Origin of the sequence: Proteus terrae subsp. cibarius, assembly GCF_011045835.1 — a bacterium.
In the GTDB taxonomy this organism is placed as follows: domain Bacteria; phylum Pseudomonadota; class Gammaproteobacteria; order Enterobacterales; family Enterobacteriaceae; genus Proteus; species Proteus cibarius.
In genome coordinates this window covers 3,867,501-3,925,171 of the sequence record NZ_CP047349.1, presented here as the reverse complement: position 1 = coordinate 3,925,171, position 57,671 = coordinate 3,867,501, and the positions used below count along the sequence as shown (strand labels likewise).

At 38.0% G+C, this 57,671-nt stretch carries 48 protein-coding genes (2 of these 48 cut by a window edge); 15 read left to right on the top strand and 33 right to left on the bottom strand.

All coding sequences use genetic code 11. The features are described from left to right. The 7 genes from fdnG to GTH25_RS17890 all read left to right on the top strand — a co-directional run. Positions 1 to 1,794, top strand: the 3' portion of a protein-coding gene (gene fdnG / locus GTH25_RS17920) for a formate dehydrogenase-N subunit alpha (RefSeq protein ID WP_143484136.1). Its footprint begins 1,254 nt before the window's first position; 1,794 of the gene's 3,048 nt are visible here — the last part of the coding sequence; the start codon falls outside the window, past its left edge; the stop codon is at positions 1,792 to 1,794. 11 nt (positions 1,795 to 1,805) lie between these two features. Further along, positions 1,806 to 2,744 (top strand): formate dehydrogenase subunit beta, encoded by a 939-nt coding sequence (gene fdxH, locus GTH25_RS17915; RefSeq protein WP_099659548.1) that lies wholly within the window; start codon positions 1,806 to 1,808, stop codon positions 2,742 to 2,744. After that, positions 2,741 to 3,397, top strand: a complete 657-nt coding sequence (gene fdoI, locus GTH25_RS17910; RefSeq protein WP_075673730.1) for a formate dehydrogenase cytochrome b556 subunit — start codon at positions 2,741 to 2,743, stop codon at positions 3,395 to 3,397. Before fdxH ends, fdoI begins: the two co-directional genes overlap by 4 nt. Positions 3,398 to 3,603: 206 nt before the next feature. Then, on the top strand, positions 3,604 to 4,524 hold the full coding sequence (gene fdhE, locus GTH25_RS17905; RefSeq protein WP_075673731.1) for a formate dehydrogenase accessory protein FdhE: 921 nt from the start codon (positions 3,604 to 3,606) through the stop codon (positions 4,522 to 4,524). Between the two features lie 15 nt (positions 4,525 to 4,539). Then, positions 4,540 to 5,931 (top strand): L-seryl-tRNA(Sec) selenium transferase, encoded by a 1,392-nt coding sequence (gene selA / locus GTH25_RS17900; RefSeq protein ID WP_156734380.1) that lies wholly within the window; start codon positions 4,540 to 4,542, stop codon positions 5,929 to 5,931. Further along, positions 5,928 to 7,790 (top strand): selenocysteine-specific translation elongation factor, encoded by a 1,863-nt coding sequence (gene selB, locus GTH25_RS17895; protein ID WP_156734379.1) that lies wholly within the window; start codon positions 5,928 to 5,930, stop codon positions 7,788 to 7,790. Before selA ends, selB begins: the two co-directional genes overlap by 4 nt. A gap of 109 nt (positions 7,791 to 7,899) precedes the next feature. Then, on the top strand, positions 7,900 to 9,549 hold the full coding sequence (locus tag GTH25_RS17890) for an LTA synthase family protein (protein ID WP_099659551.1): 1,650 nt from the start codon (positions 7,900 to 7,902) through the stop codon (positions 9,547 to 9,549). A gap of 116 nt (positions 9,550 to 9,665) precedes the next feature. On the opposite strand, the gene GTH25_RS17885 is transcribed toward GTH25_RS17890, so the two are convergent. From GTH25_RS17885 to GTH25_RS17845, 9 genes are all read right to left on the bottom strand, one after another. Beyond that, positions 9,666 to 10,094 (bottom strand): TOBE domain-containing protein, encoded by a 429-nt coding sequence (locus tag GTH25_RS17885; protein WP_164530783.1) that lies wholly within the window; start codon positions 10,092 to 10,094, stop codon positions 9,666 to 9,668. 314 nt (positions 10,095 to 10,408) lie between these two features. Further along, positions 10,409 to 11,437, bottom strand: coding sequence for a family 8 glycosyl hydrolase (locus tag GTH25_RS17880; RefSeq protein WP_164530782.1), 1,029 nt, complete (start codon positions 11,435 to 11,437; stop codon positions 10,409 to 10,411). A gap of 73 nt (positions 11,438 to 11,510) precedes the next feature. After that, positions 11,511 to 12,470: a UTP--glucose-1-phosphate uridylyltransferase GalU gene (galU, locus tag GTH25_RS17875; RefSeq protein ID WP_223672818.1), complete on the bottom strand. Its 960-nt coding sequence runs from the start codon at positions 12,468 to 12,470 to the stop codon at positions 11,511 to 11,513. Between the two features lie 180 nt (positions 12,471 to 12,650). Beyond that, the gene (locus GTH25_RS17870) at positions 12,651 to 13,562 is read right to left on the bottom strand and encodes a sensor domain-containing diguanylate cyclase (RefSeq protein ID WP_075673738.1); all 912 of its coding nucleotides are present in this window, start codon (positions 13,560 to 13,562) and stop codon (positions 12,651 to 12,653) included. A 39-nt stretch (positions 13,563 to 13,601) separates the two neighbouring features. Beyond that, on the bottom strand, positions 13,602 to 14,072 hold the full coding sequence (bcsD, locus tag GTH25_RS17865) for a cellulose biosynthesis protein BcsD (RefSeq protein WP_075673739.1): 471 nt from the start codon (positions 14,070 to 14,072) through the stop codon (positions 13,602 to 13,604). A gap of 15 nt (positions 14,073 to 14,087) precedes the next feature. Further along, positions 14,088 to 17,789: a cellulose biosynthesis protein BcsC gene (locus GTH25_RS17860; RefSeq protein ID WP_164530781.1), complete on the bottom strand. Its 3,702-nt coding sequence runs from the start codon at positions 17,787 to 17,789 to the stop codon at positions 14,088 to 14,090. A gap of 13 nt (positions 17,790 to 17,802) precedes the next feature. Next, positions 17,803 to 20,154, bottom strand: a complete 2,352-nt coding sequence (bcsB, locus tag GTH25_RS17855; RefSeq protein WP_075673741.1) for a cellulose biosynthesis cyclic di-GMP-binding regulatory protein BcsB — start codon at positions 20,152 to 20,154, stop codon at positions 17,803 to 17,805. Between the two features lie 2 nt (positions 20,155 to 20,156). Next, positions 20,157 to 22,277 carry a UDP-forming cellulose synthase catalytic subunit gene (bcsA, locus tag GTH25_RS17850; RefSeq protein ID WP_075673742.1) on the bottom strand — a complete coding sequence of 707 codons (2,121 nt, stop codon included), beginning with the start codon at positions 22,275 to 22,277 and terminating at the stop codon, positions 20,157 to 20,159. Between the two features lie 171 nt (positions 22,278 to 22,448). Beyond that, entirely contained in the window at positions 22,449 to 22,847 is a 399-nt protein-coding gene (locus GTH25_RS17845) for a hypothetical protein (protein ID WP_075673743.1), read from the bottom strand. Positions 22,848 to 24,210: 1,363 nt separating this feature from the next. On the opposite strand from GTH25_RS17845, the gene GTH25_RS17840 reads away from it, so the two are divergent. The 3 genes from GTH25_RS17840 to GTH25_RS17830 all read left to right on the top strand — a co-directional run bounded on the left by GTH25_RS17840 (position 24,211) and on the right by GTH25_RS17830 (position 26,513). Next, complete coding sequence (locus GTH25_RS17840; protein ID WP_075674280.1) at positions 24,211 to 24,762, top strand: riboflavin biosynthesis intermediates N-glycosidase; 552 nt, start codon at positions 24,211 to 24,213, stop codon at positions 24,760 to 24,762. Positions 24,763 to 24,918: 156 nt separating this feature from the next. Then, positions 24,919 to 25,830, top strand: a complete 912-nt coding sequence (gene nagK / locus GTH25_RS17835) for an N-acetylglucosamine kinase (RefSeq protein WP_075674279.1) — start codon at positions 24,919 to 24,921, stop codon at positions 25,828 to 25,830. Positions 25,831 to 25,928: 98 nt separating this feature from the next. Beyond that, positions 25,929 to 26,513, top strand: coding sequence for a rhomboid family intramembrane serine protease (locus GTH25_RS17830; RefSeq protein ID WP_075674278.1), 585 nt, complete (start codon positions 25,929 to 25,931; stop codon positions 26,511 to 26,513). Between the two features lie 19 nt (positions 26,514 to 26,532). Here the strand turns inward: GTH25_RS17830 and satP are convergent, their stop codons facing one another. Then, positions 26,533 to 27,096, bottom strand: coding sequence for an acetate uptake transporter (satP, locus tag GTH25_RS17825; protein WP_075674281.1), 564 nt, complete (start codon positions 27,094 to 27,096; stop codon positions 26,533 to 26,535). Between the two features lie 346 nt (positions 27,097 to 27,442). Here satP and GTH25_RS17820 point away from each other — a divergent pair, with 346 nt between their 5' ends. Continuing rightward, complete coding sequence (locus tag GTH25_RS17820) at positions 27,443 to 27,853, top strand: YgiW/YdeI family stress tolerance OB fold protein (RefSeq protein ID WP_075674277.1); 411 nt, start codon at positions 27,443 to 27,445, stop codon at positions 27,851 to 27,853. Between the two features lie 497 nt (positions 27,854 to 28,350). Next, positions 28,351 to 28,800 carry a DUF411 domain-containing protein gene (locus GTH25_RS17815; protein WP_099659555.1) on the top strand — a complete coding sequence of 150 codons (450 nt, stop codon included), beginning with the start codon at positions 28,351 to 28,353 and terminating at the stop codon, positions 28,798 to 28,800. A gap of 117 nt (positions 28,801 to 28,917) precedes the next feature. On the opposite strand, the gene GTH25_RS17810 is transcribed toward GTH25_RS17815, so the two are convergent. Further along, positions 28,918 to 30,453, bottom strand: a complete 1,536-nt coding sequence (locus GTH25_RS17810; protein ID WP_164530780.1) for an MFS transporter — start codon at positions 30,451 to 30,453, stop codon at positions 28,918 to 28,920. Beyond that, on the bottom strand, positions 30,440 to 31,540 hold the full coding sequence (locus tag GTH25_RS17805) for an HlyD family secretion protein (RefSeq protein ID WP_075674274.1): 1,101 nt from the start codon (positions 31,538 to 31,540) through the stop codon (positions 30,440 to 30,442). Before GTH25_RS17805 ends, GTH25_RS17810 begins: the two co-directional genes overlap by 14 nt. 118 nt (positions 31,541 to 31,658) lie before the next feature. On the opposite strand from GTH25_RS17805, the gene GTH25_RS17800 reads away from it, so the two are divergent. Next, a complete protein-coding gene (locus GTH25_RS17800) occupies positions 31,659 to 32,291 on the top strand; it encodes a TetR/AcrR family transcriptional regulator C-terminal domain-containing protein (protein ID WP_075674273.1) in 633 nt (210 codons plus the stop codon). Between the two features lie 56 nt (positions 32,292 to 32,347). Here the strand turns inward: GTH25_RS17800 and GTH25_RS17795 are convergent, their stop codons facing one another. The 17 genes from GTH25_RS17795 to asnC all read right to left on the bottom strand — a co-directional run bounded on the left by GTH25_RS17795 (position 32,348) and on the right by asnC (position 50,666). Further along, positions 32,348 to 33,754, bottom strand: a complete 1,407-nt coding sequence (locus tag GTH25_RS17795) for a YfcC family protein (RefSeq protein ID WP_075674272.1) — start codon at positions 33,752 to 33,754, stop codon at positions 32,348 to 32,350. Positions 33,755 to 33,763: 9 nt separating this feature from the next. Next, the gene (locus GTH25_RS17790) at positions 33,764 to 34,897 is read right to left on the bottom strand and encodes a M20 family metallopeptidase (protein ID WP_075674271.1); all 1,134 of its coding nucleotides are present in this window, start codon (positions 34,895 to 34,897) and stop codon (positions 33,764 to 33,766) included. Positions 34,898 to 35,709: 812 nt separating this feature from the next. Continuing rightward, positions 35,710 to 37,536: a glutamine--fructose-6-phosphate transaminase (isomerizing) gene (gene glmS, locus GTH25_RS17785; RefSeq protein WP_099659559.1), complete on the bottom strand. Its 1,827-nt coding sequence runs from the start codon at positions 37,534 to 37,536 to the stop codon at positions 35,710 to 35,712. 159 nt (positions 37,537 to 37,695) lie between these two features. Next, positions 37,696 to 39,069, bottom strand: a complete 1,374-nt coding sequence (gene glmU / locus GTH25_RS17780) for a bifunctional UDP-N-acetylglucosamine diphosphorylase/glucosamine-1-phosphate N-acetyltransferase GlmU (protein WP_164530779.1) — start codon at positions 39,067 to 39,069, stop codon at positions 37,696 to 37,698. A 152-nt stretch (positions 39,070 to 39,221) separates the two neighbouring features. Next, complete coding sequence (locus tag GTH25_RS17775; protein ID WP_006534340.1) at positions 39,222 to 39,638, bottom strand: F0F1 ATP synthase subunit epsilon; 417 nt, start codon at positions 39,636 to 39,638, stop codon at positions 39,222 to 39,224. A gap of 21 nt (positions 39,639 to 39,659) precedes the next feature. Beyond that, entirely contained in the window at positions 39,660 to 41,042 is a 1,383-nt protein-coding gene (gene atpD, locus GTH25_RS17770) for a F0F1 ATP synthase subunit beta (protein ID WP_023583323.1), read from the bottom strand. A 34-nt stretch (positions 41,043 to 41,076) separates the two neighbouring features. Beyond that, complete coding sequence (gene atpG / locus GTH25_RS17765) at positions 41,077 to 41,940, bottom strand: F0F1 ATP synthase subunit gamma (RefSeq protein WP_006534342.1); 864 nt, start codon at positions 41,938 to 41,940, stop codon at positions 41,077 to 41,079. 58 nt (positions 41,941 to 41,998) lie between these two features. Next, positions 41,999 to 43,540 carry a F0F1 ATP synthase subunit alpha gene (atpA, locus tag GTH25_RS17760; protein WP_075673966.1) on the bottom strand — a complete coding sequence of 514 codons (1,542 nt, stop codon included), beginning with the start codon at positions 43,538 to 43,540 and terminating at the stop codon, positions 41,999 to 42,001. A gap of 14 nt (positions 43,541 to 43,554) precedes the next feature. Continuing rightward, the gene (gene atpH / locus GTH25_RS17755; protein ID WP_006534344.1) at positions 43,555 to 44,088 is read right to left on the bottom strand and encodes a F0F1 ATP synthase subunit delta; all 534 of its coding nucleotides are present in this window, start codon (positions 44,086 to 44,088) and stop codon (positions 43,555 to 43,557) included. Between the two features lie 12 nt (positions 44,089 to 44,100). Then, entirely contained in the window at positions 44,101 to 44,571 is a 471-nt protein-coding gene (gene atpF / locus GTH25_RS17750; protein ID WP_036914499.1) for a F0F1 ATP synthase subunit B, read from the bottom strand. A 61-nt stretch (positions 44,572 to 44,632) separates the two neighbouring features. Beyond that, positions 44,633 to 44,872, bottom strand: coding sequence for a F0F1 ATP synthase subunit C (atpE, locus tag GTH25_RS17745; RefSeq protein ID WP_004246596.1), 240 nt, complete (start codon positions 44,870 to 44,872; stop codon positions 44,633 to 44,635). A 45-nt stretch (positions 44,873 to 44,917) separates the two neighbouring features. Further along, positions 44,918 to 45,742 carry a F0F1 ATP synthase subunit A gene (gene atpB / locus GTH25_RS17740; protein WP_023583322.1) on the bottom strand — a complete coding sequence of 275 codons (825 nt, stop codon included), beginning with the start codon at positions 45,740 to 45,742 and terminating at the stop codon, positions 44,918 to 44,920. Positions 45,743 to 45,773: 31 nt separating this feature from the next. Beyond that, a complete protein-coding gene (atpI, locus tag GTH25_RS17735; RefSeq protein WP_075673967.1) occupies positions 45,774 to 46,151 on the bottom strand; it encodes a F0F1 ATP synthase subunit I in 378 nt (125 codons plus the stop codon). 613 nt (positions 46,152 to 46,764) lie between these two features. Next, positions 46,765 to 47,391 (bottom strand): 16S rRNA (guanine(527)-N(7))-methyltransferase RsmG, encoded by a 627-nt coding sequence (rsmG, locus tag GTH25_RS17730; RefSeq protein ID WP_164530778.1) that lies wholly within the window; start codon positions 47,389 to 47,391, stop codon positions 46,765 to 46,767. Beyond that, complete coding sequence (gene mnmG, locus GTH25_RS17725; RefSeq protein ID WP_075673969.1) at positions 47,388 to 49,286, bottom strand: tRNA uridine-5-carboxymethylaminomethyl(34) synthesis enzyme MnmG; 1,899 nt, start codon at positions 49,284 to 49,286, stop codon at positions 47,388 to 47,390. The genes rsmG and mnmG overlap by 4 nt, the downstream gene beginning before the upstream one ends. A 377-nt stretch (positions 49,287 to 49,663) precedes the next feature. Then, entirely contained in the window at positions 49,664 to 50,104 is a 441-nt protein-coding gene (gene mioC, locus GTH25_RS17720; RefSeq protein ID WP_075673970.1) for an FMN-binding protein MioC, read from the bottom strand. A gap of 100 nt (positions 50,105 to 50,204) precedes the next feature. After that, positions 50,205 to 50,666 (bottom strand): transcriptional regulator AsnC, encoded by a 462-nt coding sequence (gene asnC / locus GTH25_RS17715; protein WP_023583317.1) that lies wholly within the window; start codon positions 50,664 to 50,666, stop codon positions 50,205 to 50,207. A 159-nt stretch (positions 50,667 to 50,825) separates the two neighbouring features. On the opposite strand from asnC, the gene asnA reads away from it, so the two are divergent. Continuing rightward, positions 50,826 to 51,818, top strand: a complete 993-nt coding sequence (asnA, locus tag GTH25_RS17710) for an aspartate--ammonia ligase (protein ID WP_075673971.1) — start codon at positions 50,826 to 50,828, stop codon at positions 51,816 to 51,818. On the opposite strand, the gene viaA is transcribed toward asnA, so the two are convergent. Continuing rightward, a complete protein-coding gene (gene viaA, locus GTH25_RS17705) occupies positions 51,819 to 53,276 on the bottom strand; it encodes an ATPase RavA stimulator ViaA (RefSeq protein ID WP_075673972.1) in 1,458 nt (485 codons plus the stop codon). A gap of 7 nt (positions 53,277 to 53,283) precedes the next feature. Next, positions 53,284 to 54,783 carry an ATPase RavA gene (ravA, locus tag GTH25_RS17700; RefSeq protein WP_164530777.1) on the bottom strand — a complete coding sequence of 500 codons (1,500 nt, stop codon included), beginning with the start codon at positions 54,781 to 54,783 and terminating at the stop codon, positions 53,284 to 53,286. 281 nt (positions 54,784 to 55,064) lie between these two features. Here ravA and rbsK point away from each other — a divergent pair, with 281 nt between their 5' ends. After that, positions 55,065 to 55,994, top strand: a complete 930-nt coding sequence (gene rbsK, locus GTH25_RS17695) for a ribokinase (protein ID WP_164530776.1) — start codon at positions 55,065 to 55,067, stop codon at positions 55,992 to 55,994. 65 nt (positions 55,995 to 56,059) lie between these two features. Here the strand turns inward: rbsK and mdtD are convergent, their stop codons facing one another. Both mdtD and GTH25_RS17685 read right to left on the bottom strand, forming a co-directional pair. Further along, the gene (gene mdtD / locus GTH25_RS17690) at positions 56,060 to 57,454 is read right to left on the bottom strand and encodes a multidrug transporter subunit MdtD (protein ID WP_075673975.1); all 1,395 of its coding nucleotides are present in this window, start codon (positions 57,452 to 57,454) and stop codon (positions 56,060 to 56,062) included. An 82-nt stretch (positions 57,455 to 57,536) separates the two neighbouring features. Continuing rightward, positions 57,537 to 57,671 carry the 3' end of a FadR/GntR family transcriptional regulator gene (locus GTH25_RS17685; protein WP_075673976.1) on the bottom strand. The gene runs 552 nt beyond the window's last position, so the window shows 135 of its 687 coding nt (coding positions 553-687); its start codon lies off the right edge, out of view — the gene reads right to left on this strand; it ends in the stop codon at positions 57,537 to 57,539.

The window sequence follows — 57,671 nt, the reverse complement described above, 5'->3', positions numbered from 1 at the left end:
GCCCAAAACATTCGTACCATGGCGATGATCCAATTACTGTTAGGTAATATGGGTATGGCGGGTGGCGGTGTTAACGCACTACGTGGTCACTCCAATATTCAAGGCTTAACTGACCTCGGTCTATTATCTCAAAGTTTACCAGGCTATCTAACGTTGCCTTCTGAAAAGCAGACTTCATTAGAAACCTACTTAGCTGCGAATACGCCAAAAGCGACAGTACCAGGACAAGTTAACTACTGGGGCAATTATCCTAAATTCTTCGTCAGTATGATGAAGACATTCTATGGCGATAATGCTCAACGTGATAATGATTGGGGCTTCTCACTGTTACCTAAGTGGGACAAACCTTACGATGTTCTACAATACTTCGACATGATGGATAGAGGTGAAGTCAACGGCTATATCTGCCAAGGCTTTAACCCAGTTGCATCATTCCCGAATAAGAACAAAGTTGTTCGTTCATTATCAAAACTGAAATTCCTTATCACAATGGATCCGCTAAACACTGAAACTTCATGTTTCTGGCAGAACCACGGTGAAGAGAACGACGTTAAAACAGCAGATATCCAGACAGAAGTCTTCCGTCTGCCAACAACCTGTTTCGCAGAAGAAGACGGTTCTATCGTTAACTCTGGTCGCTGGTTACAGTGGCACTGGAAAGGTGGTGATGCCCCTGGTATTGCTATCCCTGATGCTGAGATTTTATCAGGTATTTTCCATCGTTTACGCCAACTCTATAGAGAAGAAGGCGGCGCGATGCCAGAGCAGGTGTTGAATATGACTTGGGATTACTTTGATCCTGATAATCCAACATCGGCAGAAGTGGCACAAGAAAGTAATGGTAGAGCATTAGTCGATTTAAAAGACGCTGATGGCAATATCATTCTGAAAAAAGGTCAACTGCTTAGCTCGTTCGCTCAGTTACGTGATGATGGTACAACAGCAAGTGGCTGTTGGATCTTCGCTGGTAGCTGGACAGAGAAAGGCAACCAAATGGCTAACCGTGATAACTCCGATCCATCAGGATTGGGTAATACATTAGGTTGGGCATGGGCATGGCCTCTTAACCGTCGCATTATTTATAACCGCGCATCGGCAGACCCACAAGGTCAACCATGGGATCCTAAACGTAAATTAATCGAATGGGATGGCAGCAAATGGACAGGTATTGATGTACCTGACTATAGCAACGCTGCACCGGGTTCTGATGTTGGTCCATTTATTATGCAGCCGGAAGGTATGGGACGTCTGTTTGCTATCGATAAAATGGCAGAAGGCCCATTCCCTGAACACTATGAGCCAATTGAAACACCATTGGGTACTAACCCGCTGCATCCAAATGTAGTTTCAAACCCAGCAGCGCGTGTCTTTAAAGATGACTGGAAAGATATGGGTAAAGCAGAAGATTTCCCATATGTCGGTACAACTTATCGTCTGACAGAACATTTCCACTTCTGGACTAAACACGCGCGCTTAAATGCGATTATTCAGCCACAACAATTTATTGAAATTGGTGAGCGTTTAGCCGCAGAAAAAGGCATTGTTCAAGGCGATACCGTTAAAGTCAGCTCAAAACGTGGTTATATCAAAGCGAAAGCGGTGGTCACTAAACGTATTAGAACCCTTGATGTTGATGGACGCAAAGTGGATACCATTGGTATTCCTATTCACTGGGGCTTTGAAGGTGTTGCAGTGAAAGGCTTTATTGCGAATACATTAACGCCATTCGTTGGTGATGCGAATACACAAACGCCTGAGTTTAAAGCGTTCCTTGTTAATGTGGAAAAGGTGTAAGGAGATAAATTATGTCACTGCAATCCCAAGACATTATTCGTCGCTCTGCTACCAATTCCCTCACTCCCGCGCCTAAGGTGCGGGATTACAAGGAAGAAGTGGCAAAACTTATCGACGTAACAACCTGTATCGGCTGTAAAGCCTGTCAGGTTGCTTGTTCTGAATGGAACGATATTCGCGATAAAATTGGCACTAACGTCGGTGTTTACGATAACCCAACTGACCTAACCGCGAAATCATGGACAGTGATGCGTTTCTCTGAAGTTGAAGAGAATGGCAAACTGGAGTGGCTAATTCGTAAAGATGGTTGTATGCACTGTGCTGATCCAGGCTGTTTAAAAGCCTGTCCAGCAGAAGGCGCAATCATTCAATACGCTAATGGTATTGTTGATTTCCAATCAGAACATTGTATTGGTTGTGGTTATTGTATTGCAGGTTGTCCTTTCGATGTGCCTCGCATTAATGAAGAAGATAACCGTGCTTACAAATGTACGTTATGTGTTGACCGTGTCGAAGTCGGTCAAGAGCCTGCATGTGTGAAAACTTGCCCAACAGGCGCGATTCATTTTGGTTCGAAAGAAGCCATGATCAATCTTGCTAATGAGCGTGTTTCTGAACTGCAAACTCGTGGTTACGACAACGCTGGTCTTTACGATCCACAAGGTGTGGGTGGTACACACGTGATGTATGTTCTCCATCATGCTGACAAACCAAATCTGTACCACGGTTTACCAGAAAACCCAGAAATTAGCTCTACCGTTAAATTCTGGAAAGGTATTTGGAAACCATTGGCTGCCGTTGGTTTTGCCGCAACCTTCGCGGGTGCAATTTTCCACTATTTAGGTGTCGGTCCAAACCGTACAACTGAAGAAGATGAAGAAGAAGCGCTCAAAGAGATGGAAGCATCTTCTAAAACACAGACCTCTGTGAATAAGGAGGAGCAGAAATGATGAAGAAGAAAGGCGATAAAATTCTTCGCCACACCGCTTCTGAGCGTATTAACCATTGGTTAGTAGTGATTGTATTTCTGTTTACTGCTATCAGCGGATTGGGTTTCTTCTTCCCATCTCTGAACTGGTTCATGAATATTTTAGGTACACCAGAACTGTCGCGTTTGTTACACCCATTCGTGGGTAGCGTGATGGCGTTCCTCTTTCTCTTTATGTTCTTCAGATATCTGAAGCACAACTTTATTGATAAAGATGACTTAGTCTGGGCTAAAAACATTCATAAAGTACTGCAAAATGAAGAAGCTGGTGATATTGGCCACTACAACTTAGGTCAGAAGGGCATTTACTGGACATTAAGTATCAGCCTGATCTTACTAACAGTCAGTGGTGTTATTATTTGGCGTCCTTATTTCGCAGAGTATTTCTCGATCCCAGTGATCCGAATTGCCTTATTAGTTCACTCATTATCAGCAATCTTACTGATAATCACCGTATTTGTTCACGCTTATGCGGCATTCTGGGTGAAAGGTTCAATTCGTAGCATGATTGAAGGCTGGGTAACTCGTGGTTGGGCTAAAAAGCACCACCCTCGTTGGTATCGTGAAATTCTCGAAGAAGAGAAAAAAGAAGCCGAAAAGCAGTCAGAGAAATAATGCCCTAAAGCATATTTCAGAACAAACGGAGGCTTGTAAGCCTCCGTTTTTTATTCAATTTACGTCTGATTTTAAGGCGTAAAAAACAATAAAATCACGCTATTATTACCCACTGTCATGGCTTCGTATCTGTATTTGATTTATTCTGAAGCCAAACCCTGTGGGTATTCACTATAAAATTTATGATAATAGGAAGATAGAACGTTATGAGTATTCGCATCGTTCCTAAAGAGCAATTAGGTAAAGAGCAATCAGAAAAAGGGATCAGTTTCATTCCACCCGTATTATTCCCTAATCTGAAAAACCTTTATCAACGTCGTGCTGAACGTTTTCAAACACTAGCAAAAGATAACCCTTTCGCAGACTACCTTGAATTTGCAGCAGAAATTGTCAAGGCTCAAGAAAAAGCACTTCATGACAATCCGCTTGTCATTGATCTTGCTCCACTCCTTGCACAACAAGTTGGCGTAGCGCCTTTAGATAGAAAAACATTTAAACGCAGTAAACATTGGCATGCTTTATTAGCCTCGATTATTGCTGAATTACGTCCAGTTGTGCCTGAAAGTGCCACTATCACTTTAGAAAACCTCTCTAAAGCTTCTGAAACTGAATTAGAAGAGATGGCAACAGCATTACTCAATGATGAATATTCAAAAGTCTCAGCAGATAAATCTGTCTTTATTTGGGCAGCACTATCTCTTTACTGGGCACAATTAGCAGCAAATATTCCGGGTAAAGCGAAAACAGAATACGGTGAAAATCGTCAATTCTGCCCAGTTTGTAACAGTATGCCAGTGGCAAGCATGGTACAAATCGGCACAACACAAGGTTTACGCTATTTACACTGTAATTTATGTGAAACACAGTGGCATGTCGTACGCATTAAGTGCACCAACTGTGAATTAACAGGCAAATTAAATTACTGGTCTTTAGACAGCGAAAATGCCCCAGTAAAAGCAGAAAGCTGTGGTGATTGTGGAAGCTATCTGAAAATTTTATATCAAGAAAAAGATGCCAATGTGGATGCTGTCGCTGATGATTTAGCGTCTATTGTCCTTGATGCAAAAATGGAAGAAGAAGGCTTTGCTCGTAGTAGCATTAATCCATTCCTGTTCCCAAATGAATAATAATTAGGTATTAGCATGACAAATGATACGCGCTCACTTTATAGCCAACTGCCATCTATTGATAAGTTACTGCACCAAGCAGACATTCAAGCCCTTGTGGCTTCTTATGGACAGACATTTATTGCAGAGCATTTACGAAAGTTACAAGAAGAAGCGCGTATCATTATTCGTCAAAAAAACGAGTTACCACAATGGCACAACCATTGGGCTGATGAATTAAAAAATCGCATTACATTACAACGAAAATCTTCGATTAAACCTGTTTTCAATTTAACGGGTACCGTTTTACACACCAATCTAGGGCGTGCATTAATGGCAGAATCCGCCATTGAAGCCGTTAGCCAAGTTATGCGTTCACCAGCAACCTTAGAGTATTCTCTCGATGGTGCTTCAAGAGGACACCGTGATCGCGCTATCGCTGATTTGTTATGTGAATTAACAGGAGCAGAAGATGCCTGTATCGTAAATAACAATGCAGCGGCTGTTTTATTGATGCTTGCAACAATGGCTCCAAATAAAGAGGTTGTTGTTTCTCGCGGTGAATTAGTTGAGATAGGTGGTGCTTTTCGTATTCCTGATGTAATGACACAAGCAGGATGTACACTCAAAGAAGTCGGTACAACAAACCGAACTCACCTTAAAGATTATCGTAACGCCATTAATGAAAATACGGGTTTGCTAATGAAAGTTCATACTAGCAACTATTGTATTCAAGGCTTTACAGCTGAAGTACATGGCGATGAACTTGCTGCGCTTGGTAAAGAGATGAACTTACCAACCGCTATCGATTTAGGCAGTGGCTCAATGACTAATTTAGCTGCCTTAGGTTTACCTTCAGAGCCAATGCCACAAGATTATCTGCAACAAGGCATCGACCTTGTCACCTTCTCTGGCGATAAACTATTAGGTGGCCCACAAGCAGGGATAATCCTTGGTAAAAAAGAGTGGATTGAGGCTATTCAGCGCCATCCTTTAAAACGTGCATTACGTGTTGATAAAATGACATTAGCTGCTTTAGGCGCCACATTACGCCTTTATCAGCAACCTGAAAAAATGGCTGTTGAGATCCCGACATTACGTTTGTTAACTCGGACACAAACAGAAATTAATGATATGGCGCAACGGTTATTGCCTCATTTTCAGGCATATTATGGGGATAACTACCATATCACGATATCCTCATGTGCTTCTCAAATAGGCAGTGGTTCGTTACCTATTGAAAGTTTACCGAGTGCAGCACTTACCTTTGAAGCCAAAGATGGAAAAGGTAGCCAGTTAGATGCGCTAGCTGCGCATTGGCGTAATTTAGAAAAGCCAATTATTGGTCGAATTACTGATGGTCGCCTGTGGCTTGATCTGCGCTGTCTTGAGGATGAAAATGCATTAATACAGGCACTTTTACTATGATTTTTGCGACAGCAGGTCACGTAGACCACGGAAAGACCACACTTATACAGGCCATTACTGGGGTAGATACGACCCATTTACCTGAAGAGAAAAAACGAGGCATGACCATTGATTTAGGTTATGCCTATTGGCGTCAAGATGATGGAACCTCAATTGGTTTTGTGGATGTTCCCGGCCATGAGAAATTCCTTTCAAATATGCTCGCGGGCGTCGGTGGGATCTCTCATGCACTATTAATTGTGGCTTGTGACGATGGCGTTATGGCACAAACCATCGAACATATTTCTATTTTACATCTTGCTGGCTGTCCTCAAGTTACCGTTATTCTCACCAAAGCAGATCGCGTTACACCTGAGCGAATTGAAGAAGTTCGTTCACAAACAATCGATGTATTAGCCAATTTAGGCTGGCAACAACCTGATATTTTTGTCACTTCAGCCCCTTCAGGTGAAGGTATTCCAGCGCTTCGTAACTACCTTGTTGAGTTGCATCAGCAAGAGCAACAACACCCTCAATGGCATAAACGTTTTCGTTTAGCAATAGACCGTGTTTTTAGCATTAAAGGGGCTGGTTTAGTTGTCACGGGTACCGCACTTGCAGGACAAATCTCTGTTGGTGATACCTTTTGGCTAACTGGTGCAGATAAACCAGTAAGAATAAGAGCCTTACATGCACAAAATCAGCCCGTAGAGAGTGCGGGTGCAGGTCATCGTATTGCCATTAACATCACAGGTGATGTCAGTAAAGAAAATGTCTCTCGTGGTGACTGGTTGCTTTCTCAAGCACCTAACTATCAATCTCATAAAATATTAGTCAGTTTAATTGGAAATGAACCTTTAAAGCATTGGCAGCCTGTACATATTCACCACGGTACACGCCATATTACAGGTCGTGTTGCTCTTTTAAATGATGCTAATGAAACACCACAGTTAGCTGAGCTTATTCTTGATGAATCCCTTTGGCTGGTGGATAACGACAGACTTATCTTGCGCGATATCAGTGCTCAACGCACTTTAGCCGCCGCAAAAGTCTTACATTTGCACTCACCACGTAGAGGTAAACGACAAGCTGAATTCTTAACTTGGTTACACCAACTTAATAGCGCAGACAGCGTTAGCGCCAATTTAGCGTTATGTTTACCAAAAGGTGAACTCTCTCTAAGTCAATTTGCTTGGGCTCAGCAATTAACTGAGAGTGCACTAACTCAGTTATTAGAAACCTTTGATTTAGTCAGCGTTGCAGGCGTTATTCTTTCTAAAGAAAATGCTGATAATGCAAAACAGAAATTACTCGATACCCTTGCGGAATATCATCAACAACATAATGACCAAATGGGTGTGGGTCGTTCTCGTTTAAAACGGATGGCACTACCGACTTATCATGATGAATTGGTCTATCACTTAATAGATCAATTACGTAAAGAAGGTGCTATTAGCCAAAGTCGTGGTTGGCTTCATCTCCCAACTCATGGTCTTGCCTTTTCTCCAGAACAAGATGCGCTATGGCAAAATGCCAAAGTCTACTTTGAGCAATCTGAGCCTTGGTGGGTACGTGATCTAGCCAATGAAATGAAAAATGATGAGAAGGTGATCCGCTCATTATTACGTAAAGCGGCGCAATTAGGTTTAATTATTCCGATTATTGCCGATCGCTACTATACACACCAAACAATAGAAAAATTTGCATCTATCATTGTGAAATATAATGAAAACAATGGCAGTGTTACCGCAGCGGATTTCCGTGATGAATTATCCGTTGGGCGTAAATTAGCAGTGCAAATTTTAGAGTATTTTGATCGCACGGGTTTTACTCGCCGCAAAAAAGATCTTCATATTTTACGAGACAAAGGGTTATTCTAAATACAGATGTTAATTTAGGCTAAATAAAGTTATTTAGCCTATTTAAGGTTATCGCCTACAATATTTGTAAAATATCCCTTTATTCTTTATCGCTATACTCGGAAGAGACATGAAAAAAATATTAGGAAGTGCTTATCTTGCACTTATTCTTATAGCCTCACTCTTTATTGTTTTTGAGAAAGTAACGTTTATTTATACTGCACTTCTTTCAGTAGGTGCTTATTTTATTCTTTTTTCTCTTTGCTTTATTTTATCTGCTCGTGTCTTATTTTCGGCTATTACCACCGGTACACTCTTCCTAATAACTAAGTTTATTAATCAGCTCAAAGTTCATTATTACAAAGAAGCATTAATGTTCTCTGATTTTGATTTGGCTTTTGATAGCTCGAATTTAGGGACATTAGGCCATTATTGGGAAGCCGGTGTTGCATTGATTGTGATGCTAATATGGCTTCTTATCAATATGTCCATCGCTTGGCGTTTTTCCCAAAAATCACGCCCAGCATTGCGTATGAGTAGCCTACTCTTAATAGTCATTGGGTTTACCACTATTCATTTCACCGTAGAAAAATGGCAAGCTGAATGGGAAGGCACTCTTCCGGGTGGACGAGGTACTGTCACTAATTTAATCATGTCTGGTTACCAAACCGCTTATCACCCTCCTTATTTCAAGGAAAATGCGGATTACTTCCTTGAACAAGCAAATAAAACCGTATTACCAGAAACACAAACAGACATAAAACCTGACATTATCGTTTTATTACAGGAATCGACAGTTAACCCTCATATTTATCAATTTAATACAGATGTTGCACTGCCTGATTTATTTATGTTCCAAAAAGATGAAGGTGTGAGTGCACAAAGCCCTTTACGTGTACAAACCTTTGGTGGTGGTACTTGGCTTTCTGAATTTTCTGTATTAACAGGGCTAAATACGGATGATTTTGGTGCGCGTAAAAATTCGGTATTCTATTTTGTTGTCGATAATCTTAATGAAAGTTTATTCCGCCAACTCAAAGCTGAAGGCTATTACACTGTCTTACTCACCCCATTTAATCGCAGTGCTTATCATGCCGGTTATGCTTATGAGCAAATGGGCGTTGATGAAATTATTCAACCACAAGAGCTTGGTTATCCAGGAACATTAGAAGAAAATCTCTGGAAAATATCGACACAAGATATGTTGGGCTACGTTGAAGAGGTACTGAAAAAACGCACAGACAAACCCTTGTTTATATTCTCATTAACCATGTATGAACATGGCCCTTATGACGAATCACACAGAGATATGTACCAAATAGCAGGTCATACAGAAAGCAGTAATGCACCGGGTAAATTTAGTCACTATATGGAAAAAATAATTACCAGTGATCCGGCAATTAAAGATTTCTCTAATTTTGTCGCCCAAAGAGAAAAACCGACAATGTTTCTCTATTTTGGTGATCATCAACCTAATATTGAGCTAAATAATTACCTGTCACCATTTACTAACCCCGCGCATATTACTCAATTCACATTGAGAGACAACCTAACGCAAGGTGCGTCACTTTCAACGGGTGAGTTAACGGATATTAGCTTCTTAGGTGGCATGATACTGGAACGTGCTCGTTTGCCATTATCTCCTTTCTACAAAGCAAACATTCAAATGCGCCATTTATGTGAAGGTAAATTAAATGACTGTGAAGACGAGAAATTAGTTAACAGTTATAAAAATTATATCTATAACAAACTTAAAGTTGCAGGTAGTACAGATAATTAATTTTTATTACCTGAATAAAAGATGATCGGGATAATAAATTCAAAAAGATAATTAATATCAAAAAGAAAGAGGCTAGATATTTAGCCTCTTTTTTATTTCAAGAAATAAACTAGCAATTATTTGCGTGTCGCGACAATCACACTTGATGCCTTCACTAGCGCTAAAACATCACTGCCTTTTACCAGTTCCATCTCTTGTAAGCTTTCATTTGTAATAACAGCTGTCAGTTCTAAACCTTTAGCTGTTTCTAAATGAACGGTAGAGTTCACCGCACCTTGTGCGATTTGAGTTACTTTACCTAAAAATTGGTTACGTGCAGAGAAATTTAAACCGCAATCAGGCAGTGCTAAAACAACCCACGGCGCTTTAATAATGGCAATTGCTTCGCCATCTTTTTTGATTTTTAAACTGTCACGGCTCTCTTTAGTAATAATTGTGGCAAGTTTTTCACCATGGGCTAAAGATAAAATCACTTCGCTATTAACGGCACCTTCAATAATATCAATAACTTTACCAACTAACTGATTGCGTGCTGAAACTTTCATTTATTCACCTCTATTCTATTATTGATGAGAGATTATATTAATAACACTGTCAAATTACTGAGATAACTTTAGCATAAATATCATCAAATAAATTATTTTTAGATCATGGCTTAAGGTTTATTTATTATTTAAAAACATAGCGTTACAAAAACATAGAGATAACAAATTACTATTAACTTATTAGTATTGAATAAGTATAAATAATTTATAAATTTATTTTTTAGCACTATCAATATAAACAAAATAGATAACTTAATGCCTTTCTGTATTAAAAGGAATTTAAGCTATCTATCATTCAAATTAACTAAATATACTTATTGTCCGTTTTGAGCAAAGGCCGCTAATAAATGTAAAGCTGAAGAATAATAATCCGTATCTTCACTTAAATCGACATCTTCAATAGGTGCTTTCATCGTTAAATCTCTCACCGCCATCATGCCGGGAGTAAGGTTATATTCAGCGCGCTCTTGAGCATCAATACTTACCCAAGCTGGGGTTTTATAACGATCAAATTGCTGCCAATACTGCACAAAAGGTTGTAGCGCTAATTCATCATGTGCCCAAGCTAAATAAAGCGGAATACGTATTGCGTCAAAGCTAAATCGTGCAGGCCATTTTTCACTCGGTTCTATCTTTCCATCTGGATATAAACTTACCCAGTCTGTTGGTAATTGATATTCACCAAATCGCATATTTCTAAGTAAAGACTGACTATCATTAATTAACACTTTCCAACGAACATCGTTACTTGTGCGGTAAAAATCTTTCCATGCAGGGAAAATAAAATAGGATGGATTAATAATAATTTCTTCTGGCGTCTTAAAACCATTAATACCGGGTAAAAGTACGGTATAACTTTTTGTCTTAATTAAAGTATGTTCCAAAATAGCGTGTTGAATAGAATCAGAAGCTGAAAGGTAACTTTCATCATTCCATTTTTCGCCAGCTTTTAATAATGCCCACGCAATTAAGATATCACCATCTGTTGCATTATTAGGATCAGGGGTATGTTCACTATTTTCAGGCTCATAACGCCACTTAAATAAGCCTAAATCGCCACGATAAAGAGAAGTGGCAGTCCAGCGCCATAACTTATTAAATGTTTCATGATCATCACTTATCACGGCCATTAACATGCCATAGCCTTGACCTTCAGAGTGTGAAATGTTTTTGTTAGCGCTGTCTATAACTCGCCCATCATCCTTAATATAGCGTTCTTTAAACTGTTGCCATCCTACTTGGGTATCTGCTGCCTGTATTGAGGGAGAAACCATAAGCAACAAACCTAAAATAAAAAAGGTGGAAAATAGAAAATTACAACGAGATAAGTGCCTAAAAGACATTGACTTTCTCTCCTGCTATTGCCGACCGCCATCTTAGTTCGGTCGGCATATTGCATATTATTTCAAGATAAACTCAAAAGATAGCAACTATCTTTTGTGCTTCACTTACTTCATCTTCTTCTATGACTTCTGTTTTGGGTAACAATGTTTTTTCACAAAAGTCCTGCATCCAAGAAGCAAATTCTTCTTTTAAGGCAGAATTATGTAGGCCATATTCAACAAAGGCTTTCATATATCCTAGCTTATTACCACAGTCATGTGATTTACCCACTAAGGTATATGCTTCAGCGACTTCTTTTTTCAATAATAAATCAATCGCATCCGTTAATTGAATTTCACCACCTACGCCAGCTGGTAGACCATCTAATAATTCCCAGATAGCTTCAGAAAAAACGTAACGGCCAACAACAGAAAGATTAGAAGGTGCATCTTCAGGATTGGGTTTTTCCACGATACGACGAATAGGAGCCCAATTACCTTGAGGACAGAAAACCCCTTCACAATCTACAACACCATATTGTTGTACTTGGCTCATTGGCACAGGCTCAACCATAATTTGGCTACGTTCTGTTTTTTCAAAACGTTTTATCATTGCTGATAAATTATCATGTTGAGGATCGCAATAGTGTGCATTTAATAAAACATCTGGCAGTAAAACAATAAATGGATTATTGCCGATAACTGGACGTGCACAGCAAATTGCATGGCCTAAACCTAAAGCATGGCCTTGGCGAATTTGAACAATTTTGACATTGTCAGGACAAATTGAGCGCACTTCTTCTAATAATTTATTTTTAATACGCTGTTCCAGCATATTTTCTAATTCAAAGCTGGTATCAAAGTGATCCGCAATTGAATTTTTAGAAGAGTGAGTCACTAAAATAATTTCCTCAACGCCTGCCTGAGCACACTCTTCAACAATATATTGAATTAAAGGGCGATCAACGATTGGCAGCATTTCTTTAGGAATTGATTTCGTTGCAGGTAACATACGAGTACCTAATCCAGCAACAGGGATAACCGCTTTCATCATAATAAAATCCTCTAATAGACATTTATCTAAAACTAATATTTAGTATTATTTTAAATTTACTCTTATATTTCATCAGGAATGCTAGATATATTTTAAAAACAGTTATCCTCTCTTCGTTAAAAAGAAATAACGTTATTTTTATATATCTTTATTTAAAAAATTCTATTTAAAACCTTTTATTTAAAATCCGGAATAAAACCCATATTTATTACCACCCATTTCTTTTATAGAATAAAGTGTTTCATCTGCAGATTTTAATAATTCAGATAATGTTTTTCCGTCTTTAGGATATTCAGCAATACCTAAACTAATTGAAGGGGTTAACACAAAATCCGAATTAATATCGATGGGCTTTTCCATTGATTTCCAAAGTGATTCTATTATTTCTAACAAAATCACAGAACAAGAACGTAATCCTTTAGGGAAAAGCACAGCAAATTCATCGCCACCAAGCCGCCCACAATAGACTTCACTATTTTCTAATTGTGACAATCGTTTTGATATTTCACACAATACTTTATCGCCTGCATGATGCCCGAATTGATCATTAATAGATTTGAATTTATCGCAATCTATAATACCAAGACAAAATGAAGATGGCTGTGAAATATTTAAGCGTTCATTTTCGATTTTTTCAACAATACTTAATCGATTAGATATTCCAGTTAATGAGTCAATATAACTTTTATTAAATAACTCGTTTCTTAGCTCTACCTTATCAGTAATATCTAAGCTAATAAACACATAGTGAGAAATTAAATTATTTTCATCAAACACAGGAATAATACTAATATCTTCCCATACATCTTTTTGTGTATCGTTATTTCTTTTGGCTTCTAATCTATATACTCCCTTATTATCATTATTACCATTTACACAATAATTAATTTGATTCTCATCAACCAAGTTAAATAAACTGTATTTTTTACCTTTTATATTTTCAAAGTGAACATTATTGAATTCACAATATTTTTCATTTGCATAAATAATGATGCCATTAATATCTGTTACTAACATCATGAAAACATTATTAGTAAATTGCTTTATTAATAAGCATTTAGAATTATCATCATTAAATATCATTTCATTCATTTTTGACCTCCTATGCTCATCAATAAAGCATATATATTATTATTCAGCTGATGAGTTATGCGCATAGCGGAAAATAAAGACATCTTTTGCATCCGTAGATTGACGATGCACTTGCATTTTGGCATTACCACCTTGATCCGTTAACCAGCCTTCATATAACCCTTCTAAAACACTGGCACTTGCAACACGCCACTGTTCATCATCTTGGCTTTGCGTAAAATGAGGCCATGCACAATGAACCAGTAAAAGTTCGCTCATTGCAGGAGATATCGTGACAAAACCCCATTTAAATAGCGTTAATACGCGATTAATATGTGATTCAAGTAATTGAATATTTTCGCTTTCAGGTAAAGGATAACGTAAGGCAATATCTTTACCTATGTTCCTTAATTTATTTCCAGCAGTAGAAATATCATTGTCATTTAAGATTTGAAAAAATAATAATTGAGTTAGATCTTGCCAGCCACTTTCAAAAGGTAATTGTAAGATATCACTGTCATGCTTATTCATTATTTGTCTCCTTAATTATTTAGACAGGAAGTCTGGGGTATATTTTAAGTGTAACCACATATTATCTTCAGCATAATCACCCGATGTATCATGCGATAAGCTGACACCTAACTCGGTTTCTTTGTTTAAATAATATTTCGCGTCTAAACCTAATCTGTAAGTAAAATTCGTTTCGTCTTCTTCTTCGTACTGAGATTTAATACGAGGATCGCTCGCATTCTTTTTATTTAATGCGTTTTGCATATAACCATGCGTTGGGAAATAATCGCTACCTTTCTGTTTGTAACTTTGTATCCCTATTGCACCATTTAATGAGACTTCACCTTTTTCAAAACGACGGGTATAAGCAACAGGCAATGAAACCGATACATAGTCTTGTGGACTAAAATAACCGCCGTGTCCTAGAGAGAAGTAGTTTTGGTTATTTCTAAAGTTCATATAATCAACATGCACACCTGCTTTGACTTCTTGTTGATCATCTTTATAGAACTTAGCATAAGAACCAATCCACGCTTTCACTTCATCATTACTCGCAACACTTTTACCTTCGTAGTTATAGAAACCACCACCAGCATAAGCCCCAACTTTTCCATCATCCCAAGCATATTGAACTTTAGCGCCGTTACGAGTTACACGGCCCCAACTTTCGCCAGTCATTGGATCAGTACGCCCCATATAAGAAAGTAGACTATCTTTTATGGCTCTGCGCTCTGCGGTCAGTGTTAATTGCCCATTTTGGCTAATTTTAGGTGAATATGTGAGGCCACCGACAACCGTTGCCGTATCTTTACCTAATGGCGTTGAGCCCACATCAAAGCTGACATCCTTGTCTGATAAACGTAGCCCTAATTCAACACCAGAAGCACGTTGGCTACCTGCTTCATCGGCATTAATTTTGTTTTTCTCGTCATGGTTATCGCTATTCTTAGCAAAGCGTTCAGCATGTTGAAGCTGTCCTGTACCAAAGCGGTTAGCTCTTTCTCCTGAAACCGAACCACTGGTCATCGAAACTGGGTTAACACTAAACTCCCAACGGAACTCTTCACCAGGTACACTTGAAATACTCATTGGTGCAGAAATTTCGGTGACGTTAGATAATCCTTTATCACCATTACGATGACGTATAGCTACACCACCTTGTACCCAAGGTGAGACTTTCTCTTCTAGCTCACGAATAGAGCGTTGAACCGATGCCATCTCTTTACGTTCATAAATAGACCCCGCAATCGTGGCATTATCACTGTCACCTAATGCTTTTAATTGGCCTGCTGAAGTTTTCAATGAGCTATCACTGTTTTGCCATTGCGCACTACGTAGCAATGTTAATGCTTTACGATTTTCACCATTTAATTGCGCAATTTGCGCGGCTTGTAATAAATAAGCCGGTTGTGAAGATGAAGGTATTTGTTGCAACAACTGCTGTGCTTTTCTTCCATCTTTCTGTGCTAATGCCACTTCAATTTGAGCTTGGATTAATTTGCTATCTTTTCCTTGCTCTTTTTCTAAGTAAGAAAGAATTTTGTTTGATTGTTCAGGCATTGATTGCGCTAAATAAACACGACTTAATGCCATTAATAAATCGGGATCATTAGGTGATGCCTTTAAAGCAACGACTAACGTGTCGTAAGCCGCTTTAATTTCGCCTTTTTCACGTAAGCTATCTGCTTGCGCAACTTTAGTGGCAACTTCTAAACGTTTTTTCTCAACAATCGGTGTTTCTTGTTGTAAAGCGGGATCATTAATCAAGCTAGATGCCTGTGTATAATGCCCTAACTCATTGAGAACGTTGATGTGGCCTGCGTAGTTACCAACCGAGCCTTTAGTGCCTTTTGCAATATCACTTTCAACTAATTGTAACGCTTCATCGTTTAATCCACTGTTAACCAATTTCTCTGCTAATTCACCCACATCATTTGGATAATCAGCAACTTGATTAATTAATGGGCGTAAAATATTACGCATAGCCACAAGGTTTCCAGCCTGACGATAATGGTCAGCTTGCGCAAGTTGGCGATGGAAACGAGCTCGTTGTAATAACTCTTTTTCAGCTTCAGTTTGTTGATTATGGCTACTTAGTAAGTTAAAAACTTTATCCCACTCTTTTTGCTCAACATAAAATAGAGATGCCACATAATCAGAATCTCTTGTTCTGCGGTTTTGTAACTGTGAAATAATATTTTTTGCACCAACACTGTCGCCATCAGCCGCCATTAGGCGTGCTAAATCAAGGTAAACCCAGTTATTTTGCGGGTTTTTACGCTGTGCTTGTAAAAGTAATTGTCTTGCTTGAACACGATTACCACTTTCTAATGCTTTTTGCGCTTCACGGCGTAATTTCTCAGAAGGGTCGGTATTCGCAGTCAATTTTTGACGCAAAGAAGCAGATTGTTGAGCCAGTAATTGTTCTGCTTTCGTATTCTGTCCTTCCTGAACTAATAAATAGTAATAAGCAGAAATCACTTTTTCATTACGGCTATTTTGCTGATAAAGCCCTGACAGCAATTGGTGGGCAGCAGGTAAATTACCTTGCTTTCGCAATAAGTCAGCTTGTAATAAATTGGCAGATAACCCTTTTTCACCTGAAGCACTGGTTAATGGCGATAATTGTTCAATAGCTTGTTGAATATTGCCTTGTTTAGCGCGTTGTTGTGCGTTGCGTAATTGCGCATAAAAACCCGCATCTTCCGCTTGTTGCTTCCATTTACTGCCTTGTTCGCCACCTGATTGCGCAGCTTGATTTAATAAACGTTGACCTGTGGTTAAATCGCCTGAACGTAATGCGATATAACCTAAACCCGCTAAGGCTTGCGCATCATTCTTATCTGACGCCAAAGCTTGCTTGAAATAACCTTCGGCTTCTTTCAATTTACCTTTGTTTAATGCGGTATAACCTGCTTGGCGTGCATTACCTTGAATAGCGCCTTGAAAATGCTCTGCAACCGCTTTATCGTTCGGGTTTGCTTGCAAATAGGTTTTGTATAACACTTCATCATCAGGACGAACATTCAACCATAACAGTGCTTGACGCAGACCTTTTTTGGCCGACTCATCACTCGAAATATTCCCTAAAATAGTTATCCCTTCACGACGAGTTTCTTCGTTATAAGTCAGTGTTAATCCTAATGCTTTTTGCGTTTCTTTATTATCAGGCATTAATGTAGCACGTTGCTTTAATCCCGTAATGGCTTGAGGCAACATTGCCGGTACACCTGCCATCGTTTGATAATATTCTAACGCCAGTGTTTCAGGTGGCTCACTGCTGACAAATAAACGTTGGTACGCTTTTATCGCTTCTTCGTGTTGCCCTTTTTTCGCTAACTCTCTGGCATATCCTAATTGTTGTTCACTAAATTGTGATGAACGGATGTTTTTTAATCCTTCAATTCGTGGATCTTGCGGTGCAATTTGCGCAAGCTTTTCTCGCCAATAAGTTGCTTGTTTTTCATTACCTTGTTGCGCAGTAAAGAATGCCATTAAATACAGCGCATCTTGATTATTGCTTTCCATAATCAAAACTTTTTGCAGTGCTTCTACTGCACGTTCATCGTGCGCTCTACCATGCCAATAATTAGCTTGTTCAATAAGAGAACTAACAATAGTTGGATCAGTTGCCGTTGTATTTGCCTCAACTGCAGTTGCTTGTACTTGGCTTGAAGCCCCTAGAATGCAACCTGCATAGATGACTTGAACGATGATATTAAGTGCGTGATTTTTCATCTCATATCCCCCTTTATTTGTCTGAACGATGCTGTGATATCTGATGTAAACGACGAGTTGAGCGACGTTGTAACCAGCAATAAGTCACGAAGCCCGTCAACGCACAAAAACCAACCGCTAAAAGACCCAGCAAATAGACGTGTCTAGAGCTATACCAAAGGAATTGTTGTAAGAAAGGTAAGTCACCTTGCGAGAAGTGTTCACCTAAATGGAAACTTTTTACGGTGTCTTTACCACTAATAAGTGTGATATCGCCTTTAATCGCCGCATTTATTTGGGCTAAATTTAAGTCATTGATAATGGTTTTTATCGAATCATTACCTTTCGCGGTAACTAACACGACAACCCTATCGCTTGCCCAAGGTGAAATAAAACTCATCATGCCACGCCAATCTTTCACTGAAGATAAGTAACTTGCAGCATCACCACTTTGAGATAAATAATCGCCAGCCATCCAACCTTTTGCTTTATCAATCAATGATTGCGGTTTGACTTCGACGTTTTTATTTAAAAACGAGAAAGCTTGTTGTGAAAAACGTGCTGGTAAAAAACCGTCACTACTTAATGAGCCAATCGCTAACACATCGTGTTGAGAGAGATTATTTTTCTCAAGCTCTTTAGCACCTAAGAAAACTGATGCATGAGAAACCGGTGTACCTGTGGCATAGCCTGATCTCGCCATTAAGTTCACTAAGGTATAAAGCTCTTCGATTGTTGGATTCTCAGGTAATAACAGTGTCGTTTGTGAAAAATCAGCACGACGACTAAATGGGAATGAAGCCCCTGAAAAATACGCCAAATTCGGCATTCTTGAATAGTGCCAAGTATTTTTAAATTGCAGCGTTGATTGCGGATCAATTTGGCTAATTAAGCCACTACCATCCGTTAAAATACAAGGAGCATCCTCAGGTTCACGTAAGTCAAAATAAAACTGCAATTGATTCTGACTGTAGATCTGACGAGGATTTAAATAGAGCGTGCTATTTTGCTGTTCACTCTCCATTCCTAGCCATTGTCTTAACATACCTAAAGGTTCTGAACGCGCTGGATACAATGCACCTAAGAATTGGTTATTCAAAGAAGCAATCAATGAAGAGCGACGACTATTTAGTTTATCCGAATGAGGGAAAACATATTTCAAATCTAAAGGCAACGCATCACCATCCCACCAAAAGAGATCAGGAGAAACACGAAACGAAAACTGATTCGGTGCATGGTTAATACCTTGACGCGAAAAGTCATCACTACCATTAGCAATTTGACCTAATGTGACGGGTTTATTAGTGTTTAACCAACGAGGGGCATCGTAATCTTTGCGCACTTCCAATGTTTGAAAAGGTACGATTAAGTGATCATTTTGTGGCAACTTGCCGTTGTTTAACGCCCATACAGCTTGGCGAAGAGATTTCTCATTATCACCACTTATCAGTAATAATTTGAAAACAGGATCGACTGGATTATCAACAATAGTTAATTGCCCACTATTTCCTGACGGTAATGTAATACCCGCGATAGTTTGTCCTGAATAACCAACTAAAACACCATCACTTTCAGGTAACTGATTCATTAAAACAGGTAAATCAACTTGCTTAATATCATGACTAAAACTGCCAAACCATGATGCAGCAATAGCTGCTGTTGTTACCTCTGCATGGTCAGGTTTATCTGACAATATGATAGGTAACGAGGTCGCTGTCATTCTGTCAGGATCAAAGAACGGTAGGGGCAATCGTTCCAGACTATACCCGCCATTAATCCAGCGACCTCGATAATCTAATGATGAATCTGGTGAAATAACCAAACTTAATCCTTCAGCCAATGGAGGGATACATTGGTTTTCATCCAATGCATCACGATTGGCTAAACGAAAACTGAGATTATTTACATTCGTCAACATCATTTCAGGGATTTCTAAAACATATTCATGCTCTTGCCCACCTTCTTCTAAAGGTAGAAATCCCATAGGTTGACCATTTAGCATTAAGTGAAGTGTTTGATCAGATTGAATTAATCCTTGAGACGCTTTCACTTTCATCGTTAATGTAGCGTTATCAATAAATAAATCGTTCGCCATATTAAACGTCACACCAGAAAGTAATCTTCTTCCTGATAACACGATAGGTGATGGACTTCCCATCTGTGCCAATGTTAATTGCTCTTCGATATTACGTGCTTCAGACAATACACCCTCTTCAAGTTGGATCGGGTTATTCGTATTTTGTTGTACTGGCGAATGTGTATAAGAAGTTGGGTCAGGTAAAAACTCCCCTCCTAGCTCTAACATTCCCGTATCTGCTTGAGAAAGATTAATACTTGCGATCGCCATCGCCGTTAGGCTTAGCATTAATGTCAGTTTCTTTTTCATGCTTAGTCATCCCCGTTAATAGATTGCACAGAGAGTGAAGCTTTTGCTTTCGTTCTTGTTGCTGGTGCTTTCACTTTTTGGCGACGACCAAAGAACAGTTCAAAAATACAACGCGTAATGCCTGCCAATTCTTTAAATGGTTTGTCTTTATAATCCGCTTGATGGATCCATGCATCAGCACGACCAAAGACAATACGCACTAATTTGCGGCGAAGATTTAAATCAATAGGCAAGAATTCAAGACGTAGTTGATTGCTTTCTAAACTCACCATATCAACAGGAACAGTAACTTCATCTCGTTGTACATTCAGAGTGATTGACGTGACATTACGTTGGCGAAGTTCAGACATCTTATTCACGGCGATGCGAACGCCCCCCATTGAAATATCTTCAGTGGTTGTCGTTAACTCAGCGCCATCATCAAAATGTAAGGTAATAGGGAGAGATGCATTGATCCGTGTATGCTTACGAATTTGTCGAGTCTCTTTACCTACTGCAATAGAGGCAAGAATAATAAATAAACTATAAGTTGCCCAAGTCAGGTTTAAAACAATTACTAGTGGATCAATGCCTTGGAAGTCATTTAATAGGTAACGAACAATAACCCATGAAATCCCAGTGATAAGAAGAAGTGCAGTGATGATTAATGGACGCACAGTGAGGTAATCCATATAGCTTTTATCAAGCAAATCACCTTTATCTGTTACGTTAAATTTACCTAATTTTGGTGAAACTAAGCTCAGCAAAGTTGGTAACACCAAACTAAATGCCATAACGGTTTCATAAATTTCGCCCCAGAAAGAGTAACGGTATTTACCGATATTTTTCGAATTTACATAAACCGACATGATTAAGTGTGGTAACGCATAAGCAAATATCATGCTGGCGGATGAAGCGATAATATTGAGGTTAAATAACATAAACAGTAACGGTGCAGTCAAGAAGATGATACGAGGTAAACCGTACTGAAAATGGAGCATGGCATTGAGATAACATAAACGCTGAGGGAATGTTAAACCACGACCTAACATTGGATTATCGACACGGAATATTTGCGTCATCCCTCTAGCCCAACGGATACGTTGGTTAACGTGTAATGCTAAACGTTCTGTTGCAAGACCTGCGGCTAAAGGAATATCAATAAATGCAGAGTTCCAACCTAAACGTTGTAATTTAAGCGCGGTGTGAGCATCTTCAGTTACCGTTTCAACAGCAATACCACCGATTTCTTCAAGAGCACTACGACGCATAACAGCACATGAACCACAGAAGAATGTCGCATTCCAGTTATCATTACCACGTTGAACAGGGCCATAGAAAAGTGCGCCTTCATGGGGTGCATCTTTAGCGGCACTTAAGTTACGTTCAAATGGATCTTGTGAGTAGAAATAGTGCGGTGTTTGTATCAGTGCTAATTTAGGATCTTCAAGGAAGCTACCAACCGTTGCTTGCAAGAAAATACGTGTTGATATGTGGTCACAATCAAAAACACAGATTAACTCACCGTCTGTTAATCCCATTGCATGATTTAAGTTACCCGCTTTAGCGTGATCATGAACTTCACGTTCAATGTAAGTTACACCAACATCACCAGCGAATTGTTTAAATTCTTCACGGCTACCATCATCCAATATATAAACTTTCATTTTATCTTGTGGATAATCGATAGCTTGTGCAGCTAAGACGGTATCACGTACTACATCCAAACTTTCGTTATAGGTTGGAATATAAATATCAACAGTCGGCCATTGAGAAACATCTTTAGGTAACGGTGCTATTTTTCTATTTAATGGCCATGATGTTTGGAAGTATCCTAGGACTAATATTATCCAAGAATAAATTTCAGCCATAAATAAACCACTACCTAAAACAGCCTCGATAGTTGTATTAAAATTTAAGGTATTTGTTGCGCGCCAATAGAGATAACGCGTTGACATCAACAATGAAATAAAAACCATTGTTAACAATCGTTTTTTTGATTTTTTAAAACCGATAACAAATAACAGCAATATATTGATAATACCGAATATATATTGTTGTTCGGCGCTCATTGGCATAACAATGAGTGAAAACATTGTTATCAATAGAAAAGCCGTAATTAATGTTTTAAATATTTTATTCATAAACCTATACCTTTGTCATCGCCATAGATATTTTCTTAAGACAAAGGCACCCCATCGACATTAATAAACATCGAAAAGAAATAAACCTATCTTAAAAAATAAAATAACAATGGCTAAAGATTGACACCAGTCAATATTATTTATTTACACAAAGAGTTTTTCTTATTTAGATTAGACAGAGGCAATAAATGACAATATATCTTTTAATGATATATTTTCATGAGCATGAGCTCTATCCGTTTCGTTGCTATCAAATATTTTATTATCTGCTAACAAATTTTGCTTACTCTTAATTAAATTGTCTTTCTTTGCTTTAACAACTAAAGCATCCTGGCGATAAGAAGGGATAGACGATGAAGTAACAGGCTGTTTTGGTTCGTTTTTCACAACAAGTGAAGTTTCAGAAAACGTATTATTACTTAAATTACTAATTTTATTATTATCTTCTTTATTTATAACTACTGGTTCTATTTTATTATCAACATCTTGTATTGTAGAGGAAGAAAACTCCTGAAAAGCAAAGGCATCTTCCTGAAACTTATCTTTTAGGTTACTAATATCATCATACATAGTGTGGCCCCTTTAATAACAGTACTCTAAACCTTGTTCAATAATTTGATGCTCATCCAAAATAAGGAAGAGAGAACCTTATAGATAATTTTCACAACAAGTTAAAAATATATCTTTATAAATTCATATTTAAACTCTCATTAAATCATCAATTAATGAACATCAACTATGTAGGGTAAAATAATCTTATAAATACCAACTTATTTAATTACAAATAAACATCATCCGATTAAGAGCAATGATTATTTAAATTAAATTGTATAATTATTTTAATGAAAAATACAACATCAAAAAAAGTGTAAAAAGTAAAACAGTACTCATTTTTACTTTATAAAAATAAGTATTTTTACTTAACTAAATATTTATTGTTACTATTAAAAACAGCATCTTTTTCACCTAAAAAAACAGGTTTAAAAACCAGATAATAACTAAAGTTAATTAATAACAATTTGTATAAATTTTATAAAAATAAAATTCTAAAATAATTATTTATTGATATTATTTCTTCTAAAAATCAAAGAACACATCAAGATCAATTTTAATAAACTCTCTTTTTTTGATTCTAAAAAAGACTAGAAAATAATAATTTAAAATAGAAAATATTATTTATTGATATTGATCATCATCAAAATAGGTTTCTTTTTTACACCTAAAAGGTGAATTTATTGCTTTTTATCATATTAAGACCGTTTCATTTTATTAAGGGAAAATAAAATACATCAGCCTTGGTTAAGTTTTAGAAAAAAACATCAAAATAAAAGACAAAAATAGATTATCAATCTATGATGTGTTTTTTTATTTGCTTATAGTAAATACCGCTAAGAATAACCTGTATTACAGAATAATTAACTTAAGTAATATTTTATCTATAAAATGGTATTGTTAACTTAGCTTAACAAACACACAAGCGTGACATAGTTCAAATAATAAATGTAACAATGAAAATAAGCACACAAACCAATATAAGTTATTGAATTTATAATATTTTAAATATTAAATTAGTTATAAATACCAATGTTTAGTATAAATACCAGTATTTACGATTTTTTATATTAAGAATACTTAATTAAATACACCTTTCTACTAAGAGATCGGTATCATTTTAAGATTATCTTTTTATGTAACTATATAAATAAAGATATTTTTTATATAAATTTTTTAAGAGCAATCCTAAGAAACTAAGTTCTATTTTTTTTATCATTCAGTAAAAACCAATCAAATTAAGATTAGTTTAATAAAGATAATTTAAAATAGCGGAATCGCTTCACCTGTTCACAGAATAGCAAAAAGGCACTCTATCCTTCTTTACTTCTATGCTATCTTTATTAAGTGAATCAGGAGTATTCGACATAACGGGAAAAAGATGGATTTAGAACAATTAAAAAAAGAATTTCGTACCGGCAAGAAAATAAAGTTCGTTTACTTTTGGGGACACAAAAGTAAAGGTAATGACATCGCAAAAAGTTGCTTTAGCCAATGGTATCCAGCACCTTTTATATTAGATGAAGTACGTTATGCTAGCGCTGAGCACTATATGATGGCTGAAAAAGCAAGATTATTTAATGATATAGAAGTCAGAGAGCGCATAATTACCACCTCTAATCCAGGTTCAGCAAAAGCATTAGGTAGAGAAGTAAAAGGATTTGACCAAAACATTTGGGAACAACACCGTATGGATATTGTTATTCGTGCCAATATCGCTAAGTTTTCCCAAAATAAAGAACTCGGTAAATTTCTGATTTCAACAGGCAATCGTGTGCTTGTTGAGGCAAGCCCCGTTGATAAAATATGGGGAGTCGGTTTAAGTGAGCAAGATAACGAGATTAACAATCCTCTTCTTTGGAATGGATTAAATTTATTAGGTTTTGCTCTAATGAAAGTACGTAGTGTGTTGATTGAAGGTAGAAATCAATAGATAAAGAAAACTCAACTGTCACCAATCACTGTTCTTCTTTAACCTAGTGTATAAGCAGTAGAGATAACTTAAGTATTGACTGAAATAGAAATGGCCACGTAACGACAACCTTGTCGTTGCTATAAATAATATTTACAGAATAATTAAGAGACTGATATGTATTATGGTTTTGATATGGGCGGCACAAAAATTGAGCTTGCCGTTTTTGATAAAGATTTAACTCAAGTATGGCAAAAACGTGTTCCGACACCTAAAAATGACTATCAGGCATTATTGAATGTTTTTAAGGATCTGACTTTAGAAGCTGACAATGAATTAGGTTGTAAGGGAAAAGTGGGGGTGGGTGTTCCTGGTATTGTGAATGCTAAAGAAGGAACAGTGTTTACCACTAATGTTCCGGCAGCTAAATACAAACCTATGGTTCACGATCTCGCACATATACTCAATAGACCCGTTAAAGTCGAAAATGATGCTAACTGCTTTGCCTTATCGGAAGCTTGGGATCCTGAGTTTCGTCATCACCCTTCTGTATTAGGTCTTATATTAGGCACGGGAGTGGGGGGAGGATTTGTTATTGATGGCAAAGTATTGTCTGGCAAGAATGGGATTGCTGGTGAAATCGGTCATATGAATCTGAATGTAGATGCAGATAATGTGATCGGTGAAACGATGCCAAAAATTATTTGTGGCTGTGGTAAAAAAGCGTGTTTTGAAACCTATTTATCGGGCCGTGGTTTTGAACGCATGTATAAAGCCTTCAATAATACCCCACAAAGAGCGGTTGATATTGTTGAGCAATATTATGCAGGCGATGAAAAAACTCAAGAACATGTTGATCGCTATATGAAAGTACTTGCGATTTACCTTAGCAATATTCTTACTGTACTTGACCCTCATTTGATTGTTATTGGTGGTGGGTTATCACAATTTAACGCACTGTATGAGCTATTACCTAAATATCTCTCACACTGTGTTTACGGCAATGCACAAATTCCAGTAATAGAAAAAGCACGTCATGGTGATGCAGGTGGCGCTCGTGGAGCGGCTTGCCTTAATTTATTAGACTGATAAATAAAAAAGAGCCTTTCTTCTTTTTTTCTTAAAGGCTCTTCTATTTATAGCTTATAGTGTTTTATCAGAGCCATCACATTATTAAGGCTATCGGTATGGATAAGATTTGGTTTAAAAAAAGACTCACCTTTCTTGGTGGATTAACTATCATATTAGTCTTACTTCAACTTATTAACTCACTACTCCCCATCTCTCTTCTTCAATGGGGCATTATTCCAAGAACAGGTGAAGGTTTAATTGGTATTTTTATCGCGCCTTTCATTCATGGATCTTGGTCTCATCTATTTAGTAATCTACTCCCACTTCTTATTCTTAGTTTTTTATCCATGACCCAATCTCTACGAGAATATGTGTTATCTAGTATATTTATCATTATTGTAAGCGGTTTATTAGTTTGGATTTTTGGACGAAGCGCTGTTCACGTTGGTGCAAGTGGATGGATTTTTGGGTTGTGGTCTTTGCTTATTGCTCACGCTTTTACTCGACGTAAAATCATCGATATCGTGATCGCACTCTTTGTTCTATTCTATTATGGATCAATGGCCTACGGATTAATCCCGGGACAATTAGGTGTATCAACAGAATCACATATTTCAGGTGTTGTTGCAGGGCTACTTTATGCATGGTGTGCAAGAAAGCTAATTCGCCGTAAAAGCCGAGTAGTAGAAGTGGCTAAATAGCCACTTCTTTATAAAACAGTTACTTATGACCAATTGGCAGTATTGTTCTGCCATACATCTCATTTAATACTTCAGCCATTGCAAGATAAAAAGCACTGGCACCACAAATAATCCCTTCAAAACCTGCAATTTTTAAAATCAGTGCATTGCCGGTGATATTTCCTATCGCCAGTAAAGCAAATAAAACTGTCAGACTTAAAAAGACAAACTGTAGCGCTCTATTGGCTTTTAACGTGCCAATGAACATGAAAAAGGTAAAAATTCCCCACAGTGCTAAAAACACACCTAAAAAGAGAGGTGTTGTTGGCTCGCTTAAGCCCATCACTGGTAATAACCAAATTCCTACCAATGTTATCCAAAAGAAGCCGTAAGAGGTAAATGCAGTGGCGCCAAAAGTGTTGCCTTTTTTGAACTCAAAAATTCCAGCAATAACTTGAGCGATCCCACCATAAAAAATTCCCATACTCATAATGACTGAGACAACTGGGAAAAAACCGGCATTATGTATGTTCAACAAAATCGTTGTCATACCAAAACCCATTAAACCTAATGGACCCGGATTGGCAATACGTTCGTTAGTCATAAAACCTAAAACCTCTAAAAATAATAGGGGAAAATTAAAAAAATTTTGAAAGCGCTGGATGATAAGAGGTAACACATCCAAAAACAATGATCCCAAAGGGTATATTTTTGAATAACTGCCAACACCGATCCTAAGGGGAAATAACTAGTAGATTTAACTTAGAGAAAAGAAGTATTTAGTGATAGATACTTATATCAACAAAAAGAACAAAGAAAAATAAAGGTCTATAATTTAAAGGTTAATATCAATCAGTTGATATATTAATACTTAAATTTACCTTAAAATGCGGTTTTATACATAGAAATGAAATAAAATCTAATACATTAATTAGTTGAATTATTAACCTATAAGCGAGCTTGTTATGAAAAAAATACTTGTATTATTAATCGGTAGTACTTTGGCTTTTGCATCTCAAGCAAGTACAACACATGAAGGTGGCTTTCAAGGATCTATTCAGACCCCCACAACAGAGCAAGGTGGATTTAAAGGCCCTTCTATTAGTGAAACAACCGTTGCTAAAGCAAAGGATCTTTCTGATGACACTTGGGTTATCTTAACGGGTAAAATTACCAAAAAAATTGGCGATGAGCTGTATGTTTTTGAAGATAGCACCGGCGGTATCAATGTAGATATTGATAATAAAAGATGGCGCGGACAAACAGTCACACCAGAAAATACTGTCAGAATTGAAGGTAAAATTGATAAAGAGTGGACAAGTACCGAGATCGACGTAAAACAAATTACTATTATCAAATAATTACCATCAAATAATTTGTCTTCAAATCAAATACAACCTGATTATGATAAAAGCTAATATATTGAAATATATTGGCTTTTTATTTTTCACTTTTTTATATTTTAGTTTAATCAATAAAATTGGATCCTTTATACAAATTTCTCCGCTTTAACCTCAGGTTAAGTTTAGGTTTATAGTTATTATCAGTTAAAGCACAGCTACTCTTCGCAAGAGGTGATTTAACTCATGAGATACCCTCATAGTCGTTTACATCCTAACTACTCTACGTTTACCCTGTTTTCTCCATTTTAAGCCTGCTATGCAGGCTTTTTTTCTACTTATATCAAGTCATATTCTCGAAAAAAATCAAAAAAAGATAAGCAAAGTATTATTTATACCTTTGTTTTCTATAAATATTTTTTTACAAAACTCTACGCGTTTATACCTTAATTAAATTGACCTTCCAGTAGGGGGAAAGATTATTGTTTCATCTATCAACTTAATGAAAGGAATAGACAATGAAAAAGTTATTACTACCTTCTATTATCGCTATCTCTGCTTTTACAAGCACAGCTTATGCTTCTAGTCATAATGTTGTTGAGGTTTATAAAACAGAGAGTTGCGGATGCTGTACTTTATGGGCTGATGGTGTAAAAGAAGCTGGCTTTAACGTTAAAGTAAATATCGTTTCAGAAACACAATTAATGGAAAAGTACCAACAAGCAGGTGTACCCAATAATTTATTAAGTTGCCACTTTGCGACTTATCAAGGTAAAGACTTAGTCGGACATATCCCGGTTGATAGCTTAAAAAATATCGACTTAGTGGATAAATCTAAATCGGGTATTGCGGTTGGGGGAATGCCTGCAGGAAGTTTAGGTATGTATGCCGGTGATTATAAAGAGCCTTACCAAGTTATCGCTTTTGATAAATCAGGTAATCAATCCCTATTTAAGTCTTACAACTAATTTTTTCTTACTTATTTTCTTAATTAGTTTTGTTCTTACTGTAGTGTTGTTTTAATAGCAATATATCTCTCCGATAGTGCTATTTTCCTCTGCCTGTTATCGATTACAGGCAGAGTTTTATTTTTGAATAGTAAATAATGTTGGCACAATAGGATTAGCGGGTGAAGGTTTTAAAAAAAATAGACAAATCAATCCTAAAACAACAAACCATGTTATTAAATGAAATCCATCTATAAAGGATGCAACATGAGACTCCCTTGTTATTAAAGCCATAACATCTTGAACGTTATCAATCCCATTTCCTAATAATTTTTGTTCTCCAGTTTGCACATACCCTCTTAATGACCCTTGGTGTGTATCATAAGATATTCTTAAATACGTATTCATTAAGGCTCCAGCTAGTGCTGGCATTAATACTCTTGCTATTGAAATATAAGCCCCAAGATGCAACGCTTCACTGGGTTTAATATTGGTCACAAATGAAGCAATTAAACCAATTAATAAAATACATTCCCCAATAGCTTGTATCACCATAAGCAAAAAGAAATCGTCTGATCTCCACTGATAAGTAATTTGATGACCAAGTAAACAAGAAACACCAATAATAGTCATTCCTATCATCATCACTAAACGAGGCTCTAGCCGACGTGCGATAATAATGGCTAAAGGACTACAAAGAAGATAGGTAATAAAACCAACATTGCTTATTTCTCCTATTTGTTGTGCTTTTAAGCCTGCAACAATACTCAAAAAAGAAGGCACAAATAATGAGTTGGGCAACATTAAAAAACCGTATAAACAAGCAATGACAAAACAGACCCTTAAATTATAATTTGTCAGCCAATTTAGATATCCAAAACTTTTGCTATAAGTTACCGCTCTAATAATAAAAGTCAGTATTAAAATAGCACTACCAAGTAAACAAGAAATAATCAGTCCTGAATCCCACCATCCAAGTAACTCACCTTGAACAACACTAATATATAATAGAGTTAAACCTAGGCATTTTAATGTCATTCCTCCCCAATCACTTTGTGCAAGTTGCTCCTTATTGATAGGTGAAATTGGCATTCCACGCCAAGCAAAAAAGATAATAGCTAACGAAAATAACATTGAAATCCAATAGAGCCAGCGCCAATTTAAGATCTCAAATATTGAACCTGAAATTCCTATTCCTGCATCCATTCCTACTGAAACACGTAGGCTATAAGCCGCCATAACGATTAACCAAACATTAGGGTTTAAACTTCTTAATGCCAAAGAAATTGTCATTGGCAAATAGACCCCCAAACAAAAACCAATCAAAAAATGCAGTATTAATAAAAAAGGTAGCCCAATAAAATCACCATAACTAGAGACAAAAATACAACAGACAAAAAGTAATAAGCTTGAACTAATTAATATTTTCTCAGCACCATAAATCACCATAAACCAAGGTACTAATGTCATACTGATTAACTGAGCAGAATTAATCGCCACGTTTAACCAAGATCCTTGGACTACATCTAGAGCAAAAATGCCTCGTAGATCAGCCAAAGAAATAGAAAACATACGAATAAATAACGTAGATAAAATAGCACCAAAAAAAACAGAAAATACGATAAATAAAGGTCTATTTTCTTGTGCGCCAGACAAGAAATTAAGCGTCACCATCAACCTCCTCTATAGATAAACTTTCTGTGTCTATTTTTATTTCGACAGACATGCCAGCACGCAATTTAGCGAATAATTTATTATTACTATCAAAAGTGATGTAAACAGGAATACGTTGAACAACTTTAGTGAAATTGCCACTTGCATTATCGGCAGGAATTAGTGCCGACTCACCACTACTTTGCGCACCAATATAACGAACTTTTCCTTGATATATTTCATTAGGAAAAGCATCTATCTTGATAGAAACAGTTTGTTCAGGAAGAATTTTTTTTATCTGTGTCTCTTTTAAATTCGCAATGATGTAAATATGATTTAGAGGAGTCAGTGTGACGATTTCTGTGCCAGGTGTAACTAAACTACCAAGATTGACTTTTATTTTATTTAACTGAGCATCAAAAGGGGCTTCTATTCTTGTATAAGTGAGTTCTGTTTCTGTTTGTTGATAACGTGTTTGGGCAATATTTTTTTCTGTTAGACGTATTTCTTCTTGAGCTTTAAGTAATACCAATGATTGTTTAGCTTGCTCCCATTCATTTTTAGCTGCGCTTTGTAATTTTATTAAACGTTGTAAATCAGATTGCGCATCAAGGTAATTTTGTTGAGTTATAGCCCCACTTCGAATTAAATCTTTTCGTAATAAAGGATTTCTTTTCGCTTGAGCGACATCAATAACTGTCGCTTCATAGCGATTATGTAAAGTTTCGATATTAAGTTCAGACGCTTTTATCTCTTCTTTTAAATTATTAAACTGTAATTGTGCTTTTTTAAACTCGGCAATAGCGGCCTTTTTACTAAGTAACTGTTCGTTATCATTAATAATAGCAATAACATCTCCTTGTTTAACAAACTGATAATCCTCCTTTTTTATTTCAGAAATAAACCCCGTCATTCTTGATTTTAATATTGTAGGGTCTGTTTTTATGTAGGCATTATCAGTGGTTTGATATCGTGCATCACTCCTCCATTTATCCCAATCTAACGTCGCAGTTGTAATCAATACAATAACTAAAATGACCGCAATCCAAGGAGTATAAGTCATTATAAATTGCATTATTTTTTCTTTTCTTGATGATGTATTTTTCATATTTCATTCCCAAATAACGATATTTCTACTCACTTAAACTGCAATCTAACATTGTTAGTCTATATAAACATGTTAAACTAACAATGTTAGATATAAAAGAGGGTAATGAGAATTATTTATGAAAACACCTAAAATTGAACGGCTAAAAGTAGTAGATACCGCCCTTGCATTACTAGAGACAGAAGGTATTGAAGGCTTAACAATGCGTAAACTAGCGGATGCTCTACAGATAAAAGCAGCCTCTCTCTATTGGCATTTTGATAACAAACAGACGTTAATTGAAGGGATTGCAGATAGAATAGTCAGCGATGTTGCCGTAAATTTTGAATTTCATAATGATTGGAAAAAAGATATAACACGCCTTTCTTATGATTTAAGAAACGCATTTTTACGTCATAGGGACGGTGCCAGAGTATTTGCAGGTACTTATGTCATTTCTGAAAATGTATTACGTATAAATAATACTTTTATTAATGCAATTATGCAGTCAGGTACTTCAGCTCAATTAGCCAGCAAAATGACAATGGCGTTACTTTATTTTATTTTAGGATGTTGTATAGAACAACAATCCGTCATGCTCATTGAAAAAGCAGAATTAATGGATAAAAGAGAGGCATTTGAGCAATTAGTCCAAGATAAATTTCCTCAAACTTGGCAAGCAAGAGAGGTTCTTTTTGCTGATGATTTTACAAGTCGCTTCGAATTTGGGTTAGAGCAATTATTGCTCGGTTTTCAACATCAAATTAATTAGAATTGAAAAAATAGCCGCTTATTATATGCGGCTATTTTATTTTCTTATTTTATAAATCAGACAGGGCCATAGTTAATAGCGGTTGCGATACCAATCGCCGCCATACCAATCACTGTCCAAATCATCAAGATAGGGAAAACAAATTTAACCCAACGAGTCCAAGGCACTTTTCCTACGGCCAATACTGCCATTAATACGCCAGATGTTGGTGTAATTATGTTAGTAAATCCATCGCCTAATTTAAGGATCAAGACACCAGTTTGGCGAGTGAGATCCAAGATATCTAAGATAGGTACCATAATAGGCATCACTATAGAAGCTTGTCCGGTTCCTGATGTTACCAATAAATTAAATAATAAATTAAAGAAATAAAGTAACTGCGCTCCCCAAAAGTGAGAGGTTTGCTGTAATGGAACGAGTGTGGCTTGAACAATAGAATCCAGTACTCGTCCTTCATCTAAAATAACAATTACAGCTCTTGCAATACCAACAACTAATGCACCATAAACTAAAGATTGAGCACCTTTCATAAAGGTTTTGATGTAGTCATTAGGGCTAATTTTAAACATCGCCGCTACCACAACACTCATCATAATAAAGATGGCAGATAAGTGTTCAATTCCCCACTTATATTCAAATGCACCGTATAAAAACAATCCGATAAATGCAATAAAGACAACAAGACTCAATTTTTGCATTAAAGAGAAAGTACCATCCATTGTTTGATCTTCATGAGCATCATAATCAGGATCATCAGTTGTAAGTCCATACATATAACTTTTAGTTGGGTTATTCGCGATACGTCTTGCATACCAAACAATATAAGCAATAGTGACTACAATCAAAATTGAGAATAATACAATCCTAAAAATTACACCTGAAAATAGAGGTACTTCAGCTAACGTTTGTGCTGTACCTAAAATAGTAGGATCTAAAACGCCGACTGCATTTCCTGCATAATATCCGAGGTAAACAACAGCGACTCCTGTTATGGCATCTAATTTCATCGAACGCGAAAGGGCTATTCCTATTGGAATAAAAGCAATAACCGCGTTGGCAGCCAATCCTAATGATGAAAGCATTCCAAAGATAAATGCAACAGTAATAATCAGTGCTTGGTAATTACCTTTTGTTTTGATAATTAACGCATTGATCCCTGAATCAATAGCACGAGTTCTATCATAAATAGCTATCGCACCACCAATCATAAAGATCAGGAAAATAATGCTCGCTGATTGCTTTAATCCCACAGGAATGGCGTAAAAAACATCCATTAATGAAGCTGGATTCTGGTCAACATAACCAAAACTTCCCGGTACAACACGATTTAGCCCATTTACTGTTTCGCGTTCGTAAGTGCCGGCAGGAATTAAATAAGTTGCAATAGCGGCTAAGATAACGATGCCAAAAATAATAATAAAAGCATCTGGCATAGCCCATTTTATTTTTTTATTCTTATCCATACATTCACCTTATTGAGACAAGCGCTTTAAAATATTGGCAAATAGCGCCGTTCTTTCGGTTAATGAAGGCAAATCAATATATTCTTTATCGCTGTGTTGATATCCCCCAATAGGGCCTAAACCATCTACACTAGGTGTGCCAACCCCTGCTGTAAACGAAGCATCAGAGCCACCACCTGTTGAAATATCTTCAATATCAAGACCAAGTAGACGAGCTTGCTCTTTTATGATGTCAATTAAAGCACCACTTTCAGGCGTTTTGACCATAGGAGGGCGATTAATACCACCATTAAGTGTAAGCTTAATACCTTCCAAGGCAGGCTTGCTACATACTTCCCTTACAAGTTTATCAATTTCAACACCTTGCTCATCGGTTGAAATACGAACATCAATTTCAGCACGCGCATTAGGTGCAACGGTATTGACTGATGTACCACCAGAAATCAATCCTACGTTGACAGAAAGCCCGTCATCATGGCGAGAAAGCGCATGTAACGCTTGAATTTTATAAGAGAGTTCTTGAATAGCACTAATTCCCGCTTCTGGTGCAATACCTGAGTGAGATGCTTTACCTTCAATTAAAAGCTCATAAGTGCCCACTCCACGACGCGCACTCACAATCGCCCCATTAGCTCGAGCAGGCTCCATCACTAAGGCATAGGATTTATTCTTGGCATACTGTTCAATCAGACCACGAGAAGTTTTTGAACCAATTTCTTCATCACAATTCAGGAAAATTTCAACATTTTTATAAGCACTATTGCCTGATTGCATCAGTGCATTGATCGCGTAATAAGTCAGAACATGACTGGCTTTCATATCAATAACGCCAGGGCCGTAAGCACGAGTACCTTCGATACTAAATGGACGCTCTGCCACTGTTCCTTTAGGGAAAACTGTATCAAGATGAGCAGCAATGAAAATTTGTGGATCTTTAGCTTCTTTATGCACTAAACGGTAATTATTCCCTAGTTTGTCATTTTTAAAAATTTCAACAACAAAACCGAGTTTTTCATAACGTTGGATAAGTAAATTAGCAACAGCATCAACGCCCTCTTTATCATAAGAGCCACTTTCTGTGTTCACTAATTCTTTTAAAAATTCAACCATTTCATTGTATTGTGAATTAATTGTGTTTTGCATTTCTCTTACCTCTTGTAATTATAATTTGCAGTTTTTCTTAGCTTGCTTTTGAGCTTTATTTCTCCTGAAATAACTCGCTTATAAACTGCAACAAAACGCTAAATAACAATCATTAGCGTTCATTTTTAATTTTCATTATTTACTAATAAATAAAGCAACCTTAAACTTTACATATATTTAATATGATTGCATCTATTTTTTAAAATCATAATAACAATTAATTAAACAACCAATAAAAGCAATATAAAGAAATATATTTTTTAAATAAGAGATCAGAGGAGATAAGAGAGTTAACCTGAATATTGCTTGACTGTTTTAATAAGAAACTAGAAAAATAAAACAAAATAAAACGTAAAAAAATCTCATTTTAAATCAAATTAATATAGATAAAATAAAATACCGATATAAGAAAAGATCCAATAAAAACAGAATACTCATAAAAATAAAAAATAGAATTATCAAAATAAACAGTAAATTACAACACCAATCTTAACTATTTTTTAAATTATAAAATATAATTTACTTTTATTATTAAATATTTTATTTCTAGAAAAGATAAATAAACGTTCTTATTTAATAAAAAGATTACTTGAATTATTTTTCTTTAAGTTAAGCGCTCCTCATTAATCATTATTAACGATAATTATTGTTGACGTTGTTGTTAATTAGCAGTGTTAGCCTTATTTAATAAATTTTTTTTATATCTAAAAACCTAGATATACGATAAATATAATAAAAAACCCAGTGTATCAGTTAAGATCTCACTGGGTTTAAGTATAAATAACAATAAATTATTTATAAAAAACTAATTTTTATTCAACCGTAACCGATTTTGCAAGATTACGAGGTTGGTCTACGTCTGTGCCTTTAATTAAAGCAACATGATAAGACAACAACTGTAATGGTACTGTATAGAAAATAGGTGCGATAAGTTCTTCAACATGAGGTAACGAAATTAACTTCATCGTTTCGTTTTCTTCAAAACCTGCATCTTGATCAGCAAACACATACAGTAAACCACCACGTGCTCGAACTTCTTCGATATTAGATTTTAATTTCTCTAATAATTCATTGTTTGGCGCGATGATGATAACAGGCATATCTGCATCAATTAATGCTAATGGGCCATGTTTTAATTCACCAGCAGCATACGCTTCTGCATGAATATAAGAGATCTCTTTTAGCTTTAATGCACCTTCTACTGCAATTGGGTATTGATCACCACGACCTAAGAATAAAGCATGGCTTTTTTCTGAGAAGTCTTCAGCTAATGCCTCAATTACTTTATCTTTCGATAACATGCTTTCAATACGGCTTGGCAATGCATGTAATGCTGTTGAAACTTCCTGTTCTAATGTCACGACACCTTTAATACGTCCCATATATGCCACCAGCATTAATAGAACGGTTAGCTGTGTTGTAAATGCTTTGGTTGATGCAACACCAATTTCAGCACCAGCTTTAGTCATTAAAACAAATTCAGACTCACGAACTAAAGAAGAGCCCGCAACGTTACAAATTGCTAAAGAAGATAAATAACCCAACTCTTTAGATAAACGTAACGCAGCTAACGTATCTGCGGTTTCACCTGATTGAGATAATGTGATCAGTAAGCTATTACGGCGAGTTGCTGGTTTGCGGTAGCGATATTCTGATGCAATTTCAACATCACAAGGAATACCTGCTAAAGATTCAAACCAATAACGAGAAACCATACCTGCGTTATAAGAAGTCCCGCAGGCTACAATTTGAATATGTTCAACTTTAGATAAGACCTCTTCAGCTTTAGGCCCTAACTCACTGAGATCGATAGTTTCTGATTTTAAACGACCTTCAAGGGTGTTTTTGATCGCCAGAGGTTGTTCATAGATCTCTTTTTGCATGTAGTGACGGTAAACACCTTTATCACCCGCATCGTATTGAACATTTGATTCAATCGTATCACGATTAACTTCATTGCCATTCACATCAAAAATATGAACGTGACGACGAGTAATTTCAACAATATCCCCTTCTTCAAGGTAGATAAAGCGACGGGTAACAGGTAATAGAGCCAATTGGTCAGAAGCAAGGAAGTTTTCACCTACACCAAGACCTACCACCAGCGGACTACCAGAACGAGCAGCCACTAATAACTCAGGTGTACGGCTATCCATAATAACGGTACCGTAAGCACCGCGTAATTGAGGAATAACGCGTTGTACAACTTCACGTAATGTACCACCTTGACGCTGTTCCCAGTTAACAAGGTGAGCAATTACTTCAGTGTCAGTTTGAGAGGCAAACTGATACCCTTTTTTAATTAATTCTGCTTTCAGTTCTTGGTAGTTTTCGATAATGCCATTATGTACAACCGCAATCGTACCTGATACATGAGGATGCGCATTATCTTCACAAGGTTCACCATGTGTTGCCCAACGTGTATGAGCAATACCTGTCCCACCAATCACTTGTGTCTTTTCTGCTTCATCAGCCAACATTTGTACTTTGCCAGCTTCACGCAGACGTGTCATTTTGCAATCATTATCCACAACCGCTAAACCCGCAGAATCATAACCGCGGTATTCTAAACGACGTAAGCCTTCAATTAAGATTTCAGCGATATCGCGTTGTGCAACTGCACCTACTATTCCACACATTGTGTTATTCCTAAAACTGTGCGTTTATTCGCACTTGGATGTCTTATACCTGATTGGTTTATTCCCCAAGCCATTGTAGAAAGCGGGGATATTTTTTGTTTTTAGAATAATAGCGTACAAGAAAAGGGCGCTAATTAAATATACGCCCTCCTCTTAAAATTATTGTTTTTTCTTCACTGGACGTTTCCATCCACTGATATGAGTTTGCTTAACTCGACTGATCACCAGTTCATTTTCATTCACGTTTTTAGTGAGTGTTGTTCCGGCACCAATAGTTGCACCATTGGCAACGGTCACTGGTGCAACTAATTGAGTATCTGAGCCAATAAAAACATCATCACCTATAATGGTTTTGAATTTATTCGCACCATCGTAGTTACAAGTGATAGTACCTGCACCAATATTAACGTTAGCACCTACTTCAGTATCACCTAAGTAAGTCAGATGACCAGCTTTAGAGCCAACACCTAAACTTGCTTTTTTCATCTCAACAAAATTACCAACGTGTGCTTTATCCGCTAATTTACTACCAGGGCGAAGACGTGCAAAAGGCCCAACAGTACACTCTTGTGCTAAGTTTGCATCCTCGATCACCGTATATGGGCTAATGATAGAATTATCACCAATCACACAGTTTTTCAGGACACAACCTGTACCAATTTCAACGTTATTCCCTAAAGTCACATCACCTTCAATAATCACGTTAGTATCAATCACGACATCTTTACCGTGAGTTAATGTGCCACGTAAATCAAAGCGCGCAGGATCAAGCAACATAACGCCTTCTAATAATAAACGTTCTGCTTGTTCTGTTTGGTAAATACGTTCTAATGTAGCCAGTTGTAAACGGTTATTCACGCCTTCCATTTCACTATGACGACGAGGATGAGCCGTTTCAATTTTACGACCTTCTTTATACGCTAATGCGATAATGTCAGTAATGTAATACTCTTTTTGTGCATTGTTATTATTGAGTTTACCTAACCAACGTTTTAAATCACCACCGTTCGCAACTAAAATACCCGTGTTGATTTCAGTAATTTTGAGTTGTTCTTCAGAAGCATCTTTTTGCTCGATAATGCCAGTTACTTCGCCATTTTCACGAACAATACGGCCATAACCCGTTGGGTTATCTAAAATAACCGTTAATAAGCCAATACCGCCTTCTGGTTTTACTTCAATTAAACGTTCTAACGTTTCTTTGGTGATAAGTGGAACATCACCATAGAGCATCAGGATATCTTCATCATCAGCAAAGAAAGGCGCAGCTTGTTGCATTGCGTGACCTGTTCCTAGTTGCTCTGCTTGTAGTACCCAATTAACAGGTTGTGAACCTAATTTTTCTTTCATTAGTTCACCACCATGCCCATAGACAAGGTGTGTTTGTTGAGCACCTAATGACTTGGCAGTATCAATCACATGTTGAACCATGGATTTACCCGCAAGTTTATGAAGAACTTTAGGTAACTGTGAATACATGCGGGTGCCTTTTCCCGCAGCAAGAATAACAACGCTTTTAGCTGAATTAGACATAATTAACCCGATAACTCCCGTAAAGAATGGCAAGTAAACCTGTTTATGCCAAATAATACTACATATTTCGTCACACAAAATATTTCATGACGCAAAAAAGCCAGTTAGCTAAGAACCAACTGGCTTTTTTATTCATAGACTGCCTATTTACATCAACGTCGAGTCAATTCGATTACACGTAGTTTTGCAATCGCTTTGGCTAATTCTGCTGATGCTTGAGCATAATCAACATCACCATGAGAGGATTGAATGTGTTCTTCAGCTTTACGCTTAGATTCCAACGCTTTCGCTTCATCCAAATCACGACCACGGATAGCTGTATCTGCCAGTACAATGACGCCAGTCGGCTGAACTTCGAGAATACCACCTGAAAGGTAGATAACCTCTTCTTCGCCCGATGTTTTTACGACACGTACCATGCCCGGTTTTATGGCAGTTAATAACGGGGTATGCTGCGGATAAATACCGAGCTCACCTTCGCTACCAGTTACCTGAATTCGTTTGACTTCGCCGTCATATAACTGCTTTTCAGCGCTGACAACTTTCAGGTGGAACGATGTATCGGCCATATCAACCTCCCGTCAGCCGTATTAAAGCTTCTTAGCTTTTTCTACTGCTTCTTCGATAGTACCAACCATGTAGAACGCCTGCTCTGGCAGGTGGTCATAATCACCGTTCAGAATACCTTTAAAGCCACGGATAGTGTCTTTCAGGGAAACGAACTTACCTGGTGAACCGGTAAATACTTCAGCAACGAAGAATGGCTGAGATAGGAAGCGCTGGATCTTACGCGCACGCGCAACAACCAGTTTATCTTCTTCTGACAGTTCATCCATACCTAAGATAGCGATGATGTCTTTCAGTTCCTGATAACGTTGCAGGATAGACTGAACACCACGAGCGACATCATAGTGCTCTTGGCCAACTACCAGTGGGTCTAACTGACGACTGGTTGAATCCAGTGGGTCAACCGCAGGGTAGATACCTAATGAAGCAATTTGACGGCTCAGTACAACGGTCGCATCTAAGTGAGCAAACGTTGTTGCTGGTGATGGGTCAGTTAAGTCATCCGCAGGTACGTATACAGCCTGTACAGAGGTGATTGAACCCGTTTTGGTTGAAGTGATACGTTCTTGCAGAACACCCATCTCTTCAGCCAATGTTGGCTGGTAACCTACCGCTGATGGCATACGACCTAACAGTGCTGATACTTCAGTACCTGCTAAGGTGTAACGATAGATGTTATCGACGAATAACAGTACGTCACGGCCTTCATCACGGAATTTTTCAGCCATAGTCAGACCAGTCAGTGCTACACGCAGACGGTTTCCTGGTGGCTCATTCATCTGACCATAAACTAACGATACTTTGTCAAGAACGTTAGAATCTGTCATTTCATGATAGAAGTCGTTACCCTCACGAGTACGCTCACCAACACCAGCAAATACAGAGTAACCTGAGTGCTCGATCGCAATGTTACGGATCAATTCCATCATGTTAACTGTTTTACCAACACCCGCACCACCGAACAGACCTACTTTACCACCTTTAGCGAACGGACAGATTAAGTCCATTACTTTGATACCGGTTTCAAGCAGTTCTTGTGAGTTTGATAACTCTTCGTAGGTAGGTGCTTCACGGTGGATAGACCAACGCTCTTCAGTTGCAATATCACCTTTCATATCGATAGGTGTACCCAGAACGTTCATGATACGTCCCAGTGTTGCTTTACCTACTGGTACTTCAATTGGGTGGCCCAAGTTTTCAACTTTTAAGCCACGGCTTAAACCGTCTGATGTACCCATTGCGATACAACGAACGATACCACCGCCTAACTGTTGCTGAACTTCCAGCACCAGTTTTTCTTTACCATTCATAACCTCAAGAGCGTCGTATACTTTAGGGACGCTATCCTGAGGGAACTCGGCGTCCACTACGGCGCCGATTACCTGGACAATCTTTCCAGTAGCCATCTTGAATCCTCTACGTAATTCGTAAACCTAGCTGTTATACCGCGGCTGCACCAGACACAATTTCTGTAAGTTCCTGAGTAATGCTTGCTTGGCGTGCTTTGTTGTACACCAATTGTAGTTCTTTAATCAGGTTACCACCGTTATCTGTAGCGGCTTTCATCGCGACCATTCGGGCGGCCTGCTCACTCGCTAAGTTCTCTACGACGCTCTGGTAAACCTGCGATTCGATATAACGACGCAGTAAAGTATCCAGTAACGCCTTAGGATCAGGTTCGTACAGATAATCCCAAGATTTTTCTTTCAGCTCTTCATCATCACCTGGTGGTAATGGTAAAACCTGAAGAATTTTAGGCTCTTGAGCCATGGTATTGATGAACTTATTTGCCACCACATACAGTTTATCTAAACGACCTTCGTCATAAGCCTGCAACATGATATTGACTGGACCGATAAGGTCTGACAGTTTTGGATCATCACCCATACCAGTTACTTGACCAACAACATTCCCGCCAACTGAGCCAAAGAATGAAGCGGCTTTAGAACCGATTAGTGCTAAATCTACCTGCACACCTTTTTCAGACCACTCTTTCATGTCTGCCAGCAGTTTTTTGAACAAGTTAATGTTCAAACCACCACACAAACCACGGTCGGTCGAAACAACCAGGTACCCGACACGTTTAACTTCACGCTCTTCGAGGTATGGATGTTTGTATTCCAGATTCCCTAACGCAAGGTGACCAATCACACTGCGCATGGTTTCTGCATAAGGACGGCTGGCTGCCATGCGTTCCTGCGTTTTACGCATTTTCGACGCGGCGACCATCTCCATCGCTTTAGTGATCTTCTGTGTGTTTTGCACACTGGCGATCTTCGAACGTATCTCTTTTGCGCCGGCCATTTCTGCTTCTCCTCATGAACCAGACGGCCTAATGTTTAACTATTAGGCCGAATAGTTATTACCAGGACTGAGTCGCTTTGAAGTTTTCTAGCACGCCTTTCAGCTTAGCTTCGATTTCTTCGTTATAAGTACCAGTCTGGTTGATTTCTTTCAATAAATCAGCATGTTCACGAGAGGCATAAGCTAATAAAGCCGCTTCAAATGGCACAACTTTTGAAATTTCAACATCTTCCAGATAACCACGTTCTGCGGCATACAGTGATAAAGACTGTTGTGCGACAGACATTGGTTCGTACTGTTTCTGTTTCAGCAATTCAGTCACTTTCTGACCGTGGTTCAATTGTTTACGGGTAGCATCGTCCAGATCTGAAGCGAACTGTGAGAATGCTGCCAGCTCACGATACTGCGCAAGTGCAGTACGGATACCACCAGAAAGTTTCTTCATGATCTTAGTCTGAGCTGCACCACCAACACGAGATACGGAGATCCCTGGGTTAACAGCTGGACGGATACCTGCGTTAAACAGGTTAGATTCTAAGAAGATCTGACCATCGGTAATAGAGATTACGTTCGTAGGAACGAATGCAGAAACGTCCCCTGCTTGCGTTTCGATAATTGGTAACGCAGTCAGAGAGCCGGTTTTACCTTTAACTTCACCATTAGTGAAAGCTTCTACATACTCAGCATTAACGCGAGCAGCACGCTCCAGTAAACGGGAGTGCAGATAGAAAACGTCACCAGGATATGCTTCACGTCCAGGTGGACGACGAAGTAGCAGTGAAATTTGACGGTATGCGACAGCCTGTTTAGACAGGTCATCATAAATAATCAGGGCATCTTCACCACGGTCACGGAAGTATTCACCCATTGCGCAACCTGAATAAGGAGCTAGGTATTGCAGCGCTGCTGATTCTGATGCAGAAGCAACAACAACAATGGTGTTTTCTAACGCGCCATGTTCTTCTAATTTACGAACAACGTTCGAAATAGTAGAGGCTTTCTGACCGATAGCGACATAGATACATTTAATGCCAGAATCGCGTTGGTTGATGATCGCATCGACAGCCAGAGCAGTTTTACCTGTTTGACGGTCACCGATGATCAATTCACGCTGACCACGACCGATTGGGATCATGGCATCGACGGATTTGTAACCTGTTTGTACAGGCTGATCAACTGATTGACGGTCGATAACACCAGGAGCAATCATCTCAACAGGTGAGAATCCATCATGCTCTACTGCACCTTTACCATCAATCGGCTCACCCAGTGTATTTACCACACGGCCAAGCAGACCACGCCCTACAGGTACTTCCAGAATACGACCTGTACATTTAACTTTCATGCCTTCTGCTAAGTCAGCATAAGGACCCATCACAACCGCACCAACAGAGTCGCGCTCTAAGTTTAGTGCGATAGCGAAACGGTTACCCGGCAGTGCGATCATCTCACCCTGCATAACTTCGGCTAAACCGTGGATACGAATGATACCGTCACTAACGGATACAATCGTACCTTCATTGTGAGCTTCACTCACTACATTGAACTGAGCAATGCGCTGCTTGATCAGTTCGCTGATTTCAGTGGAATTCAGTTGCATATGCTCCAGTCCCCTTAAGACTGCAAGACGTCTGTTAATCGCTCTAAACGGCCACGAATACTGCCATCGATGACGAGGTCACCGGCGCGTATAATCATGCCTGCGATAACAGACTTATCAATTTTGCAATTCAGCTTCACTTTGCGTGATAGACGTTTTTCCATCGCTGCAGAAATGTTAGCTAGCTGCTGTTTAGTTAGCTCAATGGCAGAAGTTACTTCAACGTCAACCGTTGACTCTAGTACTGCGCGCAATTGAATAAATTGGCTCAATACTTCAGGCAACGTTGATAAACGGCCATTATCAGCCATAACACGAATTAAATTCTGAGCATGACCATCTAATTGTTCGCCACAAAGGTCGACAAAGATGTCAGCCAGTTTTTCTGATGCTAAAGAACCAGAAAGTAATTCGGTTACCTGCTCATTGCGTGCTACTTCAGCGGTGAACGCCAGCATAACCTGCCATTTATCGACAGCCTGGTTTTCCACAGCAAAGTCAAAAGCTGCTTTGGCGTAGGGGCGAGCTACCGTTGCTATTTCAGACATGCCCCTCCCTCCTTACAGTTCAGCGACCAGTTTATCAACGATGTCGCTATTAGCAGCTTCATCCACGGAACGTTCAATAATTTTCTCGGCACCTGCGATAGCCAGCATTGCGACTTGTTTACGAAGTTCTTCACGAGCACGTTTACGCTCTGCATCCAATTCGGATTGAGCTTGTGCAACGATCTTACTACGTTCTTGCTCTGCTTCTGCTTTAGCGTCTTCAATCATTTGAGTGCGTTGTTTATTCGCGGATTCAATGATTGCTTGAGCTTCTGCTTTTGCTTTCGCTAGCTGATCGCCTGCATCGGCTTTCGCTAAATCTAAGTCCTTTTTAGCACGTTCTGCAGATGATAAACCGTCAGCAATTTCTTTTTGACGTTTTTCAATGGCCGCCATAATTGGTGGCCATACGAATTTCATACAGAACAAAACAAACAGGACAAATGCGACGGCCTGGCCGAGGATTGTTGCATTTAAATTCACAGCACAATACCTCTTTCTTGGTTATTAACTAACTTGATGCTTTTACTGCTCATTGCCATCATTAGGCAACAGCAAACATCACGTAAAGGCCCAGACCCACAGCAATCATTGGGATGGCGTCAACCAGACCCATAACGATAAAGAACTGTGTACGCAGAAGAGGGATCAGATCAGGCTGACGAGCAGCACCTTCTAAAAATTTGCCTCCGAGGATTCCGATACCGATTGCAGCACCGATTGCAGCTAAACCCATCATAATAGCGGCAGCCATGTACAGCAGATCCATACTCAGGTTTTCCATGACAGTCTCCAGTTTGTTTCAGTTATTTCTTCAAAGAGTTAATAATTAATGTTCTTCAGATGCCATCGACAGATAGACAATCGTTAGAACCATGAAAATAAATGCTTGTAACGTAATAATCAGTATGTGGAATATTGCCCAAGGAAGGCTTAATAACCACTGTGACCACCACGGTAACAGACCAGCAATAAGAATAAAGATCAGTTCACCTGCATACATGTTACCAAACAGTCGAAGACCGAGGGAAACAGGTTTTGATAGCAGGCTTACCCCTTCCAAGATTAAGTTGATAGGAATAAAAATTGGGTGATTAAAAGGCTGTAAAGTCAGCTCTTTTGTAAACCCTTTTATGCCTTTCATCTTAATGCTATAGAAAAGGATCAGGATAAATACACCAATTGCCATCGATAGAGTAATACTCACGTCCGCTGTCGGAACGATGCGTAACGCTGGTAACCCTAAGATGTGTTCACCGATATAAGGGATGAAGTCGATTGGTAATAAATCCAGGGCATTCATTAACAGCACCCAAACGAACACAGTCAATGCCAAAGGTGCAATGACCTTGCTCTTTCCGTGATACATATCACGGACGCTGCTATCAACGAAACCGATGATCATTTCTACTGCAGTCTGGAATTTTCCCGGTACGCCACTGGTTGCTCTTACTGCTACTTTTCTAAACAGCCATAGGAATAGTGCTCCCATCAGTACTGAAAAGAAAAGTGAGTCAATATTTAACACCCAGAATGATGGCGCATTTTCAGCATGGGGATTGACCAACTCGAAAGTACGCAGGTCCAACTGAAGGTTATTCAGGTGGTGACCTATGTAGTCTCTAGTGGTTAATGCTTCTCCTGATGCAGACATGATGCCAATTACCCTTTTGTTGTTAAAAACGCTAACCGTTAATGACGGCTGGTGCAACGACCTGCATAACAAGCACCGCTAAGTAGGTCATGACCAGTGGTGCAAATGCCGCTTTAAACACTCCTAAAGCAACAATCAGCAAGGCTATTGATAATATAACCTTCAACCCTTCACTGAAAGCAAAAAGCCAGTTTATGCGAACTGGAGCTTCTTCTTCGTTGACTTTTTGTAAGCGCATTAACAAAAGAAAAACAATATTGGGTAACCAACATGCCAACCCGCCTAAAAAAGCCGAAAAACTCCAGTCTGTACTCTTTAAGTAGAAACCCGCACTGAGAATAACAAAAGTCATAAACTGCAAAAATAACAGTTTCAGTGCAACTTTCCCGTTGTAGAGGGAGACAGACATGACGTTTGTATTCTCCAGACTAGCTATCGTAAAAGGTATTACTGAATGATGTATCAAACTGTCTTTGCTATAAAGTGTCAAGTGACAAAAACGAGCAAATTATACGGGGCGTGGCAATGAATTCAATCAATAAGTAGCGAAAAAGTGAAGATTAATTTAAATTTCTTACCAAGGTTCCATTTATGAAAAATGATTAAGAACAAAAAGAGTAAAAATAATAGTGCTGAAGAAAATAAATAGCGTGATACACATCACAAATATAAAAGTATAAATAAAGCTTATTTCATAAAATATATAACAGAGTTAACAAATAAACTCCCTTTTATGAACAAATTAGTGGCAATTGAAAAATAATTAGCCAATTTTCAATTAAATAAATTCAATATTTTTATAATGCATAGAATTATTAATTTATTTTGGAAATAAAAAGAGAAAAACTAAGGTTACAAAGAGGATTAAAGTAAAAGATAATAAATTGTTAATTTATTGTTTTATTGAAGTGAAATTTAATACTCCTCATAAATCCCCATAAAACAAATGGCGATAACATTGTAAATATTATCGCCAGAGCACAAAAAATGAAAAAAGGATCAGTGAGACTCAATATTTTTGATTAAATAATCACCAAATGTCTTTGTTCATTCAATTCAGGTATCGATAAGCTAATCACTTTTTCAGGCATTCTTAATCCATTATCAGCAAGTTCATCTAACTCTTCTTGATGAATTTGTCCTTTCAATGCATAAAAACGACCGTGTTTTTCAGTCACTAAATGAGAGCACCAAGAGAGCATATCGTTCATAGAGGCAAATGCTCGACTGATAACGCCATCAAAAGGCTTCTCTGTTTGGTATTCTTCAACACGGTATTGAACTGGCTCAATATTATTAAGTCCTAGTTCGTGCTGAACTTGCTTCATAAAGCGAACGCGTTTACCTAAGCTATCCAATAATACAAAGTGGTGATCGGGACGCATTATCGCCAATGGAATACCTGGCAATCCAGGCCCTGTTCCCACATCAATAAATCTTTCACCGTCAAGATATTGGCTCACAACAATGCTATCCAAGATATGACGGATAAGCATTTGCTGTGGATCTCTTACAGATGTGAGATTGTAGGCTTTATTCCATTTATCAAGCATCACAACATAACCCGTAAGTTTTTCAGCTTGAATATCGGTAAGTTCAATATTGGCTTGATTAGCCAGCTTTTTTAGCCGATTAAGTAAGTCACTCATGATGCACTCCTACGTAATAGGCCCTGCTTTTTCAACCAAACTAATAAAATGGAAATAGCAGCAGGTGTGACTCCTGAGATCCGCGATGCTTGTCCAATCGATGTTGGTTTGTGATCGTTAAGTTTTGCAATAACTTCGTTAGATAATCCGCTAACTTGTTTATAGTCCAGATCAATCGGTAACGCAGCATTTTCGTTGCGCAGTTGTTTTTCGATCTCTTCTTTCTGGCGACTAATGTAGCCTTCGTATTTAACTTGGATCTCAACTTGTTCAGCTGCTTGCGGTTTTGAATCATCAATACCCGGTGCAAAACGAGTAATATTCTTCAGTATGTCGTAAGTCATTTCAGGGCGACGTAATAAATCTTCGCCATTAGCTTCTTTAGATAATGGTGTATTTAGTAATCCATTGATTTCAGAAAGATTATCAGCTTGTGGATGAACCCAAATATTTCTTAAACGTTGACGTTCTTTTTCAACAAGCTCAACTTTTTCACTAAATTGTGCCCAACGGTTGTCATCAACCATACCTAATTCACGACCAATTTCAGTTAGACGTAAATCAGCATTATCTTCACGTAACATCAAGCGATATTCAGCACGAGAAGTAAACATGCGGTATGGCTCTTTTGTACCAAGAGTACAAAGATCGTCAACTAATACACCAATGTATGCTTGATCACGACGTGGGAACCAACCTTCTTGATCGAAGGCATAACGTGCCGCGTTAAGTCCTGCAAGCATGCCTTGAGCAGCTGCTTCTTCATAACCGGTTGTACCGTTAATTTGGCCAGCAAAGAATAACCCGTTGATAAATTTGCTTTCTAGGGTTTGTTTTAGATCTCTAGGATCGAAGAAGTCATATTCAATAGCATAACCAGGTCTAATGATCTTCGCATTTTCCATACCTTTCATGGAATTTACGATCTGCATTTGAACATCAAAAGGTAAGCTCGTTGAAATTCCATTTGGGTAAATCTCGTTACTCGTTAAACCTTCAGGCTCTAAAAAGATCTGATGTGAATTACGATCAGCAAATCTCATCACTTTATCTTCAATAGATGGGCAATAACGAGGCCCTATTCCTTCGATGACACCGGCGTACATTGGGCTACGATCAAGGTTATTACGAATAATATCGTGCGTTTTTTCGTTTGTGTATGTGATATGGCAAGGCATTTGTTCAGGATGCTGATCCACATTTCCTAAAAACGAGAAAACAGGCATTGGAGTATCACCCAACTGAACAGCTAGTTGGCTAAAATCGATAGTTCTAGCATCAATACGGGGTGGTGTACCTGTTTTTAAACGACCTACACGTAGAGGTAATTCGCGTAGTCTGTGTGATAATGAAACTGAAGGTGGATCACCAGCACGACCACCACTGTAATTTTCTAAACCAATATGGATTTTACCATCTAGGAAAGTACCAACGGTTAGAACAACAGATTTAGCACGGAATTTTAAGCCCATGCGAGTGACAGCACCTGTCACTTGGTCGTTTTCAACAATGAGATCTTCAACAGGTTGTTGGAAGATCATTAAATTAGGTTGATTTTCAAGAGTAGTACGAACAGCTTGGCGATAAAGAACACGGTCAGCTTGTGCTCTTGTTGCTCTTACAGCTGGGCCCTTACTTGCGTTAAGGGTTCTGAATTGGATCCCTGCATGGTCAATAGCGGTTGCCATTAATCCACCCATGGCATCGATCTCTTTTACCAGATGCCCTTTACCAATCCCACCAATAGCTGGGTTACAAGACATTTGGCCCAAAGTATCAATATTGTGGGTCAGTAATAGGGTTTGACGCCCCATACGAGCAGCAGCCATAGCGGCTTCTGTACCGGCGTGACCACCACCGATGACAATGACGTCAAAGTGTTCTGGATAAAACATGTGTGAACCTTAAATGTTACGAATGCTGAATGTGTTGCATTGGGAAAACGAATTCTACTCAACTTTTTGACAGATACAAGCGAGCAGATCCGCAGGTAATTATTTAAAGATCTTTTTATTTAAAGATCTCTTTATTAGATCTTTTATTAGGGAAGCGATCCTCTGTGGATAAGTGGATTTTCTATTTAAAGATCATAAAAGTGTAAAGGATCATATACTGTGAATGATCCGTGATCTATCTGCTGATAAGCTGGGATCAAAATAACGACTTATACACAGGTCATTTCTTGATATTGCCTTATACAATGGATAACTACGGGTTAACCCCTGCTTTTAAGCAGAGTTATCCACATTCGTTTGCTGTTTTTTTGTGCGATTTAAAGTAAATTTTTCCAAGAAGCTATCCATTCTTCTGCTGGATCTTCCGGAATGTCGTACTTTTGAATATCAATTTCGAGGCGATCACCAAGGCGAGTTGCCCCTTTTTCCACCAATTTTTGATCCAATGTTCTGATCGCACCGCAGAAAGTGTCATATTCACTACTTCCTATGCCGATCGCACCAAAGGTGATATTACTAAGATCAACGGAATCAGCAGATATTTCATTAGCAAAAGGCAATAGGTTGTCAGGAATATCACCCGCACCATGTGTTGATGTGACCACCAGCCAGATCCCTTCATTAGGAAGATCATTAAGAGAAGGTCCATGGTGCAGATCTGTCTCAAATCCTTCATCAGATAAGATCTCTGCAAGGTGCTCTGCGACATATTCAGCACTACCCATGGTACTGCCACTAATAAGAGTGACTTTTTTCATTAATGATCTCCTTATGTTCAAGACGCGCTATTGTACGCTGTGAATCACTTGGGATCTACCTGTGGATAATGTGGTTATAAAAAAAAATAAGAATTTACCCTTATGGCTTGATCGTCCTTATTATCGGGTTTTGCAGTGAGATCAGGGTTTCTGTTGATTGAATTTCATCAATTGTCTGAATTTTGTTGATAAGTACGTCTTGTAAGGCTTCTATACTTTTACACATAACCTTAGTAAAAATACTGTATTGCCCTGTTGTGTAGTACACTTCTACAACTTCATCTAACTTGTCTAGTTTATCTAATGCTGTGTGATAGTCTTTTGCACTCTTGAGGATAATGCCAATAAAGCAGCAGACATCAAAACCGAGTTGCTTTTCACTAATATCAACTCGAGTTCCTGTAATAATTCCCGCCTGCTTCATTTTCTCAACTCGAACATGAATTGTGCCTGGGCTAACTTCGAATTTTTTGGCTAATTCAGCGTAAGGTGTTCTCGCATTCGCCATTAATGCGTGAAGTATGTCACGATCGAGATTATCGATCTGATAAATATTGTCCATAATTTCCCTCTGTTTTTAACGATAATACATTTTTATAGTGCTATTTTTAACGATTTAAAACAAGCAAGGCTATTTTTAATGAAGTATATTGAATTTAGTACCCGTTTTGTTGCTTAATCTATATCAGCAAAACACGACATCACCACTAGGGATACAAAAATGGAAAAATCATTCATCCAGACTCAACAGCAAATTAGCTTTGTTAAATCATATTTTTCACGACTGCTGGAAAAAGAATTAGGACTGATTGAAGTTCAAGGACCGATCTTAAGTCGCCTTGGTGATGGAACTCAAGATAACTTATCTGGCCATGAGAAGGCAGTACAAGTTAAAGTCAAATCTTTACCAGATTCGACTTTTGAGGTTGTCCATTCATTAGCTAAATGGAAACGTAAAACATTAGGTCGTTTTGGATTTAGTTCTGGGCAAGGTCTTTATACTCATATGAAAGCTTTGCGACCAGACGAAGATCGCTTAACTCAGATCCACTCAGTTTATGTTGATCAGTGGGATTGGGAAAAAGTGATGGAAGATAAAGAACGTACAGTTCCTTATCTTAAGCAGACAGTGGGTAAAATTTATCAGGCAATAAAAGAAACTGAAAAAGCCGTCAGCGAAGAATTTGGTCTGGTACCGTTCCTGCCAGATCAAATTCAATTTATCCACACTGAAGAGTTACTGCGTCGTTATCCTGATCTTGATGCTAAAGGTCGTGAAAAAGCGATTGCCAAAGAATATGGCGCCGTTTTCTTAATTGGCATTGGCGGTAAGCTTTCTAGTGGTGAAGCTCATGATGTGAGAGCACCTGATTATGATGACTGGACGACACCAAACGAAGATGGATTTGAAGGTTTAAACGGTGACATTATTGTCTGGAACCCTGTTCTACAAGATGCGTTTGAATTGTCATCAATGGGTATCCGTGTTGATCCTGAAACATTAATGCGTCAGTTAACATTAACAGATGATACTAAGCGCCTTGAGCTGGATTGGCACAAAGCATTAATGCATGGTGATATGCCTCAAACTATCGGTGGTGGTATTGGTCAATCACGTTTAGTGATGTTACTGCTACAAAAAGAGCACATTGGGCAAGTACAATGCGGCGTGTGGGAAAAAGACACCCGTTTAGCTTTCGCCGATATGTTGTAATTATTGGCGCCAGCGTCGAAGTAAACGACTTTTTAATCCAGTATCAAAACGCCATATATGGTCAAAGATTTTCATGATGCTGGGTTTACCGTAATTGGATAAGGTAACCGCATGGAAGCGATTGTGCTGTTGCTGTTGGCTTTTTTTGATTTTGTTGATTAGGTTTTCGGGTAACCTTTGGGCGACAAAGTCAGAAATAACAACAGCATCAGCATCTTTCCATGCTGGGCTATTGAGTTTTTCTGCGACATTATCTAAACAAGCACTTAAATCCGTCCCCCCTCTAAATGACTGATTCAAAAACTTGATAAGCTCTTGCAGGCCATTAGACGATGACAACTGGTAATGTACAGTTTCAGTGGAAAATAACATCACATGGCATGAACGATTATCAGCTAGTGCTATTTTCATCAATGCTAATCCAAAAGCTTTAGCGCACTGTTCGTTAAATCCTCCCATTGAACCTGATGTATCAATACATACAATAAAAGGTCCTCTCGGTCTTTCTTCATCATGATGATGAGTTACTGGACGCAATACAGTACGCTCTTGCCAATTATCCCCTTGTAACCGATAAGTATTGAGCTGCTTTTCTACCAGCTTTCGATAAAACTCATATTCGATTTCATTAATACCTAACAAGGCGAGTTCAGCAGGAAGTAAGCGCAAGATATCATCACTGAGCCCTATTCCATTGACTTGCTCAGGTGTTGTATCGGGTGCTTTCTCAACAATAGTCACAGGTTCAAAAATCACACTTTCTTCAGGAAGTGATTTGGCTGTTTTGCTACGTCCAAGCAAACTTGCGAGTTTATGTAATTCAGGTTGTTGATCGAGAAAGTCGCTATAACGTTGAATAATTTTCTCATCGAAAGGTGTTTTTGTTAAAACGCCTTTGCTCATATCCCATAAACGCCCTGCTGCACGCTCATTTTCTGAGAATGTATTACTTAAGCTTCCACTTAACGCTAAACGTTCTTGTAGTTCAGCAAGGAGTTGCTCTTGTTCTTGGTCAAATAGCGCTTTATGTAATGCTGTGACTTGGAAAATTAAATTTATCCGCCAGTGTTGAATAAACAAAGCTTGTTGGGCTGGTGAAAAAGGCTTATTGGTTTTAATTAGTTGTGATGCTTCTTCAATAAAAGAGGAGTCTAGTTTGTTTAATTCAGCCAGTATTTGCTCTACTTGCTGATTAAATATGGCGTTACCTAATGACTGAGTTTGTTGATAAAGGGCAAACTCATCAGCAATCATGGTAGGTACTAAGGTTTCTTTTACTCTTTGCTGTAAGCTTTTTTTCCATTGGTGGATATCTTTAAGTAAGGCTTTTTTGAGCCTTGGGTGTTTTTCAAAAAATACCGCTAATTGAGGCGATGCAAGTATAGCAATAATAACTTCCTCAATAAGCTGCCCTTCATTTATGGCTAAAAGCATATCTAATGTTGAAAGTGTCAGCATAATATCATTACTTTATTTGGCTTTTTAATTGCGATAGTTTTTCATTAAGCTGAACAAAACTTTGCTCGATGGAAATAAGACAATCATTATCAATAAATAAATTTGGCTGATGATGATTAAATTTTTCCTGCTCACCATAAATTTCTTGGGTCAGATCTTTTAATTTATCTAGCCACTCTTTGTTATTTTCAATAGGAGCAGCAGGCGCAGTCTCTTTTTGTTGATAAAGAGATGTTGTGCGACGACTCACATCTAAAATTTCTAATACACCATCTTGACGTATTTGCGCATTAATTGATTGTGGGAAACCAATACCATTTAAACGTGCTAATAATTCATCCCCTTTAGCTAAAAAGTTTTCTAATGCTTTCTGCTCGATAGTAATAAAGTTAACTTGAATACTATGGATATGCAGAGGGATATGTAAAAACAACGTGAATTTATCAGCCTGCATTTTTTCTGATAGGCTAAAATGTGCATTTCGTCCAAACATTCCACTTTGTTTTTCAAAACGAAAGGCCTGTTGATCTTGTTTATTTCTTGTTGATTGCATCCACTCAGCCCATAAACTTTCTGTTTTTCTAATCAATTCTAGCTGGTGGTAGGCTTGTTCTGTTAAAAGGTTTTGTAATAACTTGTCTAATAATGCAAATGATGCTTGGTCATGCCACAGGCAATCTTTTAATAAAATAAGATCTAACGGTGAAATAGCACTACGGCCATTAAAAAAAGCACTGGCTTGTAAAAGGCGTACCGCTTTTTTCCAACGTCTATCTGAAACATAAGGTGCCGCATCACTTTTATCTAAAGACTCACGAAGTTGATAAATTAAATCAAATAAGTGGTCATCTAAAGTGATCTTTTCTAATTCTGATTGCCAACGAGAGAACTCTTCTGCGGTAATTTGGATATGTTCTGGAATATGAAAAGAGCCTACTTCTTTATTAATGAGTAGTGCACGAAAGTTTTTCTTATCCTGAACTTTGGTTAGCCAAATACGGATAAGCATTCGGTCATATAGTGCTTCAAGACTACTGTCTGAATCAGGTAGCTCATTAGAGGCAGAGACTAATAAACGCATTGGAATAGCAACTTCAGCTTCTCCATTTCTAAATTTACGCTCATTAATCGCCGTTAATAACGTATTAAGAATAGCGGGCCCGGCTTTCCATATTTCATCAAGAAAGACAACCTCAGCATCAGGTAGATATCCTTCAACCAAACGCTGATATTTACCTTCATCTTTTAAAGCTTGAATAGATAAAGGGCCAAAAATTTCTTCAGGGGTTGAAAAACGCGTCATTAGGTATTCAAAAGCTTTAGCCTCTTTAAAGGCTTCTTTCATTCTTCTGGCTATTAAACTTTTAGCAATACCTGGAGGGCCAAGTAAGAAAACACTCTCACCACTAAGTGCTGCAAGTAGACAAAGACGGATAGCTGACTGTCGCTCATAAAGCCCAGTTTCAAGATATTGGCTAAGTTGTGAAATCCGCTCTGCAAGTTGCATAAACACTCCTAATAATGGGTACTTATTTTCGTCATCGCCCTGAAAATATCAGAAAAGGATTGCTGACATATAGTCAAACATTCTATTAGCACACAAATTGTTTATAACAAAAATCGATTCAGCTTCCTACTGCTTATTTTTGGTTCTTTTTTGTTTTACTAGCGAAACGTTTCGATGGTGATCACGTTTTTTCATTAATGTTGCTGAGATGATCGGTTTAAAATATTGAATGTCATTTATGCGATACATCTAGAATTTATTACTGAGAGTAAGGAAAAATCATGGAAGCGAAGAAACTTGTGATTTTAGGTAGTGTTAATGCTGATCATATTCTTAATGTTGCCCATTTTCCGCTTCCTGGTGAAACCATTTCAGGTAACCAATTTCAAATGGTATTTGGCGGTAAAGGTGCTAATCAGGCGGTTGCAGCTGGGCGTTGTGGTGCGAATATTTCATTTCTTGCTTGTTTAGGAAACGATGATATTGGTAAAAAAGCCAAAGCTCAATTAATGACGGATAACATTGATACCAAGAGCATTGAGTTAATTGATGATGTAGCAACAGGTGTCGCGCTGATTTTTGTTAATCAACAGGGTGAAAATGTCATCGGTATTCATGCTGGTGCTAATGGACGACTAGATACAAGTTATGTTCAGCGCCATGGGAATATAATAAAAGAAGCTGATGCTCTATTAATGCAATTAGAATCACCACTTGATTCTGTTTTGAAAGCCGCGGAAATAGCTAAACAAGAAAATGTGCAAGTAATTTTAAATCCCGCACCCGCTCAGGCATTACCTGATGAGCTGCTATCACTTGTCGATATTATTACTCCAAACGAAACAGAGACTGAATATCTGACTGGAATTAAAGTCATCGATGATGAAAGCGCTCAACAAGCAGCGGATGTTTTACATCATAAAGGGATTAAAACTGTTCTTATTACATTAGGAAGCCGTGGAGTTTGGGTGAGTGAGAAAAATAATAAAGGTTGTATCGTTCCTGCATTTAAAGTGAAAGCAGTAGATACCATCGCAGCAGGTGATACATTTAATGGCGCGTTAATTACTGCTTTATTAGAAGGGCAATCTATGATGTTAGCGATTAAGTTTGCTCATGCCGCGGCTGCCATTGCTGTTACTCGAGCTGGGGCTCAGCCATCAGTACCTTGGCGTCATGAAGTGGATATTTTTTTAGCTTCATCCTTATAAGGTGTTTCTTCTGTATATAAAGAAAAAGAGAGCCTATGCTCTCTTTTTTAGTTTTAATAAAGCTATCAGGCTTTTCTCTTTTTATTAGTTAAATTATCGCCATCATGTTTATCAAGGAGTAAGAATACAAATGAAGACAGCAATGTAATGATACCAACAGTAATAAAAGTATAATGGAAGTTATCAACCGTAGTACCCACATTCTCTGTATCAAAATATCCTAAAATAGATGCACTCACTGCAATACCAAAGCTAATTGCCAATTGTTGGGTGACAGCCAAAACACTATTTCCTGAACTTGCATTGTTGTCTGTTAAATCAGCCAATGAAATTGTATTCATTGATGTAAATTGTATAGACATGACCACCCCTAATAAAAAGAGTGGAATGACAAGATAGTAAATAGACATATCCGGTGATTGAAGTGAGAATTGAGCTATCATCAAACCAATAATAATTGTGATAGCAAAGAGTGTTCGGCGATAGCTAAATTTTACTAAGATCTTTGTGACAAATGATTTTGCTAAAATAGAACCTAAAGCCATTGGTGCCATCATCATACCGGATATTATTGCTGGGTAACCAAAACCTACTTGCAACATAAGTGGCATTAAGAAAGGAATACACCCAGTTCCTAATCTTGTTGCAATATTTCCTGCAATACCGACAGAGAATGTGCGTGTTTTAAATATATTTAGAGGGATTAGTGGTTGCTGATGGCGCCTTGCATGATTGACGTATAACCCTAGTAAAGAAAATCCACCTAAAATAATGGCAATAGGAATATAGCGAGAGATATTTTTATCACCAAAAAGATCAAGACTGACAGAAAGCATGACTAAGCCAAAACCAAAGAAAATAAATCCAAGTAAATCAAACTTTCGTTTTGGCATGGTGAAATTAGGCATATGCTTGATGGCATAGAAAATACCTAATAGGCCAATAGGAATATTTATAATAAATATCCAATGCCATGAGGCATAAGTAACCAATATTCCGCCTAAGAGAGGTCCTGCTATGGGGCCTACTAATCCTGGCATTGTGACAAAGTTGAGAATGGGCAGTAATTCACTGCGTGGATAAGCTCTTAATAAAGCAAGGCGTGCAACTGGCATCATCATTGCGCCACCTATACCTTGTATAATTCGTGAAATAACAAGAAAAGTGAGGTTAGGAGAAAGTGCACATAATAAAGAGCCACCAGAAAATAAAGAAACCGCAATAATAAAAATTTTACGAGTTCCAAATCTATCGGCTAACCATCCACTGACAGGGATCAATAATGCAACAGTTAAGGTATAGCTGATAACAGCCGATTGCATCGCGAGAGGAGAATGATTAAGGCTTTTTGCTATGTCTGGTAATGCCGTATTAAGAATGGTTGCATCGAGAGCCTGCATAAAAAAAGCCATTGCAGCAATCCAAGGCAACCCAGACATATTTTTGGCGGATTTCAACATGAAGCATATACCGTCTTTGTTCTATATTTTGATTATCGCTTCATTATAAACAGAAAACCTATAAAATTTGTATTAAAACTATTCAATCACTCGTTAATAAGATTAAACAGAGATCACGCGCTTTATTTCCATCTTTATCAATAATTGCCTGAACAATTTGGTTATGGGTTTCCGGTTGAACGGTTTCATTACCCACAATAAGATCAAAATACTTTTT

Excerpts from the sequence above, each read along its gene's own strand:
- atpD (WP_023583323.1), bottom strand. The coding sequence starts at position 41,042 with ATGGCTACTGGAAAGATTGTCCAGGTAATCGGCGCCGTAGTGGACGCC.
- glmU (WP_164530779.1), bottom strand. The coding sequence starts at position 39,069 with ATGTCTAATTCAGCTAAAAGCGTTGTTATTCTTGCTGCGGGAAAAGGC.
- GTH25_RS17795 (WP_075674272.1), bottom strand. The coding sequence starts at position 33,754 with ATGGATAAGAATAAAAAAATAAAATGGGCTATGCCAGATGCTTTTATT.
- selB (WP_156734379.1), top strand. The coding sequence starts at position 5,928 with ATGATTTTTGCGACAGCAGGTCACGTAGACCACGGAAAGACCACACTT.
- GTH25_RS17870 (WP_075673738.1), bottom strand. The coding sequence starts at position 13,562 with ATGAATGAAATGATATTTAATGATGATAATTCTAAATGCTTATTAATA.
- atpH (WP_006534344.1), bottom strand. The coding sequence starts at position 44,088 with ATGTCTGAAATAGCAACGGTAGCTCGCCCCTACGCCAAAGCAGCTTTT.
- GTH25_RS17830 (WP_075674278.1), top strand. The coding sequence starts at position 25,929 with ATGGATAAGATTTGGTTTAAAAAAAGACTCACCTTTCTTGGTGGATTA.
- atpA (WP_075673966.1), bottom strand. The coding sequence starts at position 43,540 with ATGCAACTGAATTCCACTGAAATCAGCGAACTGATCAAGCAGCGCATT.
- fdhE (WP_075673731.1), top strand. The coding sequence starts at position 3,604 with ATGAGTATTCGCATCGTTCCTAAAGAGCAATTAGGTAAAGAGCAATCA.
- GTH25_RS17890 (WP_099659551.1), top strand. The coding sequence starts at position 7,900 with ATGAAAAAAATATTAGGAAGTGCTTATCTTGCACTTATTCTTATAGCC.
- mioC (WP_075673970.1), bottom strand. The coding sequence starts at position 50,104 with ATGAAAAAAGTCACTCTTATTAGTGGCAGTACCATGGGTAGTGCTGAA.
- GTH25_RS17800 (WP_075674273.1), top strand. The coding sequence starts at position 31,659 with ATGAAAACACCTAAAATTGAACGGCTAAAAGTAGTAGATACCGCCCTT.
- GTH25_RS17805 (WP_075674274.1), bottom strand. The coding sequence starts at position 31,540 with ATGAAAAATACATCATCAAGAAAAGAAAAAATAATGCAATTTATAATG.
- atpB (WP_023583322.1), bottom strand. The coding sequence starts at position 45,742 with ATGTCTGCATCAGGAGAAGCATTAACCACTAGAGACTACATAGGTCAC.
- mnmG (WP_075673969.1), bottom strand. The coding sequence starts at position 49,286 with ATGTTTTATCCAGAACACTTTGACGTCATTGTCATCGGTGGTGGTCAC.
- bcsD (WP_075673739.1), bottom strand. The coding sequence starts at position 14,072 with ATGAATAAGCATGACAGTGATATCTTACAATTACCTTTTGAAAGTGGC.
- GTH25_RS17880 (WP_164530782.1), bottom strand. The coding sequence starts at position 11,437 with ATGTCTTTTAGGCACTTATCTCGTTGTAATTTTCTATTTTCCACCTTT.
- galU (WP_223672818.1), bottom strand. The coding sequence starts at position 12,470 with ATGATGAAAGCGGTTATCCCTGTTGCTGGATTAGGTACTCGTATGTTA.
- bcsB (WP_075673741.1), bottom strand. The coding sequence starts at position 20,154 with ATGAAAAAGAAACTGACATTAATGCTAAGCCTAACGGCGATGGCGATC.
- mdtD (WP_075673975.1), bottom strand. The coding sequence starts at position 57,454 with ATGTTGAAATCCGCCAAAAATATGTCTGGGTTGCCTTGGATTGCTGCA.
- atpE (WP_004246596.1), bottom strand. The coding sequence starts at position 44,872 with ATGGAAAACCTGAGTATGGATCTGCTGTACATGGCTGCCGCTATTATG.
- atpI (WP_075673967.1), bottom strand. The coding sequence starts at position 46,151 with ATGTCTGTCTCCCTCTACAACGGGAAAGTTGCACTGAAACTGTTATTT.
- viaA (WP_075673972.1), bottom strand. The coding sequence starts at position 53,276 with ATGCTGACACTTTCAACATTAGATATGCTTTTAGCCATAAATGAAGGG.
- GTH25_RS17845 (WP_075673743.1), bottom strand. The coding sequence starts at position 22,847 with ATGTATGATGATATTAGTAACCTAAAAGATAAGTTTCAGGAAGATGCC.
- asnA (WP_075673971.1), top strand. The coding sequence starts at position 50,826 with ATGGAAAAATCATTCATCCAGACTCAACAGCAAATTAGCTTTGTTAAA.
- GTH25_RS17810 (WP_164530780.1), bottom strand. The coding sequence starts at position 30,453 with ATGGTGACGCTTAATTTCTTGTCTGGCGCACAAGAAAATAGACCTTTA.
- asnC (WP_023583317.1), bottom strand. The coding sequence starts at position 50,666 with ATGGACAATATTTATCAGATCGATAATCTCGATCGTGACATACTTCAC.
- glmS (WP_099659559.1), bottom strand. The coding sequence starts at position 37,536 with ATGTGTGGAATAGTAGGTGCAGTTGCACAACGCGATATCGCTGAAATC.
- GTH25_RS17790 (WP_075674271.1), bottom strand. The coding sequence starts at position 34,897 with ATGCAAAACACAATTAATTCACAATACAATGAAATGGTTGAATTTTTA.
- ravA (WP_164530777.1), bottom strand. The coding sequence starts at position 54,783 with ATGCAACTTGCAGAGCGGATTTCACAACTTAGCCAATATCTTGAAACT.
- selA (WP_156734380.1), top strand. The coding sequence starts at position 4,540 with ATGACAAATGATACGCGCTCACTTTATAGCCAACTGCCATCTATTGAT.
- satP (WP_075674281.1), bottom strand. The coding sequence starts at position 27,096 with ATGACTAACGAACGTATTGCCAATCCGGGTCCATTAGGTTTAATGGGT.
- rsmG (WP_164530778.1), bottom strand. The coding sequence starts at position 47,391 with ATGAGTGACTTACTTAATCGGCTAAAAAAGCTGGCTAATCAAGCCAAT.
- fdoI (WP_075673730.1), top strand. The coding sequence starts at position 2,741 with ATGATGAAGAAGAAAGGCGATAAAATTCTTCGCCACACCGCTTCTGAG.
- GTH25_RS17860 (WP_164530781.1), bottom strand. The coding sequence starts at position 17,789 with ATGAAAAATCACGCACTTAATATCATCGTTCAAGTCATCTATGCAGGT.
- GTH25_RS17815 (WP_099659555.1), top strand. The coding sequence starts at position 28,351 with ATGAAAAAGTTATTACTACCTTCTATTATCGCTATCTCTGCTTTTACA.
- atpG (WP_006534342.1), bottom strand. The coding sequence starts at position 41,940 with ATGGCCGGCGCAAAAGAGATACGTTCGAAGATCGCCAGTGTGCAAAAC.
- GTH25_RS17775 (WP_006534340.1), bottom strand. The coding sequence starts at position 39,638 with ATGGCCGATACATCGTTCCACCTGAAAGTTGTCAGCGCTGAAAAGCAG.
- nagK (WP_075674279.1), top strand. The coding sequence starts at position 24,919 with ATGTATTATGGTTTTGATATGGGCGGCACAAAAATTGAGCTTGCCGTT.
- fdxH (WP_099659548.1), top strand. The coding sequence starts at position 1,806 with ATGTCACTGCAATCCCAAGACATTATTCGTCGCTCTGCTACCAATTCC.
- GTH25_RS17840 (WP_075674280.1), top strand. The coding sequence starts at position 24,211 with ATGGATTTAGAACAATTAAAAAAAGAATTTCGTACCGGCAAGAAAATA.
- bcsA (WP_075673742.1), bottom strand. The coding sequence starts at position 22,277 with ATGAATAAAATATTTAAAACATTAATTACGGCTTTTCTATTGATAACA.
- rbsK (WP_164530776.1), top strand. The coding sequence starts at position 55,065 with ATGGAAGCGAAGAAACTTGTGATTTTAGGTAGTGTTAATGCTGATCAT.
- GTH25_RS17885 (WP_164530783.1), bottom strand. The coding sequence starts at position 10,094 with ATGAAAGTTTCAGCACGCAATCAGTTAGTTGGTAAAGTTATTGATATT.